This is a genomic window from Terasakiella pusilla DSM 6293 (assembly GCF_000688235.1).
In the GTDB taxonomy this organism is placed as follows: domain Bacteria; phylum Pseudomonadota; class Alphaproteobacteria; order Rhodospirillales; family Terasakiellaceae; genus Terasakiella; species Terasakiella pusilla.
Window position 1 is genome coordinate 1 of record NZ_JHYO01000022.1, and the last position, 57,671, is coordinate 57,671.

Here is a 57,671-nt window from a genome sequence, read left to right on the forward strand (position 1 = left end):
AAGTATAATACACGAAGATAATCTTACTCATTTTAGATGGCCTGGTGGTTATGGCACGTGGCAAACACCCGATCCCATCCCGAACTCGGCCGTGAAAACATGTTGCGCTGATGGTACTTCGTCTTAAGACGCGGGAGAGTAAGTCGCTGCCAGGCCTTCTAAAATGAGTAAGTCTTAACCTACACAATCGTTACAAAAATAGCCGCCCCTCAAAAGGCGGCTTTAGTCTTTCTAAAAGACACCAACGCGGGGTGGAGCAGCCCGGTAGCTCGTCAGGCTCATAACCTGAAGGTCGTCAGTTCAAATCTGGCCCCCGCAACCAAAATCAAAACGGTCCTGTCCTTTATGGCAGGGCCGTTTTGATTTTTATTGCTGGGGGATCCAGTTTGATCTGCGCAAGATGCGCTGAAAAGCGCAGATTGCAACAGTTCGGCCAAAGGCAACGACGCAGCAAGCGCAGCGAGCGAGTACGGTAAATCTGGCCCCTAAGACCGTGAAAGCAATAAAACCAGCTATACGGCTGGTTTTTAATATCTCTGGCGAACGAAAACTAGCCTCTGTCCCCGCCCTGCGCCTAGATCTAATCGTCCGTTTGATTCGGAATAATTCATAAAGGGATGAGAAGATAAAACGGGAAGAGACTTGCTGCCTAAAAAGCAGGGAACCAAAACTAAAAGAGAAATAAAATTTCGTGTGTCTCTCCGTTGTTTTCTGTGTGTTCCCGTTACTTTTATCTACGGTTCGTCTAAATACGGAGGAGTCCTGCGTTCGTTAATACCTAGCATAGGGTTTCTTTTTTCATTTTCCTCGATCAGATTTGGATACAGTCCCTTGCTGAATAGCTTTTCCATTGCGGAGATTTGGCTTGGTTTTAATTTGGATTTTAAATTTTCAATATGATTGGTGACATTTGCCCCTTCCCATTCAGCATTCAAATACCAAAAATATGATTTCGAATAAGATTGAGGCAGTTTTTTACCTTCTAAATAGGCTTTAGCTAATTCAAGCATCGCGGGACGATAGTTGAGTTGAGCGCGATCAAAAACATAATTTAAAACATATTCATAATCAGCAAGGTTTTCGGGCTTTGGCGAGTTCTCAAAATAATAGTCGTATGTATCGTGTCTGCTTTCCATTTTTTCCGCCCGATGAGCGAGCATGAAACTTAATCTATAACTTGCTTCACTTTCGGATATTTTTCGGATTTCTTCAGGTGGTTGCCACAAGATTTGAACACACCAATCTTTTGCAACTTTTAAGTCAGACATAAAAAGGGGACTTGAGTTGTTATCAGAGAAATATTTCTCATGAGCGCGGATATATTGTGCTGAATATGTCAGGACAAACGCTTTAAGAAAGTTTGAAATGCTGATTTTTTGTTCGCATGGGATTTCTTCTGCATAAAGAGGAAGGATAGCAGAAATCCCGGGGTGGGGAACTTTCAGACTGTACTCAGACAGCGTAATTGTACTGAAATCAGGGGCTGCATTAACCGTAGTTTGGGCCTTGCTATCAGCCAAGAAGGCAAGGTTAAATAACCTAACAATCAAAAAAACAAATAGTCTATACATAATTTAAACCCAATAACAGAATGGTCCCGTCCCTATAAAGTGGAGAGTACTTTCTGTTAGACTAAGATCCGCAGCAAGTACTTATGAAATCTAAAAAATTAGATGTGCTTAAATGTAAGTGGTCCAGCTTACATTAACCTGTGGATTGTCTCTGTAGCAAGCGCCCGAATATTGCTTGCAGGGCTTGCGTTTGCGAATGCGGAAAGTCTTGTGCGCTTCTTTTTGGGAAATGCTCGGTTTTGATCTCATCTTTATTTTCCTAAGTCACTACTGATGAGATCAAGCGCTCAGCAGTGATTTAGGGGAAGCAGAGACGTGCGTTAAACCAAACATGATCGGCGTACAGTTAATGTCTCTCAAAAATGACATTAATTATCAAAAATAAAACTTTTAATAATGTACCCTATGCGGTTTAATGCGCTAACTAATTATTTCACCACTATTATTTAATTATTTTGTCCCTATCCTTAAACAGCTAGAAATTAAAAGAAATAATATCCATTATGATAAAAGACAGCGCTAAACTTTCCACAAACGATACCTCAAAAAGTCGAGAACCCATCGCCATTGTTGGCATTGGTTGTCGGTACCCAGGCGGTGCCAATACGCCTGCGAAGTTTTGGGAATTTTTGCTAGATGGGAAAGATGGCTTTTGTGACATCCCGCAAGATCGCTGGGATTTAGAGAGATTTAATGATAGTGACCCTAACATTGAGGGGACGGCAAGACCTAAGCAGGCGGCCTTATTGAGTGATATAGACGTTAAAGGTTTTGATGCTCAATTTTTTGGCTTTTCCTCTCGTGAGGCAGAGTGCCTTGACCCTCAACAGCGTTTGTTGATGCAGGTTGCTTGGGAAGCTTTTGAGGATGCGAATATTCGACCCTCTGACTGGGCTAAACGTCTGATCGGTGTTTATGTCGGTGGCTTCACGTCCGATAATCTTATCATGACGAGTTCGTCGGAAAACTATTTGAAGATAGATCAATCCTCGGCCAGTAGTAGCACCTTGGTGATGCTGTCAAATCGACTGTCTTACTTTTTTGATTTTAAAGGGCCTTCTTTAACCATCGATACGGCCTGTTCCTCTTCACTTGTCGCCCTGAATTATGCCTGTCAAGATATATGGAATGGGAACACGGAAGCTGCCTTGGTTGGCGGGGCGAATGCGATACTTTTTCCAGCTCTTTCCATTAGCATGTCTAAAGGTGGCTACTTGTCACCAGACTCTCGCTCCAAGGCGTTTGATTGCAACGCCAATGGGTACGCCCGAGGTGAAGGGGCTGGTGTCATCATTTTGAAGCCTCTCTCCCAAGCGATTGCAGATGGTGACCGGATCTATTCTCAAATTGTTGCAACAGGTGTAAATCAAGATGGCCGATCTGCAGGCATTGCCTCACCCAACGGTTCGGCGCAGCGCCATCTTATAAAATCTGTGTTGGCAAGCAACCATATTAACCCCAATGACATTGTCTTGATTGAAGCGCACGGCACTGGCACTGCTGTTGGCGACCCAACAGAAGTCTCGGCTCTTTCTGAAGCTTTAGGACCGCGCGAGGACGGCCAGTCTCGTTACATTTCATCGGTAAAGGGGAATATTGGTCATCAAGAAGCCGGTGCGGGTGTTGCAGGTATTATTAAAACGGCGTTGGCGCTTCATCGCGATTGTGTTCCACAGCAAGCAAGCTTTAACGAACTCAATCCGGCACTGGATCTACAGACCTCTCATCTAAATATTGCACACAAAACAGAAGCTCTCTGCCAGCAAGAAGCTGCCAAGTTAGCTTGTGTAAATTCTTTTGGCTATGGGGGGACGAATGCCCATGCTGTTTTGAGCGCTCATACAACACAGTATGAGCCAGAAGTCGCCGGGCCTTTTGCCCAAGAGACGCTTCTGCTTTTTAGTGCAAAATCGCCGGCAGCGGTGAAAACAGAAATTTCCTCAATTGTTAACTTTCTAACAGAAAACCCTCAGGTTCATATCGCTGATCTCGCACATACACTGGCTTGTGGACGTGAAGCACATGATTTCCGCTTGTCGACTTATGCGACGGATCGTGTTTCTGCCTTGGCAGGCCTTGAACAGGCCCTTGAACAACTTGATCAAGGCAACCTTAATCTGGAAAGAATAAACGCATCATCAGAAAAAAATATAGTTTTTGTTTATACGGGTATGGGGCCACAGTGGTGGGGGATGGGGCACGATCTATACAAGACGAATCCTATCTTCCGCGAAGCTGTCATAGAAGCCGATACGGCTTTTAAATCCTTTTCGGGCTGGTCTATTTTAGAGGAGATGTTGAAAGAGAAATCACTCTCTCGGATGGCGCAAAATGAAATTGCGCAACCCGCAAATCTGATTCTCCAACACGGCTTGACAGTTCTGTTACAGCATTGGGGCATTCGTCCGACAGCTATTATCGGCCATAGTGTCGGCGAAGTCGGCGCTGCGCTTGCTGCTGGGGCGCTTACCTTGACACAAGCAGCCGAGATCGCTTTTCATCGCAGCCGCCTGCAGCAGAAAAAAGCCGGGCAGGGCCGTATGCTCGCGACAGGATTGGATCTGGAGACCGCATGTTCAATTGTTGAAATTTACGGCGATCATGTTTCTATTGGTGCGATTAATAGCGCGTCTTCTATCGCCCTTGCTGGGGATGAAACGACCCTGCGTGTCATCATGGAAGAATTAGACAGCCAAGGTATTTTTAATAAACTTATCCATGGGGAAGTCGCTTATCACAGTCATCAAATGGATGACCTCAAAGAAGAGCTGTATGCAAGTCTCGGGCATGTGAAACCGTCTTGTCCAAAGGTGCGGCTGTTCTCAACAGCTTATGGGCGCGAGATCGTTTCAGCGGAACATGATGTGGATTATTGGTGGGCGAATGTGCGCCAATCGGTTCTGTTTGACGATGCCTTGAAAGATATGGCAGAGGCGGGGTTTGATAATTTTATAGAAATTGGGCCCCACCCGGTATTGAGCAGTGCGGTTAAGCAAGTTTTTTCAAAGCTGAAGGATGTGAAACCTGTAACAATTTTTTCTTCGTTATCTCGGAATACGCCAGAGACCGAGAGGCTCTTGAACCTTGTTTCGGATTTGTGGAAAAGTAAGCAAATTTCTGATTTTTCAAAGATACTTCCCGGTACGAAAATCTCAATCCCTAGCTATCCTTGGCAACAGGAACGTCTATGGCGTGAAAGCCGGAGTTCGCTTGCATTTCGCACGGGCAAGCGCGTTCACCCACTGTTGGGAAGAAGAACAACGGACCTTCCTGTCACATGGGAAAACGTCTTAAAGAGTGACGCACTACAATGTTTTAAAGACCATATTGTGGATGGCAAAGAGATATTTCCCGGCGCGGGTTATATGGAGATCTTTCTGGCCGCCGTGCAGGATTTGCACGCAGGATCGGGCTTTGGACTGTGTGACGTTAAATTTGAAAACCTCCTACATCTTCCTGAAAAAGGAAGTCTGGAAATCCGAACCGTCTGTCATGAAGATGATCTTTTGATTTATGCTAGAGAAATCAAAAATGACGACCTTTGGCAACTGTATGCCCGGGCATGTATTGTGCGCCAGACGCGAACCACTGCGACAAAGCACAGCAGGGGCTACAACACAGGGAAAGTAGATCATTATGATAAAGCGGGAGCATATGATAAACTGCATCTGATGGGGTTGAATTATGGGATGGATTTTCAGCCGATCCACGTTGCAGAGATTTCAGAGGATCATGTTGAAGGCCGATTGAAATTAAAAGACGGGATATGGCATGATCTACGATTAATGACGCATCCTGCTTTGATTGATGGTGGCCTGCAGTTGCTGGCGTTATGCAGTTCTGATACGAATTCACCGCCAGTTCCCGTTAAAATAGGGCAAGTAACGGTATATCAAGCCTTTCCAGCGGATGACAGTGCAGTCATAGTAATGGGCGAAATTCAGGAAGATAACACGGCAACGCTTCGTTTTAGTACAGAAGAGGGAAGCATTGTGTTGCTTCTTGAACGTATTGAAATGAAACATATTCCCCGTCAGCTCAGCCACCAGAAAGAAGATCATTTTCTTCACCACTTCGATTGGGTCGAACATATGGGAACGGCTGAAACTGTTGCTGTATCCCCACTGAAAGACGTGAACAGTGATCGTCCTGTATCGGAAGAAATCAAAAAATACTGGCCAGCGGAGCAGACTACGGGCGCAGCCCCTCTTCATTTGTTTATTAGTCAATCTGATTTAGAACCCAGTGTCAGTGAAGTCACAGACTTTATCTCTTTTATTAATGCCGTTGAACGAGAAGCATCTGAAGACAAAATCATTTTAATTACGACAGGAGCCTGGCGCCTTGAGCCAACAGATCTGCCATCACCCGGACAAGCGGCGCTTTGGGGTGTTGCGCGCACGACACGGCAAGAAAAGCCGAAAATAAAGATTGTCTCTGTTGATTTAGCGCATGGTTTTCAGAATTGGGAGACTTTAGCGCAGCTGTTGGCTGACCTTCCTGATCATGGTGAATATGCGGTGCGCGGTGGTCAAGTTTTTAAACATATTTTGAAGCAACAGAACAATAATGATGATGTTCCGAATTTACCTGTGCCGAACAATGAAAATTTCCTAAGTAAACTCGCAACGCGTGAGCGTGGCGGTTTTGCCGGGTTGCATTATAAAGGGGAAGTTCGACGCGCCCCCGACCCTGATGAGATTGAAGTTGAAGTTGCTTATAGCGCGATTAATTTTAAAGATATTTTGAAAGTACTCTCGCGTTTGACGGATCAGACGTTGAAGGGCACATTTTTTCAAAAAAGCTTAGGGATGGAGTCAAGTGGCACTGTCGTTCAGGCAGGTGCAAATACGGACTTTAGGGTTGGCGAACGTATTGTTTTTGGGTGTCGTTTCGGGTCGTTGCAATCACATGTTACATTCAATCCAAAAGATGCGTTGATTTATCGTTGGGGGGACCTCCCTCTGAGTTTAGAAGAACTCGCAACAATCCCAATTGCATTTACAAGCGCTTTTTATGGCTTGAACAAGGTTGCTCAGCTGAAAAAAGACGAAACTGTCTTGTTGCATTCTGCGGCAGGAGGGGTCGGGCATGCGGCCATAAATGTTGCACGACAAATCGGTGCAACGATTATCGCGACGGCAGGTACACAAGAAAAACGGGATTATTTGCGTAAGCTCGGCATTGAACATATTTTCAATTCCCGAAATCTTGATTTTGAACAAAATGTTTTAGAGGTAACGCAGGGCAAGGGCGTTGATGTTATTTTAAACTTCCTACCTGAGGCTTTACTTCATGCGAACCTTCGTATCCTGAAACCTTTTGGAAGGTTAATCGAGCTTGGTAAAGCCGATATTGGGACAAATAAAGGGCTGCCCCTGGGAGAGTTTGAGCGGAATCTTAGTTTTACAGCTATTGATATTGACCATATGTTAGCTGTGCGCCCTGATATTTTTTATCACACGATTGATGATATGAAGGTTTATTTTAAGAGCGAGGAATACAAACCTTTACCCACGATCGTTACCCCCGCAAATGATGTGATTTTAGCCTTTAAAAAAATGGCAGAAGGGAATCATATTGGTAAATGTCTTCTTGATTTTACACAACCAGTCCCGCATGTGACTTTTCCTGCGCCCGACAGCGGATTGATAAAACCGAACGCAACGTACGTTATAACGGGTGGCACCAACGGGTTTGGTCTGGAATGTGCTAAATGGCTTCAGAAGCAGGGCGCGCAACATATTGTTTTGTTGTCTCGTTCTGCACGTGCCGAGGGGGATGTAAAAGAACTTGAAGGGCTATTACAGAAAGCGGACGGTTCTCTGACTTTGTGTGCCTGCGATGTTGGTAACATGCAAGAAACCAAGGCTACATTTGAAAAGATTGTAGCCACTTTGCCGCCTGTGGCGGGGATCTTTCATGCCGCTGCTGTTTTAAGAGACGGTCCGATGACTGTCTTGACAGCTGACATGATTGAAGAAAGTCTCCATGCAAAAGCGATGGGGGGCTATAACCTCCATATGATCAGCTTAGCTTTAGATCTCCCTCTCGAACATTTTGTCTTTTTCTCTTCTATCAGCGCAATGGTCGGCAATGCGGGGCAAGCAAGTTATGGTGCTGCAAATGTCTATTTAGATGCTTTGGCAGACTATCGACGCCGTCAGGGACTTGCGGGGAGTTCCATCGCTTGGGGACCTATCGGCGAGGTTGGAATGGTCGCTCGTGATGCTCAGGTGTCTCGTATGTTGGCTCATAAAGGTATTGCACCTCTTAGTTTGGCTGAGGCCTTTGATAATTTTTACAACATTTTATCTTTTGGGCACTGTCACACGGGCTGTTTCAATGTGGATTGGGACAAGTGGCAAAAGGCGCATGCCACCTCTCATGAGTTTGATCCTGTCTTTGGACTCTTTAAGGTCGCTGAAGAGTCGAAACAAGGTCATACTCTGATCAAGCGCTTGCTTAGCGCGAACCCGACAGATCATGAGAGTTTGCTCTGTCAACATTTGGCGGAAACCTTGGCGCATGTGCTGCATATTGACCAAAATCTGGTGGCATTGGACAAACCCATTTCTGAGCTCGGTGTTGACTCCCTTATGAGTATTGAATTCCAACTTTCATTGGAAGCGGAAATGGGGAATTTGAATATCCCCCTTCAGCTTGATATCCAAAAAACGCTCAAAGAACTGGCACTTTCGATACTTTCTACGTTGAATGAACATGGTGCTTTAAGCGAAGACACTATTGATTTATCCGATAGGGATGAGCCGATACATGAGATTGATGTAGATGGCCTGTCTGATGATGAGGTTGAACGCATGTTAGCCGAACTCTTAAGCCATACAGATGCGCATTAAAATTTAAAAAGGTGAAAAATGTCACAAGAATCCGGTGCAACGGCAGACCCATCCGAAGCGAAACGCAGGCTTTTGGCTGAATTGCTAAATAAAAAGAAAACTGTTTCCAAGCCAGATGTCCCATCGATCACCCAACAAATGGAGAAGCCGTCTCTAGAAGAAGGTGCGCAACAGTTATCTGATCAGTTTGCGTGGCTTGAGGGGATGGGGCAGGCTAATCCATATTTTCGGACGCTTGAAGGTATACCAACTCCCGTGATCTATTCTGAAGGCCGGGAGATTATTAATTATGCCAACTATAATTATTTAGGTCTTTGTGGAGATCAAAGAGTTACAGATGCCGCTAAAAACGCATTGGATAAGTATGGCACCTCGGTGAGTGCAAGCCGGATTGCATCCGGGGAACGTACCCTTCATCAACGTTTGGAAAGTCAGGTTGCCAATTTAATTGGGCAAGAAGATGCACTTGCCCTCGTCGGTGGCTTTACGACAAATGCCAGTGTCATTGGGCATATATGCGGTCCGCAAGACCTGATCATATATGATAGCTATATTCATCGGAGCGCCCTTGAGGGAGCCTGTCTGGCCGGTTCACGTTCCATACCTTTTCCACATAATAACCTTGTGGCGTTGGAAGATTTACTGTCAGAACACCGTCAGAAGTACCGTCAATGCCTCGTTATCGTGGAAGGCTTGTATAGTATGGATGGCGATATTGTTGATTTACCAAAGGTCATTGAGCTGAAAAGCCGTTTCAACGCGCTGCTTTTCGTTGATGAAGCTCATTCTTTGGGTGTCCTTGGCGCGTCGGGGCGGGGGATTACTGAACATTTTAACGTCAATCCGAAAGAAATCGACCTGTGGATGGGCACGTTTAGTAAGACATTGGCCAGTTGTGGGGGCGCCATCGCAGGACGCCATGAGATCATCAGATATTTGCGTTATTCCACACCGGGATTTGTTTACAGTGTTGGGCTTTCTCCGGCAAATGCAGCAGCGACGCTTACAGCCATCACGCTTATGCTCAAAGAGCCGGAGCGCGTGAGACGTCTTCAACACAATAGTCAGTTATTTTGGAACCTATGCAGAGAGGCGGGTTTAAATACAGGCCCATGTGAAGGGTATGCTGTTGTGCCTGTGATTGTCGGGAGCCCCGAAAAGAGTATTGCCATTTCAAATGCGTTATTTGAAAAAGGCATCAATGTTCAACCGATTTTCTATCCTGCTGTCGCCAAAAATGAAGCCCGCATCAGATTTTTCATTACATCTGAGCATACGGAAGAACAAATATATTCAACGATTTCTTCCTTAACGGATTGTATTGGAAATACTGATTAGGGCCGGTTTTGTTCGAAAAATACTCTTTTTGTACATCTGCCAATTATTGTTTGTTTTTTAGAGTGGCATACAAAAGTTGTTTAAAAGCTCCCCAGTAATGAGCTTGATTGACGTTTCGATAGGGCGAATGAGAGGGGAGCTCACGTAACAGTTTTTGGTGTGCTTTTGTCAAATTATGATAGGGCAAATTGGGGAATAAATGATGTAAGGCATGATAGCGCATTCCCACTGGTGCCCAAAGGTGAACCCACAGTTTGCCTTGATCAAAATTTAAACTGTCACTGACTTGCTTGTCAAAATCATAGGGGCCTTTGGTCAGGGCAAAACGGTGCGAAGTTACGGCGCGAAAATTGTTAAGGGTAAAGGCAAAAATGGCAGCGACTAGAAGGTGTGCGAAAAAAGGCCAGGGTATCCAGCCCGCAATAGTCAATCCAATCCAAGAAAGACAGCTGAGGGCGGATAATGCTTCGACACAGCGCCAGGTGAGCAATTTGGTTTTATTTGTCGGCTTTCTTCGTCGATACCGATTGTGAATAGTTGCACCAGATCCTTGCTCATCTAAAAAAGTTCGCACCGGACGGATGAAATAGGATAAGGGCACAAGAATTGATTGCCGGACAATGAGCACGAAAGGCATGTAGAGGCCACTGGAGAGATACAAAAGTAAGACGCTGATAGGCGACGTCGTATAGAAATCATATTCAGGGTCTTGATCCGTGGCATATCGTTCACGGGCATGATGGTCGTGATGTGATTCGAAAATATAGGATGGCATCAATAAGGGGATACCTAATGCACAGTTCCAAAAAATTGATAAGCCAGGGACCGTATTTTTCTTTAAATGTGTAATTTCGTGGACAAAAAGCATGCCACGATACAATGAAAAAATAGAAATAAGTTCAAATACACATTTCAGGAGGAAGTCGTCATATGTAAAAGATAGAAAAAGGCTTGACCAAAAAAGGAGGATTGTCCCAACTAGGTCTAGCCAGTAAACCCATGGGTTTGGTGTTTCAAATTCTTTAATTAAACGATACGCAAATTGAATATCTGTCTTAGTAAAAGACGTCATTCTTACCCCAGTCGATATTAATTGATTAAAAAAACATGCCTACTCAGTGCTGTGTGCACGACTATAGTATATATATTTTAAATTAGATAAAAATATTTGGGTGTCATATGTTAATTCCAAAATCAATCCTGATCACGGGTGCAACGAGTGGAATCGGTGCTGAACTCGCGAAGCAATATAGTGACCGAGGTGTTCACCTTTATTTATGTGCGCGTCGTGAAGATTTGTTGACCGAAATTGCCATGGTCTGTCGTGAAAAAGGCGCCACAGTCTCGGTGTTTCCGTGTGACGTTACTGATCGTGCAAAAATGCGAGATTGGATACTGGCATGTGATCAAAAGACACCACTAGATTTGGTCATCGCGAATGCGGGTCTTGGTGGTGCTGAGAGTTTAGCTGGTGAATTTGGTGAGCCGGAAGAGGTTGTACGGAAGTTATTTGCTGTAAATTGCGACGGTGTTCTCAATACAGTTGAACCGATCAAACCGGTAATGGTTGAACGAAAACAGGGGCAAATTGCGATTGTGAGTTCGCTAGCCTCTTATTTCGGTTTACCTGACAGTCCTGCTTATTGTGCATCAAAGGCTGCCGCCCGTATTTATGGTGAAGCCTTACGCCCGGTTTTAAAACCTCATGGGGTGGCCGTTAATGTGATCTGTCCAGGTTTTGTTAAAACACCAATGAGTGACCAGCTACCCTTCTCCCTGCCGTTTTTGTTAAGTGTTGAGAAAAGTGTCACCATCATGCGTAAACGCTTGGCAAAAAACCATGCACGCATCTCTTTTCCGGCTCCTTTAGCGTTTGGGAGTTGGTTTGGCATGATCCTGCCGGCCTCCATTTCAGGTACCATCATGGGCTACTTTCGTAAATTTCCGAAAGCTTAGTAATCCGTTTTAATGAAAGATCAGACATGAAGATTGTTACCGGCTGCATGCGTAGCGGCACGTCATTCGTTTGTAATGTGTTAGAAAAACTTGGCGGTGATTTTGGTTCAGCCAGCGAGCTTTTGAGTGCGGATGAATGGAATATCAAAGGCTACTTCGAAAATAGGAAAGTTAATTTATTAAACCATGAACTTCTTTTTGGTCGGTGGGCATCTTCTGAACTTTGGGTCGACCATATGTGGCCGAAAGATCGAAGGATCAAATTGCGGAAACTTGCGAATTTGGTTTTTGCGCCAGTTGCGACACGCGCCGGTACGATCGAAAAAAGAACAAAAGACAACGCAACACATATTCGTGACCTGAGTCACGATCTGTCAGGTATGATCGTAAAAGACCCCCGATTTTCCTTTGTTCTAAAGGGATGGGAAGAGTATGGGGAGGTTGAGGGTGTGCTATATTGTGTGAGGCACCCTTGGGAGGTTGCGCATTCAGTAAGCCGTCAAACAGGCTTGCCGATCGTCTTAACTTATTTAGCGTGGCGTGACGCGGTTACAAGGTTTTGGGCAAACCCACCGAAGGAGCCTGTCTATATCGTTGAATATAATAATTTTTTCAAACCCGACTTGGTGGAAGCAGAAATGAAAACATTATTTGCTTTCTTGGGGCGTGATTTTTCCTCGGGTGATGCTGCGGATGTTTTAGACAGTGTTCTGGACAAAAATATGTATTCAAGTGTCGCAAAGAATAAAAAAATGCCAACCTACATTAACCGATTATATGAGGACGTATTGGCGCGAAAACAGCAAGGTTGACGGTCATTAAAACTTACGAACAAACCCAACCGTTATGGCGTCATTTTCAGCCCAACGTCCGAACGGTGAACCATTTTTGCCATCAAAAAAAATTCCACGTAAGTAATAATAACTGTTGTCATCGTATTTATATTCGAAGTTCACATTCTGTGAATTATCGCCATCAATTAAATTATAAACAGAGCCGACTTTAAAAGTATAGTCGGAATCATAGACGAGTTTCAGCGTTAAAGAGATGGTGTTTCTAAACGGGCGGGTTTCCTCAGATGGTTTTGTATAAAGTGAATTTTTGGGCTCATTGATGACGCGTTCACGACCATACTCAATCGTTGGTGAGATTTCATCCAAGCCAATGCGAGCTGCATAATTTGTCTCTTTATAGGTAACACCCGCTATGGTTCGTATGACGTCATCGTCCTTTCCATTAAGCACATCTTGAAGCAAGAATTCGCCAAAATATTTGGTGTTATCTTTTGTGAGGGCGATGCCACCATAAGCGCTATGGGCTGTGGGATATAATTTAAAGTCTTCTCGTGCGAGAGCAAAGTTTACGATGCTAAATTCAGATCGAACGACGGGGTAGGGGCTGGGGCCCCGGTGCAAGCCGAGGGTGAAATCATATCCATCACGCACACCATCATATTGTAAAGCAATGCCCCAGTCTTTGGGTTTTGAGCTGCGATATTGTGGTGTTAATTCACCGACGGTTCCCGCAAAATCACTGTCGCCACTGCTTCCACGCCAACGTGAGTCTTTTGGCACACTGCCGCCTTTGTCATCAAAAGGCAGGACAGCAAGCGAGATTTGATCTTCATAATCGACCAGTTCATCTAGGTAAAAGGTACCTTTCGCTTGCCATGCACCCATCTTAACTAAATGAAGCGGGTTGGCAGCATTGCTGACATTGAAACGATCAAGCACAGAATAGGTTTCAGCATATTTAAGCTGTGTCTGTGCTTTTCCGATTAAGAGATCATAAGAATCATATTCAAAAATAATATTGGCAGTATTTATATCGAAGAAACGACTAAATTCGCTTTCATTATCAATACGAGAGAATGCAGAGCGATTAATATTAGGGACGCTCAAAAGTGCATCAGCCGATAGATTCAGAATGACCCCATCTTTAAGGTCGGCCTGTGTTTCTATGTTAAGTCTATTGAACCATGAAAGCGGTCGTGTGTCAGTTGCGACACCTTGGCCTTTTGCGGGCGAGTCAGTGAAGAAGTCAAGATAACTTTCCAGTTGAAACTGCGTATTGTCGATAAGGTCGTTCACCCCCTCAGCTTGTGCGGGTAATGTTATGTTAAATGACAGATAACAAGTCAGTATCACAAATTTAAAGTGTTGTTGAAGTAACGGCGATGAACGTGGGGTGATTCTAAGCATTGAATTTTTTTGCCATACATTAGGAATATTTTTGATATTCTCAGCCAATCACCTGTTTTGCAAATAAAAAATATTATTTGTCAGGCGGATTACTGTTGAAACAAAAATTTAATTGTGGGACTTTACCCGCGTGTTATATTCAACATAAAGTCGTCAGGGGCGATGGTTAGAGTACGCTAACGGTTTTGTCTAATGGATATCAATGATAGAATCGCTTTAAAATAATATCTAATAGGGTGGAAGAACCTTTGAGCGAATTAAAATTAACAGAGGTTCGAACCAAACAAGATCGAAAAGTTTTTGTCAGCGTCCCGAAAACTCTACATGCAGGTAAGCAAAATTGGGTTTTTCCCCTAGATATGGAATCCCTTGAGCGCATAGATTCTGAAAAAAATCCTTTTTTTGAATATGGTGAAGCGGCGTTTTGGGTCGCATGGCGCAACGGTGTGCCGGTTGGTCGGATCAGCGCCCAAATTAATCCACGTCATTTAGACAGATACAATGATGCCACCGGGCATTTTGGTTATTTGGATGGGGTCGATGACGTCAGTGTTTTTCAGGCGTTGCTTAACACAGCCGAAGAATGGCTTCATGAACGAGGCATGAAATGGGCGCGGGGCCCTTTCCAGCTCTCTACAAATGAAGAATGTGGCATGCTTGTGGACGGTTTTGAGCACCCTCCAATGTTAATGATGGGGCATGCAGAACCCTATTATAGCCAACATATAGCGGCGTGTGGTTATGGTAAATGCAAAGATTTACATGCCTTTTATGTAGACACATCCGAGAAACGCCAACCTCAAATAGATCGTTTTTTAAAGAAAACAGAAAACGATACGCATATTCGTGTTCGAAGCGTTGACTTAAAGCGATATGACGAAGAAGTTAAATTGGTTTTTGATATCTTTGCGGATGCTTGGTCCGAAAATTGGGGCTTTATACCGTTCACGGACGCTGAAATGAAACATATTTCTGCAAATATGAAGCTGATCTTGAAGCCTAAACTTGCTTTGATTGTCGAGATTAATGACATTCCAAGCGGAATTTTGATTGGGTTACCCAATGTAAATGAAGCGATTGGCGATTTAAATGGTAAGTTACTTCCCTTTGGATGGTTGAAAATTCTCTGGCGCTTGAAAGTTAAGGGGTTAAAAAGCGGGCGCGTTATTTTGGCGGGTGTTCGAAAAGAACACCACGGCACGGTAAGTGGTTTTACTGCGCTGGCTGCAATGCTGGCAGAAATGAAAGAAAATGCAAACCGCCTCGGTTATAAATTTGGCGAGCTCTCGTGGGTTTTAGAAGACAATAAACCCGTCCAACGCCTGTTGGCACTCGGTCATTATAAACCGTACAAGACGTATAGAATTTTCGAAAAAACAATATCATAGATAAATGAACTGAAGGAGTAGGCAAGGCATGTCAACGTTGGAACAAAGAGTGCTGGAAGCATTTGCAAAAGGTACTGTCAAAGATGTGAATGATTTGACTTTAGAAACAGACTTTCAAAGCATTGGGGTCGATTCAACCGACTTGCTTTGTATGATCTTTGAACTCGAAGATGAGTTTGATTTTGAAATCCCCCAAGATTTTGAAAATAAAACATTTGAAACAATTGGTGATGTCGCTAAAGCGGTTCGCGAACATATCGAAGAAAACAATATTGATATAACGCCGAAAGGATAGAAATGTCTCGTCGTGTTGTAATTACCGGGGCTGGTTATGTCAGCGGTTTGGGGGTTGGCAGAGAGGCTCTTTTTTCGGCTATGCGGGAAGGGCGCAGCGGTGTGCGTTCAATTGTAGGGACCTTCGATGGTATTACAATGACCCATGCCGCACCTGTGAAAGACTTCACGGCGGAAGATCATTTTGATCCTGCCAGGATTAAACAACAATTAGATCCCTTATCACAATATGCTGTTGTGGCTGCGCGAGAGGCTGTTGCAAGTTCTGGACTGGATCTGAGCGATGAAGTGCGAGAGACGACATCCGCTGTATTGGGTTCTAGCATCGGTGGTTTAGACACTGTTGAAGAAAATTTCGTCTTGGGACCCAAGCGTGTTCATCCAATGGCTATTCCGCGTATGATGGCGAGTGCGCCTGCCAGTCAAGTCGCCATGGAATTTGGTCTTCATGGCCCCTCTTTTGCGACGTCTAGTGCTTGTTCTTCATCCGCGCATGCCATTGCGCAAGCGGTTCTTTTCATTCGTGCGGGGTTAGCGGAACGTGCGGTGACGGGGGGAACTGAATCCACCCATGTGCGTAGTTCTTATCGTTCATGGGATGCTTTGCGTGTGGTTTCGCGAGATGCCTGTCGCCCTTTCTGTAAAAGCCGAAGCGGCATTGTCCTTGGTGAAGGGGCGGGTGTTTACGTTTTGGAAGAGTATGAGGCAGCAAAAGCACGTGGGGCAAATATTCTTGCTGAAATCATTGGTATCGGCATGACATCTGACGGGTCGGATATTCTCGCACCAAACCAGAGATGGGTAGAAAAAGCGATTGAACGGTGCTTGAAGGATGCTCAACTTAATCCGCAAGATGTGCATTACATTAATGCCCACGGCACAGGGACAAAGTTGAATGATGTTTGCGAAACCGAGGCGATCAAAAAAGTTTTTAATGGGCAGACGAAACAATTAGCCGTTTCTTCGACAAAACCCATTCATGGGCATACGCTAGGGGCTGCCGCAGGTATCGAAATCTCGAGTATTTTGCTGGCGATGAATGAAGGCGTCATTGCGCCAACTTTAAATTATAACGAGCAAGATCCTGAATGTGATTTGGACTATGTCACGAACACGCCACGAAACGGAAAAGTCGATGTTGCTTTATGTAACTCTTTTGCCTTTGGCGGGCTGAATGCCGTTTTGGCTTTTAAAAAAGTATAAACTCATACAGAGGGAAATGAAGAAATGATTATGAAATTAGTTAAATTGGCTTCGTTAAGTGTGCTGCTGTATGGCGTTGGGCTGAACGGGATTTCTTATGCAGAAGACCTGACGGGACGCGAAATCATGACGACTGTGTCAGAACGTCATAAACGCCCGTATGAATATAGTGTGGAAGAGATGCGTTTAGTTGATGCAAGTGGAAATGAAGAAGTGCGTACTTTGCGTCGTTTTGCCGCAGAGCTGGAAGATGGATTGTCAAAGTACCTTTTGACTTTTGATAGTCCCGCAGGGGTCAAAGGTGTTGCCATGTTGACGTGGGAACGAAATGACGGTGATGACGACCAATGGACCTTCTTACCTGCAACTAAGTCATTAAAACGCATTGTCGGTGGGGGCAAGCGCAACTATTTTCTGGGAACGGATTTTGCCAACGAAGATTTAGTCGCTGAAAACCTTGATCGTTTTCGGTACGAACGCCAAGCAGACCAAACAATAGATAATGTTGATTATTATGTGATTTGGGCCTTTCCTGAGGCACAAGCGACCAAAGAAAGTACCGGATACACTTACCGCGAAATATATATTCGCAAAGATAATTTCTTTCAAGATATTGTAAAATTCTTCGAACGCCGCTCAAAAAAACACATCAAAACCCTCACGGTTACCAAGTCTAGCCCGATTGATGGTGAGGGATGGCGTACAGATGAATCCGTGATGGTAAACTTTAAAGAAGACCACAAAACAATTAGCAAGATTATGGAACGCAGTTTCAAGCAAGAAGACGTTCCAGAAGAAATATTCAAACATCGCTACATCACAAAAAGAAAACACATGAAGTAAATTTGTGGACTGGGTATTCAACTGGGTAAACTGAGTCTCTGTAGGGTCTGAACTATATGTTAAATAAGATTATAAGTTTCGGTGCTAATCATCGCATTTTTGCGTTTGTTGGTCTTATTTTGGCCACCGTCTTATTTGGAAGTGGTGTGGTTCATCTAAAGATGGATGCTGGATATAATTCCCTCATTGATCCGACATCACCAAGCAAACAAGCTTATGATCAATCGGTCGAGCTTTTTGGTTCCGACTATATGACCTTAATCTATCTCCGTGATACTGACTTGTTCACCTCGGAGAAGTTGGCACGTATTGAAGAACTCACTTACACCATTCAAGATTTAGATTTTGTTGAACGCGTAGATAGTCTCTTTACCGCGGCCAATATGCGCAATGTTGATGGTGACCTTGATTCTTCCCCCCTTATGGACACAACGCCACAAACGCAGGAAGAAATCGACCTCGCTTTTGATAATGCACTAAAGAACCCCTTTGTTATCAATAACTTCCTAAGTAAAGACCATAAAGCTGCGGTTATAAACGTTATTATTAAACCGAGATGGGGCGATGATGGTCTTCCGCGATTGGCCTATGAAACCATAGAAGACTTAATCACACCTCTGAATGCTGAATTTGATGAAGTTTTCCAAATTGGCCCGCCGCGCATTATCACTGGTACAAAGCGTGGGATGGGGGAAGATATGCTTCGGCTTACCCCTATTGCGGCTGCCATTCTCATTTTGTTCACGATCGTTTTTTTACGAACACCAAGTGCGCCCATTCTTCCCCTCATGACGTCTGGTTTGAGCATGGTTTGGACCTTTGGTGTTATGGGCTGGTTGGGCATACCGGTGAATATGTTGAGTGCAGGGTTACCTGCTCTTTTGATCGCAGTTGGATCAACAGAAGATACGCATATGTTATCTGGCTACTTGCAGGGGGTCGCTGTAAAAAGTGATAATGTCCGCAAGAATGCAGTGAAATTTATGTTAAAGAAAGTCGGGTTTCCCACTTTATTAACAGCAGGGACAACCGCATTAGGGTTTGGCTCGAGTGCGTTTAGCGACATTAAGTTACTGTCTGATTTTGGCTATGCCACGGCCATGGGGATGGTGCTGAATATGATCGTGACCTTGTTGGTCGTCCCCTTATACTTGTCGCTCTTTGGCCCTCAAAAAACAAAACTGGTATCGGATGGTTCTGAACTTGATGGCTTTTTCGGAAAGGTTGACCGGCTTTTCAGTTATTTGACTGAGAACCATGGTAAGGTCATTGTGGCACTAAGTATTGTGGTCAGCCTCGTTTGTGGGGGGATTGCCCTTACCTTAAAACCCCAGAATGACCCGATCAGCTTTCTCCATCCTGATAACCCTATCGTTAAAGCAACGCAGGTCATGCACCGGGATGTTTCGGGCTTGCAATCGTTTAGCATCGTCTTGGACGGCGGGGAAAGAGGAGCCTTTAAACAGCCCCAAAACTTAAAGGTCCTGCAAGAAATACAACAGTTTCTGGATGGTGCAGGTGATTATGATAAGACCTTATCTCTTGCTGATCATGTGTCATATGTGCACCGTGAATGGTCGCCCAATGGAGAAGGCCGCTATGAAATTCCAGATTCAGCGGCGCTCATAGAACAGTACCTGCTTTTCTTTAATCGTGGTGATGTCAAAAACTTTGTTACGTCTGATTTTCGAAAAGCAAATATTATCGTTCGACATAATTTGCTGAAATCGACTGAAATTTTAGACCGTCTGGAAATCTTGAAGACTGAAATTGATCGTATTACTGATAAGCGCCTGACCTATGAGATTACCAGTCAGAATTTATTGATTCACTCGGCATCGCTGACCTTAATTAAAGGGCAGATCTATTCTTTTGGCTTCGTCGTCCTTGTGATCTTAGCGTTGATTACTCTGATGTACACCTCTCTGCCGTTGGGGGTTGTGTCGTTGATCCCCAATGTTTTGCCGGCTTTAGTGACTTTTGCTGCTATGGCCGTGTTTGACTTTACCCTAAATGCAGGGACTATTTTGGTGGCGGTTGTGGCCTTAGGTATTGCCGTTGATGATACAATTCACCTGCTCACCAGCTATTCTACTCATAGTAAAAATGAACTCGATACATGGAAAGCCACACGGTTGGCTGTGCGATCACAAATCATTGGTGTGGTTGCGACGTCTATTTCACTGACTGCGACGTTTATGATTTTCATGGGGTCGAATTTTAGTGTGATTTCAGAATTTGGGACACTTTGTGCGATTGCACTCTTTACGGCGATGATTTCTGATCTCGTGATCACGCCCGTTTTTCTGCGCAATGTTCATCTGGTGGGGATATGGGATATCTTGGCATTGGATATCGGCATTGATGCCCTTATGTCCAGTCCTCTCTTTAAGGGAATGAGTAAATTTCAAATCCGTAAAGTTATTCTTCTGTGTGACTTACGCGATTACAAAAAAGGTCAAACCATTATTCGTCAGGATAATATGGATCAGGAAATGTATGTCTTGGTGTCTGGTTCGGCGTACGTGCAACATGAACATATGAACAAAGCACGCACTTTAGCAAAGCTCGCGCCAGGGGATGTTTTTGGGGAAGCTGGTTTTTCCGGTGATATCATGCGTACGGCTTCAGTGATTGCCGACGATGATATAAAGGTTGTTGCTTTAAATAAAGAGCAGGTCCAAAAAGCCCTTCGTTTGTATCCGACAATTGCGACAAAATTATATCGCAATATATCAGAAATCCTTGGAATGCGCTTGCGCGCGACTCTTAAGATGGACCGCCTTCAGTAGGCGGTAGTCGTATAATCCCAGAAATGCCACGTCTGTTTGACGGGCTTAGGCTTCTCTAGCAGGCAGGTTTTGTCTCATAAACCTATTGGGTGTGTCTCCTGAGGTAATTATGTTGACTACAGGAGGATGTAATAAGTTGCAAACGCACCCCCGAGTTTAAGAAGACGAAGCCTCAGGACCCGGCGATGATGTGCAAAAGGAAGTTGGCCCGTCTTCGTCGCGAGGTTCCAGTTTGTGTAGCAGCAGTGGGAGAACCCAGTATTGCGGGGCTTTTCTTTGCGATGAGCGTTTCTCAAAGGGTTAAGCAGTTGGCGTGATCGAGTGGGATTTTTTGAGGCAGCGCAAAGTGAAACTGGAGCGGGAATGGCGGATGCCGGGGATTTTGTAGAGTTTTTCGCGCAAAAATTCTTCATATCCCTTGGTGCCTTTCACGGCGACCTTGATCTGATAATCATATTCCCCCGTGGTGAGATAGACTTCTAACACCTCTGGGATGTTGATCATGGCGCGACCAAATTCTTCCAGTATTTTTTCGTCATGGCGCTCTAATGTAACCTCGATAATGACAAGTTCAGTGATGCCCAGTTTTTCAGAATTCAGCAGGGCAATATAGCCTTCGATATAGCCTTCTTTCTCAAGGCGCTTGACCCGTTGCCAGCAGGGGCTGGTGGACAGGCCGACCCGTTCGGCAAGCTGATTATTGCTGAGGCGTCCATCGCGGGACAATTCTTTGAGAATACGCAGGTCAATGGCATCTAGATTTTTGTCCATTTCATTTTCCTGAAATAAAATTCTGTTAAAGTGGATTTCTGAAAAAGTTTATCCTGCTTTATATGGTATTTTGTCTAACCTTTGAAAGCAAATTTTGTTTAACAATCCCTATACTCTGGCACCTATGGAGGATTAAATGAACTGCTTAAACTTTAATACGAATACCCCCCTTGAACATATCCCGCGGGTGTTGGATTTGCTCCGCGTGATGAGCTTTGATCTGGATGATCTGCAGGTTGGATCGCGCGACAATGGTGTGTTTTGCGTGATGGTTACCTGTCGCGCTTTGCAAAAAGAAGGGTTGGAGACGTTGCGTCGCCGTATTCAAAATATTCCGGGTATTCATAAGTTGCATTGCATTTAATATTAGCGAACGGTGAAGCGCACCTCATCCATTTGTTCCCCGGAAGCGGTGGTAAGGCTGAGGGTATAGTGACCAGGGGCAGGGGACCAGTAAAACGGCTGGTTGGTCTGCCCCATTTTGGTTTTGTTGAGCTGCCAGATAAAGTCGCTGTCGCCTAGGCCACTCGCCTGAAAATGGATTTTCTGCAAGGAGGCGGGAATATCAGGATCAACACTGAGAAGTGTGTCGTTCGTGGGGTAAATGATTTTGGCTCGCTGTTTTAAGACGGTACTGACTTGGCCTTGTTGGGTGCCGTCGAGGAAAAACTCCTCAACTGCTCGACCGGAAGGGTGATGGCTCACGGTTTGAGTGACGACATCGGGCGACGGGGAGGGCGGCACACTCTGTTGATCACGATGCAGATAATCCATGATGGTCCGCCAAATCGGGGCAGCACCGGATACGCCACTGACATTCCACATGGGTTGCCCTGAAAAATTGCCTGCCCAAACGCCAACGGTATAGTCACTGGAATATCCAATGGTCCAGTTGTCGCGCATGTCTTTGCTGGTTCCGGTTTTAACGGCGCTGAAATAAGGGGTGTTGAGTGGGGAGCTTAACCCGAACCCCAAAGCGCGGGCCAGTCGGTCTGACAAAATGGAGGTGATGATGTAGCTTGCGCCTTCGCTTTGGACATGGGCCGAGTTTGTTTTGTCGTCGACCTTGAAGGTCAGGGGGGAGGTTCTCCCGCCATTTGCCAAGGTGCGATAGGCGTTTGTGAGCTCCCAGAGGGTGACATCGGCACTGCCAAGCGCGAGGGAGGCACCATAAAATTCCGGTGCCATCAGGTTTTTGAAACCAAGGGTGTTGAGGCGTTTGACGACCTCATTTGTTCCGACCGTAAGGATCGCGCGCACAGCAGGTGTATTGAGGGACGAGGCCAAGGCTTCGCGCACCGTTACGGGACCATGAAATGTGGAATCGTAATTTCGGGGGCGATAGACACCCCCTGCGCTAATCGGGATTTCAATGGCGCCATCTTCCAGTAAGGTTGGGGCTGTCAGATACCTTCGCTCAATAGCAAGTCCATAGACAAAAGGTTTTAGGGTGGAGCCTGCTTGCCTGCGCGCTTGGACTCCATCGACATATTGTGCATCGGATAAGCTGCCGCTGCTGCCGACATAGGCCAAGATCTCGCCTAATTTATTGTCAACTACAAGGACGGCTGCGTCTTGCAGGTTTTGGTCCGTCAGTCCAGCGACTTGCCCGCGCACAGTTTCATTCACGAAGTGTTGTAGGGGGCCGTCCAGTGTCGAATGGATGGTTTCTGATGATGTGTTGGGATCATGCAGACGTTGAAAGGCGTGATAGGCGGCACGGGCAAGGGGCGGGAACTGATAAGGTGGGGTTAGGGCGCTTGTGATCAGGTCTTTTAAGCCTTCACAATCATCTACCAGCAACAGGCAGGCGCGCTTTTCCACCCGTGCTTTGTTGGCATTGGGGCCGCGGATGAGGGCTGCAAGGATTGCAGATTCCGGCGTGTTCAGACCAGACGGGGCTTTGGCGAACAGAGCTTTACTCGCCGCCGCGATACCTTTTAACTCGCTGCGATAGGTAATGAGATTGAGATAACTTTCCAGAATTTCCCGTTTGGTCCATGTCTGTTCCAAGTCCCAAGCCATACGCATTTGTCGCCATTTCTGTAAGATACTTCTCCCGCTTGAGCGGGGCGCAAGGCTGGGGGCGAGAAAGCCTGTAAGCTGCATCGTAATGGTGCTGGCCCCGCGTGGGCGATCAAGGGTGAGTAGCGCGCTTGCCGCTTTTGCGATCGCCAGAAAATCCACGCCCTCATGATCAAAAAAACGCTGATCTTCGGCCCGTAGAACTTTATCTATGAGGGCAGGGGAAATGTCGCTTAAGGGTGTCCAGCGCAGTCGTCGGCCGCTAAAATCGGAACGGCTGACATGCAGCACCTCACCATGGCGATCCAGCAACGTACTTTCCGAGCTTTTATGGCTGTCGCGGATATCGTCAAAGCTGGGGACTTCCGGTATCGCGAGGGTGAAACCCGTAATGCCGAGGGCGAGGATGAAGATCACCCCCGCCCAAAGGATCGCCTGCTTAGGGGTGGACAACAAGTGTCGCATTGGGCAGGGCTCCAAACATTTCCGGCTTATAAAGGGCTTCAACACGGGTGGCCGGGAGCTGGAAAGTCCCCGCCGTGTTTAAGCGATAGGTATAGTCAATCGACCACTCCCCTTGTCCCGCGTAGGAGTAATAGGCGCGCAGGGCGTCGAATGCTTGTTCTTTATAAGAAAGTTCGGCGTTGCCAGAGCTGCGCTCATCCGCTTGGGCCAAGGCAGAATCCCCGCCCAGTCCACGTCCCATGATGGTCGCCCCGGCCGGGACGGGATCGTTAATAACAACCCACGTCATTGGGGCGGGGGAGGTGACGCTCAGGCGCACGCGAATTTCATCCCCGACACTCCATTGATCCGGTGTACGACGGGTGATGGCGCTTACGGTTTTATCGATCTGGAAGCCTGCGTTAAAGGCCTCGCTAAACGGTAAGGCCGCTCGGCTCAGAACAGACGCCCAAGGGGCGCCGGTGCCCTTATGGTCGACAGTCAGGTGTTGTTCTTTACCGGTTGTCGCCCATGGTAAGTCACTGTTGTAGGTGTTTTTATCCGCTTGCCAAACGACTTTTTCTTGGGTGGTGTCAAGCTTGATTTCGGTGGTGCCTGTCACAACCTCGGTTTCATAGACATTGGCAAACTTGCGCAGGGCCAAAGCCCCCAAGGCGTTGGCGGTGGTTTGTTGCCAATGGCCTTTTTCTTGTCGTGCCAGTGCCCCTTCGATGAAGCGGGCGTGATCTTCGGGCCAGAGCTTAAACTCAAGGGCAATGGATACCAGACGGTTGGCGTTGACGTTGCCGCCGACCATAAACCACCACATGTTATCTTCGGTTCCTGTGGCAAAGCGCATGATGCGTCCATCAAAGCGGATGCGCGAGCGTAACAGGTTAACGGCTTGGTCGCGTAGGTTTGTACCGTCTTTTATGCCTTCCACACGATGGAGAATGGAAACCCAGTCAATCAAGGCGGATGTGGGCAGGTTTTTAGGGATGATATCCAGGCTTTGCAGCATCTTGGGTGTTGCCACGTTATATCGGCTAAGCGCTTCCAGTGCTTGCAGCTTGATGATGTTGCGATATTCGTCCACAAATCGGCCGGTATGGTTTAAACGACCTGTGACATAGGACTTCAACGCGCTGATGATCTTGTCTTTCGGCTCAGCAGGTATCTGCCAGCCCCGTTCCTGTGCTGTCGCCAGAACATAGGCGCTTAGGGTGATGTTGCCACGCCGCATAGTGGGGAAGTATTTGACCAGCCCCTGTTGGTCCTGATAGCTGTCCAGACGGGACATGTGCTGATCCCACGCTGTTTCATCATCCAACGTGAGAGCTTTAGAGGTTGTCTGTTCAAAACAGCTATAAGGGTAGTCTTTCATATAGGCGATGACGCCCCCTAATCCGGCGTCAACCAGACTGTTGCTGAGTTCGACACGCAGGCCACCGCGCCCTTCAACGGCGCCTTCGGGTCTTTTTGCGCTGAGGGTCAAGGGCTGGTTAAGCTGGCTGAGGGTCGCTTGCAACGTGCGCACCGGATGGGCCGGGATCACCTTTTGGTCAAAGCGCAACAGGTCCATTGTTTTATCACCGGCGGTAACTTTCACTTCATAGCCGAGGTGCGACAAATTGTGCGGGATCTTCAGATCCCAATTGACGATTTTCGTTTCTCCCGCTGGCAAGATCAGGTTTTGTACCGGCAATGTGAGATTTAGTCCTTCAACCTTTATCGCGACATTCAGGTCCATCGCTTCCTTTGTGGTGTTGCGAAGCGTCACAGGGGTATCGATTTGGTCGCCTTCACGCACCAAGGGGGCAATGCCGGGGAAGACCATTAGGTTTTGCGTTGTGGTGATGCTGGTTTCGCCTGTGCCGAACTGATCTGGCCCGGCTGACGCAATCGCGACAATCTTGAACTTGGTCAGGGAGTCATTGAGCGGGACATCGATAACGGCTTGTCCATTCTCATCCAGTTCGACAACGCCGCGCCAGAGCAACAACGTGTCAAAAATTTCCCGTGCGGATGACATGCCGCCACCGCCGCCTTCACTCACGGCCTTCTGCCCATAGTGGCGTTTGCCGACAACTTGCATTTGGGCGGTCGAGGTCTCGGTTTCATTTCCGCGCAGGCCCATCATACCGCGCAGCAGGTCCCAGCTTTTGTTGGCTTTCAATTCCAGAAGACCGGCATCTACGGCGACGATGGCCAGCTCCGCCTGTTGAGGCAACGGCTTGCCATTTAGCGGGGTCACTTGAACGGTGACTTTGGCTGTATCGCGGACTTCATAGACTGGTTTATCGGTTTCGACTTTCACATCCAGTCGGTGACGTTGCCAGCCGACCTCGATCTCCGTCATCCCCATTTTAAAGGAGGGACGACCCAGATCAACCATCGCCGTGGGTTTGATATCCCCCGCACGACCGCGCACCGCAAGAACGCTTAAATAGGCGTTGGGTGCGTAATTCCCCGCGATTGGCACATTGACCACAGGGGCCGTGCCGTCGAGTTTTTGCACAAAATAATCAAGCACGCCTTCACGCTCTACCGTTACTAGGGCTTGCGCAGTTTTAAAAGGCATACGGACTTGGACGTTGGCTGTTTCGCCGGGTTCGAACGTACGTTTTTCAGTGAGGATATCCATTTGGTCACTGTCTGCGACATTAAACCACCAGCGATCCTCACCGGGTACCCATGTGCTGGCGTGACTTGTCACGTCAACGCCCTGATCGTCTGTTATTTTGGCAACACCGTAGATGTTGCCGGACTCTTCCGTCTTGCCTTTACAGTCAAAACGCCCGTTTTCATCCGTGACGCCGGTGCAGAACTGACCGAGTGGCGTCAACTTGACTTCATGTTCATAGCCATAGACGCCACCCGCGAGTTTTTTGCGGTGGGAAATATACTCTTGCTTGACCAGATCAAGGCTCACAGGGTGTTTGGCAATCGGTTTGCCGTCCAGATCAAGGACCAGTGTTGAAAAATTCAGGGCATCGCCTTTGGTGATCCAGTCACCGGCTTTGACGCCAACATTCAGGTTAGATGGATGAATGGTCTGGCGGTGAATGACGGTGCGGATATTACCGTTCGGATCGCGGTAACTCATTTCCGATGTGACGTTGAGGGCGTGTGTTGAGGCGGGGATATCGGCAATGAGATGTTCCGCCATGCCTTTATCATCCAGCTTCAGTGCTGTTTGGCCCAAGGTCCGGCGCAAGGCCTCCCACGGCTGCAAGCTGGGGGCGCCTTGGTTAAATCTATAGGACGGGTGATCTTTGGGCGTGAAGGCCGCATGGATCTCTTTAAATTCCGTACGAAGCTGGACGGGCAGGTCTTTAACGCCGCCGCCTGCCAGATATTGCACGGACAGGTCAAGGGGCAAGGTGGTCGTGCGCACCTGATGGCTGTTCGGTCCTTTGACAATACCTTTGGTCAGCGGGATCTTAAATTCCTGCACATCAAAAGTGCCGGACAGCAGCGATTGATAATCATCGCTTTTGGCGTCTTTTTTAAGATAGATATTATAGGTGCCGAGCTTGGCTGTTTTGGGAATATCCCACGTCGTGAGGGCCGCGCCGGCGGCTGACCAGTTCAGCGGGAAACGAACGCGTTTGTCTGAGCCTGTATGAACAATTTCCAGAACTTTCCAGTCGTCCATCTTTTCTGGCAAGGCAAATCCATCGCCTTGATGACGGCGCAGAAAGTGCTTCATGGAAAGGGTTTCACCGGCCCGCAGGAGGCTGCGATCCAAGACAGTGTGACCGATAATAGGTGTTTGTCGGTTATCGGCGCTATGATAGGTCCCCGCAAAACGCCATGTGGAAATCCCGTCCTTCCAGGAGGAATGAACGAAACTCATATCACCGGCTTTTTCTGCAAAGACAAATAGACCTTTACTATAATCGCCCCAACCGCTACCGCACTTGCTTTCTTTCAGGGCGTCAGTCGTGAGGACCGCCCCGTCTTTATTGGTGGTGCCTTGCCAAAGCGTCTTGCCGTTACATCCAACGACGCTCACTGTCGCACCTTCAACAGGGGTCGCATCATTTAGCTGTGTCACCCAGAACAGGGCGTTTTCGCGCCCTCTCTTCATATGAACACTCATATTGGTCACAAGCGCCCCTGTTGCCACATACATATATTCGGGCTGTTGTTTATCGGTATGGAGCAGTTCTGCCGCAAGGTTTTTGCTTGCGACTTCAACCACATAAAAGCCCGGTTCTTCCAGCGGAATGCCGATGACTTCAGTACGGTTCTTGCCTTTGGGGTGCGGGATAGTCAGGGTTTTTTTGGCTGGGGTAGGTGCTGAATTTTCCTTGAACACACTCATATGGTGATCTTCGTAATCGTCGGTCGAGCGCATATAGGCGATGATCTGTTCACGTACCTGTGCGTTTTCTTCTGATTGATCGGGGGCAAGGCGCAAGGTGGTGCCGGTCAGACCTTTAATCATATCCTGTAAACGATGGGCAATGCCGGGCTGCGGCGTTGGGGTTTCTGCGGCCTGTATTTTCAGGTCCGGTTCTAGGTTTCGTACAGTAATGGGCAGGATGGGGCTGTCTTTAAGTTCCAGAATACCGAAACGGCCACTGAATTTTGCCAGCGGCGGATAGTCACCTGTTGAAATTTCAAGGGCGCTGGTGTCGGTTTCCAGTTTGCTGCCGTCGCTGCTGCGCAAATCTTGCGGGATATCGACTTTAAAGGTGGTGTTCGGCTCGAAAGGGGGGCGGAACAAGGTATGGCGCGTTACACCGGACACACCGGCGTCGGGTGTGCGCGGTTTGCCTTTACCATCACTCAAAGTGATTTCATGGGTTTTGCTTGCCTCGACATAGGAACTAAAGAAAAGACGAATATCTCCCAAGGGATCACAGCCTTGTGTTTCATCCTTGCGACGACAGCGCAGGCTGACAGTGAAAGGTGGACGGACGGTAAAGTTGAAGACTTGATCTTTCGCCGCATCGGATTTTAGGCCGGACGCGGTTTGAATATCTTTGCCCCAGACCAGACTGACCTTTTTACCGGCAGGGAAGGCGAGCTTGGCTTTGAGGCCGATCTTTGGCTTGTCTGTCAGGTTGTCGAAAAAATACATGTTGTTGACGACGCGCTTCACCTCTTCAGGTGCTAAAAATGTCGCATCCACGCGGCTGGCGATACCTTCGACTTCAAAGTATGCGTGTTTCAGAACGGATGCCCGATCCACAGGGGCATTGAGGGCGAGGATAAAGACCTGATCTTTGTCAATTTCTTTAAAGCCGGATCGGGGCCAACTGGTGAGAACATTAGGGCCACCGGTTGTGAAGCTGTATTTTGATTTTCCGGCAAGTTTTTTTCCTGCTTTGGAGGTCAGGTCTTTACGGGCCGTAAAGTCACAGCGTAACCCACCGGGAAGAGGTTTTTTAAACTCATAGGCCCAGTTTTTTGAATCCACCCATCTGGGTTGCCCAGCTTGTGTGCAATTGGTTGTGAAGGGCGGTTTGCGATCCCGCGGATCACCAAAAGCCACGACGTCCTCACTAAACCGGATATGAACCTGTTGAGCATTGCGCACATCCCCTTGTGGGGCAAAGGAAGTTACTTTAAACGTTTCAGCAGCCTTGAGTGGCGCTTGGAACGCTAAGGTTGTTGCAAGCGTTAACGTACAAAACAGAATCCGCTTTAACATGGAGTGTCCTTTTGCAATCAGGGGATGGGGGAGGATTGAGTGCCTATAGTGCACCTTATCTTTCCTCATTTTAGAGATGCTGTAAACCTAAAAGCAGGCAAAGTTTTTGCCGTCATAGTTTATGGCGTATGCCTTGTTTTTTACTGACTTGGAAACCCCGCTTTTGTTGATGCCGCGTGAAGGCTAATAAAGGTAGGGGATAAACTTCGCCGTCTTTTTCGAGTAGCTATCGAATTGTGCCCCGTAATGGTCTTTCAAATAGTCGTCAAGGGCAGGGATATGGTAAAAAATAAACAGCGCCGTAATGAGAAGAGGGATGAAAAAGGCAAAAACGCAAGCGGCAAGCATTGCCCAACCGGTAAAGAGGATGCTGTCTCCCAAATAATTGATATGCATGGATTTAGAAAATAAGCCGCGTGTATAAAGACGTCCTTTGTTGCGAGGATCTTTCTTCCAGATATGTCTTTGTAGTTCGGAGCCTGTATTTAGAAAAGAGCCGACCAATATTAAATCAATGGCAAATAAATCCATTGCGTCAAGCGGTGATGGTTCTGAGGAAAAGAGGCCGCTGCCAAGGAGCAGAAAACCGATCTCGAAGAACGCCATAAATAAGCTTAAGCCAATACCTTCTGAAAGGGCGACTTTACGTTTTAATAAAACAAACAACGTCACCATGTGGCGGGCACCATATAGGGCGGCGCATAAGGCCAATATCTGGGTGCGCTGTGGATTGGGCCATTGGTAAAATGATCCAAAAGCCAGAATGAGACAAGTCGCTACGGATAAGGCGTGTAGAAAGGCAAAGATCGCTTTTTCTTTGAGGGAAGAGGCATGGGTGCGAAAGACACCGCCATAGCTTTTCTGCATTTTGCGACCTGCACTGTATTTGTAGGAAAAAGAGGTTTAAAGCCGAATATTACTCTTTTTTGTTTGGGATCTTCCAGTCTTAACTATTGTTAAAAAAAGACCCGTTTCCCGATCCGACAACAGGGAGGTGAAGCCGGATGAGAAAACGGGTCAGGAGGGGCTGTTTATTTTTGAAGGGCGGGATAATCCGTATAGCCTTTGTCGTTTCCTCCAAACAATGTGTCCCGGTCAAGTGGGCTTAGGTCCAATTGATGTTGTAAGCGATAAGGCAGGTCCGGGTTGGCGATAAAAGGACGGCCAAAGGCCACAAGGTCAGCAAGCTTGTCGGCAAGAATTTGGTTGCCCCGTTCCTTGGTATATTTGCCTGCAACGATGATTGTACCGCTGTAGACAGCGCGCAAGTCACGACGGAAACGTTCGGGGATGGTCGGCGCATCATCCCAATCGGCTTCAGACAGGTGAATATAGCTGATGCCGAGTTTTTCCAGTTCGACAGCGGCTTTCAGGATTGTGTCGATAATTTCAGGATCATTCATGTTGCGCTGGGTGATGAAGGGGGACAGGCGCACGCCGACGCTATGGGCGCCGATTTCCTCGCAAATCGCTTGAGCGACGTTGAGGAGAAAACGGATGCGGTTTTCTTGGCTGCCACCATATTCATCGCTACGGTGGTTTGATGTTTGTCTGAGGAATTGATCAATCAGATAGCCGTTTGCCCCATGAATTTCGACCCCGTCGAAGCCAGCTTCAATGGCGTTGCGTGCAGCCTGCACATAATCTTGCTCAATTTGTTTAATCTCTTCACGTTCTAGGGCGCGTGGAAGGGGGCTATCGACCATTTCACCCACGCCTGTTTCAGGGTTGACGACCCAGACTTGGGCGTCTGGGGACAGGGCGCTGGGGGCAACCGGTTTACCGTCGTCATGGAAGCTTTCGTGGCTCATGCGGCCCACATGCCACAGTTGGGAAAAGATACGCCCGCCTGCTTCGTGGACCTTTGAGGTGACGGTCTTCCAGCCTTTGATTTGGTCAGCGGTGAAAATCCCCGGCGTGAAGGAATAGCCTTTACCTTGCGGGGAAATTTGCGTGGCTTCAGAAATGATCAGGCCCGTGCTGGCGCGTTGGGCGTAATAGGCGGCCATCATCTCGTTGGGGATGTCACCGGGTTGTGTGGTTCTGGCGCGTGTCATCGGGGCCATGACAATGCGGTTGGGGAGGGTATTGTCCCCAAGTTGATAGGGGGTGAAAAGGGGATCGGTCATCTTCAAATTCCTTGTCATCAGAAAGGGGAATATTTGCTTGACGACAGAATGTCATTTACCGATCATGTAAACAATTAAGTGTTTTTTGAAATTATAATTTGGATTTGCCGAATAATGTTTCTAGAGAATTTGGCCCTTTTTCAACGGATTGTTGAAAAAGGCGGTTTGGCGGCCGCGGGGCGGGAAATGGGATTGTCACCTGCCACGGTGACGGAGCGTTTAAACGCGTTGGAAAGTTATTACGGGGCGACCTTGCTTAAACGAACAACGCGGGCCATCCATGTCACCGAAGAAGGGCGCACACTTCTGGACGGGGCCGCCCGTTTGCTGGCCGAAGCGGAGGAGTTGGAGGCGAGAATAAAAAAGGGCGTGGACCAAATTTCCGGTCCGATCCGTGTCAGTGCGCCTTTTGATTTGGGGCGCAACCGTGTCGCGCCTTTAATTGATCGTTTTTTATGCGTTTATCCCAATGTCACTGTCGATCTTCTGTTGTCAGATCAATATAACGACATGACGGGGGAAGGGATTGATTTTGCCGTTCGCTTTGGCTCTTTGCAAAGCAGTTCGTTAAAAATTAAAAAGATTGGTAGCAACAGCCGTATTCCCTGTGCCACCCCGCAATATATTGAAGAGTTTGGCGCACCCCAGTCACCGGCTGATCTGGAAAAACATAATTGCCTGGTGATGCGATTTGGACAGAACATTGATAACGAATGGCCCTTTAATGTGGACGGTCGTATCATCAAAATTCCGGTAAATGGGAACCGTATGTGTAACGATGGGGAGTTGGTGCGCGAATGGTGTTTGGCGGGATATGGCATCGCCTACAAATCCGATTGGGATATTAAGGAGGATCTGGACGCAGGGCGTCTTATTCCCTTGTTGCAAGACTATCTTGTTGCCCCGTCGCAAATACAGATCATTTATCCGCCATCGCCTGTTATGGCGCGCCGGGTACGGATGTTAATGGATTATATCGCGGACCAAATGCGGGCAGATCAGCCCGCGTTGGATCACCGGGGTTAAAAAAAGGTATGGAAATGACTTTAAAATCATCACGTTTGTTCTGGGGGAGCCTTGTGCTCTTGGGGCTTGCTGGACTTTGTCAGCTGATGGAACGCACATTTTATGGCGGGCTGGATGAAAACGGGGTTTTGCAAGAGAGCTTTTTTCTGCCGCTAAGCGTGATGCTTGGCATCGTGGGCTTGGTGCTTTTGTTGGCAAGTGTGTTTCGCTATATTTTTCGTAAGTGAAAAAGGTAAAGGGGGCTGTGGTGGCCCCCTTTATATTCAATAAAAACCCTTTAAGACGTTTTTGCCAATGACACGTCCGGTTTCTTGCAGTCTGTGTGCTTCGCTCAGTGTATCGACGCTGATGGAACCAAGATTGGCTGTGACGGTTGAAAGCAAGGTTCCGTTATCCAGCATTTCTGAGATGCGGGTCAGGATGTTATGTTGCTGATCGATGTCATCTGTATTGAACATGGATCGGGTAAACATAAACTCCCACGCAAAACGCAGTGCTTTTTGTTTGCCTGCTTTGATATCCAAGGTCACGGGATCATCAATAAATGCAATGGTGCCGCGGGGTTTGATCAAGCTTATAATCGCCTTTAAATGTCCATCCGTACCTGTGAGGGCGGCAACATACTTGGGGGAAAGGTTGAGGCTGGCGATCTGTCCATCCAAAGGTTTGCGGTGATTGATGACGTGATCAGCCCCCATCTTTTTGACCCAATCAATTGTATCGGGGCGCGATGCCGTTGCAATGACTGTGAGTTTCGTCAAGGTTTTTGCCAACTGGATGAGCAGGGAGCCAACGCCGCCTGCGCCGCCAATAACCAGCAAGGATTCCCCTTCGCCGCCATTTTCTGTAACGCCAAGGCTATCAAACAATAGTTCCCATGCCGTCAGGGCGGTCAGGGGGTGGCCTGCGGCTTCGGCAAAATCAAGTGTCTTTGGTTTTTTGCCGACGATCCGTTCATCAACGACATGTACGGCAGAGTTGGTGCCGGGGCGGGTGATGTCACCGGCGTAGAAGACTTCATCGCCAACTTTAAATCGGCTGGTGGCGGTGCCAACTTTGGTGACAATACCGGCAGCGTCATAGCCCAAAACCTTTGGGGTGTCTTCGGGCATGACGTTGGCGCGTAATTTGGTGTCGACGGGGTTCATCGAGACACCGTGGATTTCGACCTCAAGGTCATAAGGACCAAGGGGGGCGGGCTCTTGTTCAAATTCAATAAACTTAGCAGCGGCAACGGTGCCAGCTTTTGCGTATCCAATGGCTTTCATGTTTTGTCCTATCAAGTGAGGGGCGCTTTGGGAAAAGCGGATAGGTACTTTTAACATTTCAGATAAGCTTGATAATTGGTGTATTTTTGAAAAATTAATTCGGAAAATACGAAAGATAAAGACCTGTTCGGGTTTTCTTTCCAGATACAGTTGGAAAACGATCTCTAAGTGCTACATAAGTGAGGTGGTCGTAATCTTTAAAAGTCTTTTTAAATCAAGGGTTAATATGCTTAAGTTCTCTATTCTTAGTGGTTTTATATTATTGTTTTCCGGCTCAGTTTTAGCAGAAGCAAGCGGGCCAGACTTTTTTCAGGTGCGTGAGGGGGAGGTGGCAACCGTCTTCGATCAACCGGATAGCAGATCACACAAGATTGCCAGTCTCTATAGCTGGGATGGTGCGCTGGTGAATAAAGGTTGTCAGGGCGGTGCGTCGTTCGCTGAGTGGCAAAAAATGTCAGCTCAACAACGGGTGAAAGACGCAGCGGAACGCTGGTGTCACATCGAAAACGACGGTTTACAAGGTTGGGTGGCGAATACCAAGTTGCGGGAGAGCGCTGCCGCTACGGCCCCGACTTTTGCTTGTGAGGGGGACCAAATGTCACAAGTGGAAAAGCTGATTTGTAATGATCCTGATTTGATGGCCCGTGACCAAAAAATGGATGCTGTCTTTAAGAAAGCAGTGAGTAGAGCCCAAGCATTGGATGAGGGCGCAAGTCAGGCGGTCAAGACGCTTCAGGCCTATCAGCGGGGCTGGATTAAAGGCCGGAACGAGTGTTGGAAAGCGGCCGATGCCGTGAAAAACTGCGTACAAGATACTTATGACCGGCGAATTGCTCTGTTGGCGGGGCAATGGATGTTAGCGCACCCCTTCGCGGTGTATCACTACGTTTGTGAAGATATTAAAGCCAATAAGTTTCAGGCAACATTTTACGATACCTTCCCCTTGGGGAGTGTCGCAATCGAGTATGGTGATGCCCGGGAAATCTTGGTTGCAACGCCGGCAGCAAGTGGCAGCAAATACACCGGGAATGCCGGTAAAGTTTTTTGGAGTAAAGGTCAGGAAGCAACCTTTATCTGGGATCAAATGAAGCCTGCACAGTCATGTGTGGTTCAGGCGGATTGAGGATTGGCATGCAGAGGGACTGGAAGGTCTATTCCAGCTTTTCCAGTCCTTTGAGAAAGAGATTCCTGAGTTTGTGCATTTCTTCTTGGCTGAAGGTTTCGCCCAGAATTTGACGGTCCCCGATGGAGACGGCTTCCATCGCTTGTGCAGCGGCGTCTTCACCGCTTTTTGTCAGCTTGACCAGTTTGCTGCGTTTGTCTGTTTCATGCCAGACCCGTTCGATATAGCCATGTTCTTCCAGACTTTTGAGGAGCTTTGTCATCCCGCCGGAGGTAAGTAGGGCGGATTTATAAAGTTCCGTTGGCGTCAATTGGCGTGGATGGGGCAGGGCGCGCAGGGTGGTCAGGACTTCAAAGGCGGCGTGAGTGAGACCTAGAGGGGCCAGTTTTTCCTTAGCCTTGTTCATGATCAGGTCATTCATGCGGATCAGACACATAATCACATCATTTTCAACGCAGGACACCTCCGGCCAATGGGCGTCGATCAGGCTGAGTAATTGTTTAATGGCATATTTGTCTGTCATTGTGCCTCCTGAAAGCCACTATAAATCTTTCTTGCAAGATAGGTAGGTTTAATTTATCTATCTGGAAAGCTTTCTAGTGAGGTATGGGAAATGAGAACGCTTTCGGATCGTATCCGACATACAATGATGTTTGAGATTATGGCAATCTTGCTAACCACCTTTTTAGGTGGGTGGATTACGGGGCTGGAAATGGCCGAGATCGGTATGCTGGGTGTGTTCTTCAGTCTCATTGCGATGACGTGGAATTTGATCTTTAATTATCTCTTTGATCTCTGGAACAATAAATACCGTGATGCGCAGGCCAAGACAGTTATTTTGCGGGTTATTCACGCCAGTATTTTTGAAGGGGTGCTGTTTGTCATTGGCATTTTCCTCACCATGTGGTGGCTGGAGGTCGGCCTTTGGTATGCGATCATTCTGGACGCCGGGTTGTCCTTGTTCTTTTTGGTCTATGCGTTTTTATTTAACTGGGGCTACGATATTGTGTTCCCCATCCCACAGTCGACACAAGAAGAAGTCCCGGCGCAGTAAGAGGCTATTTAAGCAAGTTTGCTTGAGTTATTGCCCATAAATTCCATCAGACTGTTGTAGGAATCCTCAATGTGCTGACGGGTTAGGGCGGCGGCGCGATCCCCGTCGCCTTTTTCACAGGCTTCCAGAATTTCCATATGTTCTTTGCGCGCTTTCGTCATCCCGTCGGTAAGGACGAGCTGTGCGCGGATATAGGAATCGATACGGTCGCTGGCTTCATTGATAATTTTGAGGTGAAAAGGGCGGTTTGCCCCCATATAAAGCGCCTCGTGGAACTTCCGGTTCAACTCCCCCCATTTGGCAGAGTCGGTTTCTGTACTGAATTCTTCACAGCAGGCGCGCGCAATTTCCAAGGCTTCTTTGGAGATATTTTGCGCGGCATAGCGAACGACTGTGGGTTCCAGCAACAAGCGAATTTCATAAATCTCTTTAAATTCTGCGTCGGACAAGGACGAGACAATTGCGCCCTTATAGCGCTCATTTTTCACAAGCCCCTGAGATTCAAGCTTTTTTAGAGCTTCACGTACTGGAATGCGTGAGACATTAAAAATCTTGGCGATATTTTCCTGACGGATCGACTCGCCTGCTTTCATATTGCCGCTGATGATGGCATCGCGCAAAGCATCAAAGATAATATCCGACGATGAAGCTGTTTTAGCTAAGTCCACCGCGCGTTTTTTCAAGTCGTCGTACAAGGTTCATCCTTCCCAAAAGTCTGCCCTTTTTTGAATAAGCGACAATCGTTTCGATGTCAAACGAGATGGTGCTGTCAAAAATTTGTAAAAAATATATTGAATATTGTATCCAATATGCAATATGGTCAAATTCATCACCGATGTAAGAAGGCAAACAAAGGCTGCGCCATTGGTTCTGTTTTTAATGTGGAGGTTAATTTTTATGTTTAATCGGTTTATGAAGGCACTTGTTGTAGGTGCAGGCGTAGCGACACTGTTTGCGCAATCCCCTGCACAGGCGGATAAACTCGACGATGTGATTGATAACGGTGAACTGCGCTGTGGCGTGGTTCTGGATTTCCCGCCAATCGGCTACCGTGACTCAAATAATGAACCTGCCGGGTTTGATGTGGAATATTGTCAGGACTTGGCAAAAGCGCTTGAAGTAGAAGCGAAAATCATCCCCGCAACATGGGCGGAACGTCTGCCCTTGATCGTGACGAACCGCGCGGATGTGGTGTTTGGGGCAACATCTGACTCATTGGCACGTGCGAAGACGGTCGGTTTCACGATCCCTTATGCTATCTATTTTGCACAGGCTATTGTGGGTAAAGATACCGGCGTGACCACCTTTGAAGATCTGGCAGGTAAGCGCGTTGCCGCTGCTGTAGGGACTGCACCCGAGCAAGAATATTTGAAAATCGCTAAAGAGCGTGGCTGGGATAAAGACTATCAAGGCTATCAAAGTGAAAACGAAGTCTTTCTAGCTGTTGCGCAAGGCAAGGCAGATGTTGGTCTTACGACAAACACAGCCGTAAAACCTGTTGTTGATCAATATGAAACGGTCATTGCAGGCCCGCGCATGCCGTGGACAACAGATTACACATCCGTTGTAGGCCCGCGCAAAGACGTATCTTGGTTAAACTATCTCAATCTGTTTGTAACCCATCAGGTTCGCTCCGGTCGTTATGCGGAACTTTGGGGTAAGTATGTCGGTGGCGATGCCCCTGAACTGCGCATTCCCGGCGTAATGTACTAACCCTTTTCGGCGCCTGAACACACTCCCCCCATCCCCCCTTGTTCGGGCGCCGACCCCAAAGAGGTAGTTTTAATGGATTACAATTTTCATTGGCGACCCGTTTTTAACAAGCTCCCTGAGTTGTTAAGTGCCGGGTTGACCACCCTCGAAGTTGCCACCTTATCTATGATTATCGGCATTTTTTGCGGCCTGTTGCTGGCCATCGCGCGCATGTCGGATAACAAACTGATCCGCTGGCCTGCCACGGTCTGGGTTGAGTTAGCGCGCAATACACCAGCTCTGTTTCAGTTGTTTTTCTTCGGGTTTGGTCTGGGTGCTTTTTCAATCCACCTGTCGCCTTATTTTATCGTCGTTGCCGGACTGGCTTTCAATAACGCCGGATATCTGGCGGAGAATTTTCGCGGTGGTTTCCAAGCTGTGCCGGACACACAAATACGTGCCGCACGTTCCTTGGGCATGACCTCGACGCAGACCTATATTCGCATCGTTATTCCGCAGGTGTTGCGCATTGTGTACCACCCGATGACCAACCAGATGGTCTGGGCAGTGTTGATGAGTTCCCTTGGCATGATGGTCGGTTTTCGCGAACTATCTGGCGAGACACAGTTCTTCGCGTCAAAGACCTATCGAATGTTTGAATATTTCGCGGTTGCAGCCCTGATTTACTACGCAATTGTCAAAGTGATCCTTGGCGGTGCCAAGCTCGCATCCTTCAGACTGTTTAGATATTAAAGGAGGCCGAAAAAATGAGTAATACCGTATCCGTCTTTTCCGGTTTCCAGTTGAACGATATCTGGTTTATGGCAGAAGCTGCCGGGCGTACCATGTTGATTTCTGCGGTGTCTATCGTTGTCGGCACAATGGTTGGTATCGTGTGCGGCTGGGGAATGAATGCGGGCAACTTTATCGTCCGCAGTACCCTTGGCCCTGTGCTGGATCTATTTCGTAGTGTCCCGCTGTTGATCCAGTTGGTCTTGTTTTACAACTTCTTTCCGATCATTGGCTGGGCGTTGGACCCGTTTGCGTCCGGCATTTTTGTCCTGAGCCTGTACACTGCGGCCTTGGTGACCCAAGTGGCCCGTGCTGGCATTGACTCGGTTGGATTGCCCATGCGTCGTGCGTCGCGTTCTTTGGGGATGAGCTACTGGCAGGATATGCGCTATGTGGTTTGGCCCATTGGTCTGCGTGCGGTTTTCCCCGCTTGGGTTGGCGTGGCGTTGAGTGTGATGAAGGATAGCGCCTTGGTGTCCGTCCTTGGGTATGTGGAACTGCTGCGCGCTTCCCAAATCCTGATCACCCGCACGCAGGAACCGTTTCTTATTCTCGCGGTGGCAGGGGCGTTCTATTTCGCGCTTTCCTATCCGCTGTCCAAATACTCACAAAAGCTTGAAGAAAGGTGGGCCTCATGATCGAGATCAAAGGACTCCATAAATATTTTGGCGCGCTTCATGTTCTCAAAGGGATCGACCTGAATGTCGAAAAAGGTGAAGTCCTGAGCGTCATCGGGTCCAGTGGGTCCGGCAAATCAACCCTGCTGTATTGCATCAACGCTCTGGAAGAAATCCAGAAAGGGGCGGTCATCGTCGATGGGGTGGATGTCCATGCCAAATCAACCGACATGAACAAGCTGCGCCAAAATCTCGGCATGGTCTTTCAGCAGTGGAATTCTTTCCCTCATTTGACGGCGTTGGAAAATGTGGCCCTTGCCCCGCAGATCGTCAAAAAACATTCCAAGACCGATGCGTTGGCCATTGCGGAAAAACAGCTTCGCCACGTAGGTCTTGGGGAAAAATTAAACGTCTATCCGTCTGCCTTGTCCGGCGGACAACAGCAACGCCTTGCCATTGCACGCGCTTTGGCGATGGAACCTGAATATATGCTGTTTGATGAAGCCACATCCGCCCTTGACCCGGAACTGGTCGGGGAGGTGTTGGAAACCATGCGCATGCTGGCAGAAGAAGGCATGACCATGATTTGTGTTACCCACGAGATGGGGTTTGCCCGCGATGTCTCTGATCGTGTCGCCTATTTCCATCAAGGGGTCATGGAAGAAATCGGCCCGCCGGAGCAAATTTTCGGTGATCCAAAAAGCGAACATACGAAAAAATTTCTGGCTAATGTTCGCTAATTATGAAAACGTTTTAAAAAACCTATACTTATCAAAGAAGAGGAAAATACTATGTGGAATGGAATGATGCCTGCCGTCACAACAAAGTTCAAAGAAGACGGCTCCCTTGATGCCGCGGAAATGGAACGTTGTATCGGTTTGCAAATGGATGCCGGTAACGCAGGCGTTATCGTATGCGGCACGTTGGGCGAAGGCTCCATGTTGTCCCAAGACGAACGGATCGACGTTCTGAAAATTGCAAAAGGCGCATGTGGTGATAAGCCAGTCCTGTTGACAGTCAACGAAGCGGGCACCCGTGAGGCGTGCGAGCTGGCAGCCCGTGCCAACAAAGCTGGTGCAGATGGCCTGATGATCGTGCCGTCCCCGATCTATCACACAGACCGTCAGGAAACATTGGACAACCTGAACACCATCACACAAGCGGGCGATCTGCCAGTGATGATCTATTCCAACCGTGTGGCTTACCGTGTTGACGTGACACCGGAAATGATGATGGAACTGGCGAAAGATGACCGCTTTGTTGCGATTAAGGAAAGCTCCGACGATATCCGCCGTACAACGGAAATCATCAACGCCTGTGGCGATCGCTACAAAGTCTTTACAGGCGTAGATAATCTCGGCTTGGAAGCTTTGGCAATGGGCGCTGATGGTTGGGTGTCCGGCGTTTCCATCGCCTTCCCAGAAGAGAACCAGCGTATTTATGACCTGTTCCGTGCAGGCCGTATGGAAGAAGCCCGCGAGATTTATCGCTGGCTGCGTCCGCTGCTGGATCTTGATGTGTCTACAGCACTGGTTCAACAGATCAAACTGGCAGAAGCGATTGCGGTTGGCTCCACTGAACATGTCCGTGCACCGCGTAAACCTTTGGTGGGCGAGCACCGCGCATGGGTGGAAAAAGTGATCCGCGATCAGATCGCGTGCCGTCCTGACCTGTCTAAATATGCCCTTGCTGCGTAAGAAGGATTTGGCTTTATGACAAACTTTCCTAACCTGATCGGTGGGGAATGGACAATGGGGACGCAATCCGTCCCCAACGTCAACCCCTCGGATACAGCCGATGTGATCGGTCAAGCGGCCCGTGCGACAGCGGATGAGATGGATCAAGCCATTAACGCTGCCCATGAGGCACAAAAAGACTGGGCAAAGTCCACGCCGCAACAGCGCTTTGACGTGCTGGACGCCATCGGGACAGAAATTCTGGCCCGAAAGGAAGAACTTGGCGATCTGCTATCACGTGAAGAAGGTAAATCTTTGCCAGAAGGCATTGGTGAAGCTGCACGTGCAGGTCAAATCTTTAAATTCTTTGCCGGTGAAGCATTGCGCCTTGCGGGTGAACGTCTGGACTCTGTGCGTCCCGGTGTGGAAGTGGATATGCGCCGCGAACCTTTGGGCGTTGTCGGTTTGATCACGCCTTGGAACTTCCCCATCGCTATTCCGGCATGGAAGACAGCGCCTGCCATTTGTTATGGCAATGCGGTTGTCTTAAAAGCTGCAGAAGCGGTGCCGGGCAGTGCGTGGGCTTTGGCTGATATCATTTCACGATCCGGCTTGCCCAAGGGCGTGTTTAGTCTGGTCAACGGTCGGGGATCAGAGATCGGCCCCGTGATGATTGATCATCCGAAAGTGGCGGCAATTTCCTTTACAGGGTCCGTGCAAACGGGGCGTAGTGTTGCCCAAGCATGCGCAGTCAACTTTAAAAAAGTTCAGTTGGAAATGGGCGGTAAAAACCCCATGGTTGTGCTGGATGACGCTGACCTTGAAGTCGCGGTTGGGGCTTGCGTCAACGGTGCCTTTTTCTCAACCGGTCAACGCTGCACAGCCTCCAGCCGCATGATCGTGACAGAAGGCATCTATGATGACTTCGTCGCTGCTATGACAAAGGCCGTCAGCGCCCTTAAAGTCGGTGATGCGCGCGATGCGTCTACCCAAATCGGCCCAGTGATCGATGAACGCCAGCTTGAAAAAGATCTGGAATATGTCGAAATCGCAAAAGCTGAAGGGGCAACGCTGGCTTGTGGCGGGGAACGACTGGACGGCAACGGCTACTTTATGAGCCCGGCGCTGTTTACGGATACCCGCAATGATATGCGCATCAACCAAGAAGAAGTTTTTGGCCCGGTCGCAACGATCATAAAAGCCAAGGATTATGACGAGGCGCTAGCGCTGGCAAATGACACCGAGTTTGGTTTGTCTGCGGGGATTTGCACGACATCGCTTAAATATGCCACACACTTTAAGGCCAATGTGAAAGCGGGTATGGTGATGGTCAACTTGCCAACCGCAGGCGTGGATTATCACGTGCCCTTTGGCGGGACCAAAGGGTCCAGCTATGGTTCGCGCGAACAGGGGCGTTATGCGGCGGAATTTTATACCACCGTCAAAACGTCTTATACCCAAGCATAAGGAAACACCCATGGGGAAGTCAGAACATATCGTCGTAATCGGCGCAGGTATCGTCGGGCTTGTGGTGGCTGAAAAACTGATCAGTCAGGGCAAGCAGGTGACATTGGTGGAAAAAGAAAAAGTGGCGGCAGGGGCCTCGCAAGGCAATGCGGCTGGGTTGGCTTTTTCCGATATTATGCCGCTGGCTTCTCCGGGGATCGTCAAAAAAGCGATCAAGTGGTTTCTGGATCCTGTGGGGCCGTTTGCTGTGGTCCCGCAGGATTTGCCGCATACACTGGGCTGGCTGTTGCGTTTTTTAAAAGCCGCGCGTCCCGCCCAGTTTAAACGCAGTATTGATGTGCAGGCGGCCCTTATGCATCTGGGGCGCGATACCTTTGCGCCGATGTTAAAACGCACGAACCTTGACCATATGGTGCGCACCAACGGCGCGCTACATGTCTATGAAAGTCAGGCGGCATTTCAGGCAGATTTAAAAAACTGGCACTTCCGTAAAGAACATAATATCGACTTTGACGTCTATGAAGGCCAAGCGCTGCATGATTTCCAGCCCGGATTGGCGAAAAGCTTTGTTGCGGGTATTTTTGCCAGCACTTGGCAGTCCGTTTCCAACCCGCATGATTTTTGCCGCGCGATCCATGATTATCTGCAAGGCCAAGGCGTGCAGACGGTCTATGGGGAAGTTACATCCCTGTCTGATGGGCAGGTGAGCTTGGCAAATGGTGATAAGATTGCTGCCGACAAAATCGTTTTGGCAGCAGGTCCTTGGTCGTCACAGCTTAGCAAACAACTGGGTGATCCTGTGCCGTTGATTGGGGAGCGTGGGTATAACACGACCTTGCCCAAATCTGCGTGGCCTGAATTGGATCATACGCTGGTGTTTAGCGAACATGGCTTTGTGGCTGTACCCTTGTCGGATGGCGTGCGCATCGGTGGCGCTTCGGAAATTGCGAAGCTGGATCGACCCGCCAACTACAAACGATCAAAAACCATGCTGGCGAAGGCGCGAAAGTTATTGCCTGACCTCAAGGATCAGGACGGTGTGGAATGGATGGGCGCACGGCCTGCCATCCCGGATACGTTGCCTGTGATCGGTTATTCCACCAAATCTAACAACATCATCTATGCGTTTGGGCATGGGCATTTGGGCTTGACCCAGTCCAGTGCAACCGCCCAACTGGTTTCAGAACTTATTGAGGGGCAGGACACATCTATTGATGTGCAGGCGCTGCGTCCCAACCGTTTTTAAATTAAGGAAAAACAAAAATGGCAAGAAACACGTTTTTTTGTATCGATGGGCATACCTGCGGGAACCCCGTTCGACTGGTCGCAGGTGGTGGACCGGAGCTTAAAGGCGATACCATGTTGGAAAAACGCGCGCACTTTCTGGCAGAATATGACTGGATCAGAACGGGCCTGATGTTTGAACCACGTGGGCACGATATGATGTCTGGCTCCATCCTCTATACACCGACGCGCGACGATTGCGATGTCGGCATTTTGTATATCGAAACATCGGGCTGTCTGCCCATGTGTGGGCACGGCACCATCGGTACGGTGACCATGGCGATTGAAAATGGCCTCGTCAAACCCAAGACACCGGGGGTGTTGCGACTGGATACACCCGCAGGTCTGGTGGTCGCAGAATATACCCAAGTCGGGGAATATGTCGAGGAAGTCCGCCTGACCAACATCCCGTCTTTCCTTTATAAACAAGGGCTAAGCGCGGAGATTGAGGAATTGGGCGATATCTTTGTGGATGTGGCCTATGGCGGGAATTTTTATGCCATCGTTGATGCACAAAGCAATTTTCAGGACATGGCGGATTATACCGCAGGCCAGTTGATTGAATTTAGCCGTAAACTACGCAGCGCCTTGAACGAAAAGTACGAGTTTGTGCACCCGGAAAAGCCGGACATTAAAGGCCTAAGCCATATTTTATGGACGGGCAATACCACACAACCCGAAGCCACAGCACGCAACGCCGTGTTTTATGGCGATAAAGCGATTGATCGCTCCCCTTGTGGCACAGGGACGTCATCGCGCATGGCACAATGGGCGGCGCTGGGCAAATTGTCTGTGGGCGATGAGTTTATCCACGAAAGCATCATCGGCTCCATGTTTAAAGGCCGCGTAGAAGGCACCGCAAAAGTGGGGGACTATGACGCAATTATCCCGTCCATTGCGGGCTGGGCACGTCAGACCGGCACAAGCACCATCACGATTGATGATCGCGACCCCTACAAACACGGTTTTGTGGTGAAGTAACCATGCGCTCTTCAAAAGTTATTCATGTCGTCGGCTGCCATGCAGAAGGCGAAGTCGGGGACGTGATCGTTGGCGGCGTCGCCCCGCCACCGGGTGAGACGGTCTGGGAGCAATCGCGTTGGATTGCCAAAGACGATACATTGCGCAATTTTGTGCTGAACGAGCCACGCGGTGGGGTGTTTCGCCACGTCAACCTGTTGGTGCCTGCCAAAAATCCAGCCGCGCAAATGGGCTGGATCATTATGGAACCGGAAGACACGCCGCCCATGTCGGGATCAAATTCCATCTGTGTGTCCACGGTTTTGCTGGAAACAGGCATTATCCCCATGCAGGAACCTGTGACCCACATGACGTTGGAAGCCCCGGGCGGTCTGGTCAACGTGACAGCCGATTGCAAAGACGGCAAGGTAGAGCGCGTGACGGTCCAGAACGTGCCGTCCTTTGCCGATAAACTGGATGCCAAGCTGGAAGTTGCAGGCGTTGGCACATTGACGGTGGATACTGCCTTTGGCGGGGACAGCTTTGTCATGGCATCGGCAAAAGAACTGGGGTTTGAGATCAAACCCGATGAAGCCCGCGATCTGGCGGAAATGGGGATCAAGATCACGAATGCGGCTAATGAACAACTGGGCTTTCATCATCCCACCAACCCGGATTGGATCCATTTTTCCTTCTGTCAAATCCATGCCCCCATGATTGAGGAAGGCGGGATTAAGTCGGTTAAAAACACGGTTGTCATCCAACCGGGCAAGCTGGATCGATCCCCCACAGGGACAGGCGTGTCGGCCCGCATGGCGGTGTTGCATGCGCGTGGTTTGATGGATGTGGGGGAGAGATATATCGCCCGATCTGTCATCAATTCGCGCTTTGACGGGCGGATTGTCAAGACAACCAAAGTGGGTGACAAAGACGCGATTATCCCGGAATTGTCCGGTCGGGGCTGGATTACCGGCACCTATCAACATATGCTGGACCCAAGTGACCCGTGGCCCGAAGGGTATCGGATCGGTGATACTTGGCCCATGTTTAAGGAGGCATAAATGAGCGCACTATCTTTTATTCAAGCCGTTGAGGTGGAGCATCTGCTGTCGTGGAAAGGTGTCAGCGATGCGATGATCGAAGGCCATAAAAAGCCGCGCGCCGATATTGATGATATCCTGTTTAAACATGGCGAAGATGCGTTGCTTAACCGTGCTGCGTGGATCAAGGGTGCAGGGATCGGGATCAAGACGGCGACGATTTTCCCTGACAATAAAACCCGCACACCCACATTACCCAGCATCCATGCGGTCTTTACCCTGTTTGATGATGAAACAGGCGTGCCCACAGCCTTGATCGACGGGATCATGGTGACGAAATGGAAGACGGCTGGTGATAGTATCCTTGGTGCGCGTTTGCTTGCCAGAGCGGATAGTAAAGTGCTGGTGATCGTCGGGGCAGGGGCAGTTGCAGACTCCCTCATCGATGCGTATCGGGAAGTTTTCCCAAATCTGGAACGTATCTTGGTTTGGAACCGCACGTTCGCCAAAGCGCAGGAACTGGCAGATAAAAAAGGTGTTGAGGCCGTGGAAGATTTACCAACTGCCTTGGCCCAAGCTGATATCGTTTCGTCCGCCACCATGACAGTTGAGCCGTTTTTGGAAGGGGACTGGATCAAGCCCGGAACCCACGTTGATTTGATCGGGGCGTATCGACCAGACATGCGCGAAGCCAAAGACAGCCTGATCACCAAAGGCAGCCTGTTTGTCGATGCGCGTGAAACCACATTGCATGATATTGGCGAGCTGATGATCCCGCTTAAAAACGGTGTCTTAAAGGAAGAGGACGTCAAAGGTGATTTGTATGATCTGTGTAATGGGGCAGGCGGGCGCACCAGTGCAGATGAGATCACCATCTACAAAAATGGTGGCGGGGCGCATCTGGATTTGATGACCGCACTTTATATCCAAAAGACAGCAGGTTAAGACATGCATTATCCCTCCATTTTCAATGATGCAATCGGCCCCGTTATGCGCGGGGCGTCAAGTTCTCATGTTGCCGCGGCCCATCGCATTGGCGCATTGGCCCGTGATTATATGGACGGGGATTTTGATACGGTCCTGATCGAATATGACCCGAACGGATCGCTGGAGCCAACCCACGAAAGCCAAGGCTCCGATATGGGGTTGTTTACCGGATTGATGGGCTGGCCTGTAACCGATGAACGTATGGCAGACTCCCGCACTTATCTGGAAGAAACGGGCGTGTCGGTCGACATCCGCATTACCGATTATGGTGCAACTCATGAGAATACTTATAAGCTGACCTTGGCAAGCAAAGATCACACGCTGTGTATGCTTGCGATTTCAACGGGCGGGGGGATGATTGAGGTCATTGAGATCAATGGCACTAAACTCTCGATTTTCGGGGACTTCTACGAGACATTGGTGGAAGGGGATGCACCGGACGTGGAGGCCGATTATATCTTGCCGCGTGGGGGCTTTACCCAGATTAAAAGTCAACAGCCGCTGGATTTACCTAACGCGCGCACCATGGCCCCTGTCTTGCCGATTGCATCACGCAAAGACCTGACGGTGCCCTTTTGTGATACCACCAGTCTGTTGGCCTATAATCAGGATAAGGATTTAAAGTTCTGGGAATTGGCACTTGCGTACGAAAGTGCACGTGGCGGCCTTTCGAAAGAAGATGTCTTTGAAAAGATGCGCGATATTGTGCAGATTTTGGATAAATCTATCGCAGATGGTATTAATGGCACCAGCTATCAAGATCGCATTTATCTGGCCCAAGCCCCGCTTTATAAGAAGAAAGCGGGCAGCAATAACTTCATGGATTTGGGCTTGCAAAATGATGTGATCTTGGCGGTCACGGCCTTGATGGACGTTAAAAGTTCCATGGGGGTCATCGTTGCGGCCCCGACAGCGGGGTCTTGCGGGACATTGCCGGGCTGTGTGCTAGGTGTAGCAAACGCGCTGAACATGACAGAAGATCAAAAGGTCAAAGCCATGCTGGCAGCAGGCTTGATCGGGGTCTTTATCGCGCGGATGGCCACCTTTTCAGCAGAAATTGGCGGCTGTCAGGCCGAAACCGGATCAGGATCAGGCATGGCGGCGGCGGGGCTTGTCACCTTGTTTGACGGTAGTGTGGATCAAGCCATAGGGGCTGCGTCCATGGCGTTGCAAAATACGTTTGGGCTGGTCTGTGATCCGGTGGCAAACCGTGTGGAGGCCCCTTGTTTGGGTAAAAACGTGCTGATGGCGGGCAATGCGCTGTCAGCCGCGAATATGACCTTGGCAGGGTTTGACGCGCTTATTCCGTTGGATGAGGTGATCGTTGCCATGCATAAGGTCGGACAGGCGATCCCGTGTGAATTGCGCTGCACAGGCAAGGGCGGTCTTGCCATGACGCCGACTGGACAGCGCTTGTTTAAACAGTTTAACTGAGCTTAGCGCATATACACAATCTTTGAGGCCAATCCGTTTAATCGGGTTGGCCTTTTTTGTTTTGTCATAAATCTTTAACCCGAAACCACAAAAACTTTCATATGAAGCTCGTATGCTTTCGTTCGAAACAAAAAGAACGTGTGGGCCGTAATGCAGCTATCTGAAAGACAACAAGAAATTTTACGCCGATTGCGCGATGAAGGCGGGACGGTGTCCAGCAATGTGCTGACAAACAGTTTCGATGTCTCCGTGCAGACTATCCGAAAAGATTTAAACGAACTGAGCGACCTTGGTTTGGTCAAGCGTGTCCATGGTGGGATCACCTTGCCGGTGCAATCTAATAACCTGTCGTTCCAAAACCGCCAGATCATTAATCATCAAGCGAAAGAGATGATCGCACGCACATTGGTGGACGATATCCCCGAAGGCGCGAGCATCTTTTTAGGGATTGGCACAACACTGGAAAAAATCGCCGAAGCCTTGTTGCATCATCCCGGTTTGACCGTCGTAACGAACAACCTGAACGCCGCGCTGATCCTGTGTGGCAACGATAAGGTCAAGACCTATCTGGCAGGCGGGCGTGTGCGGGTGGCTGATCAGGACACGATGGGGGAGGAAACGACCGCCTTCTTTCGAAAGTTTCAGGTCAGCTACGGTATTTTTGGGGTCGGCGGTATTGGGGAAAATGGCGCGTTGCTCGATTTCTCCCCCGAAGAGTCTCATATCTCCCGCGCGATTTTGGAAAGTTGCGAAAAACGCATCCTTGTTGCCGATAAACGCAAATATATGCGCAGTGCGCCTGTGCGCACGGGCCTTTTGAGCGAAGTAAACTGTTTTTATATCGATGAACTGCCCGAAGGTCTGGACGATCTGTGCCGTGATGCGGACGTCAAGGTGATCGAATGTTCTGCGCAAACCGGAGGGTGCGGCAAATGAGCTATATTTGCGTCAAAGGGCTGACCAAACGCTATGACGATGTGGTCGCGGTCGATAACATCAGCTTTGAAGCCGAAGAAGGCGAGTTTGTCGCGCTGCTTGGCCCGTCAGGCTGTGGTAAATCCACGACCTTGATGATGTTGGCAGGGCTAGAAGACCCCAGCGAAGGCAGCATTGTCTTTAATGGGCAGGATGTGACCAAGGCTGCACCGGGTAAGCGTGGCTTGTCCATGGTCTTTCAATCTTACGCGCTATTCCCGCATCTGAGCGTCGGGGAGAATATCTTGTTTGGATTAAAAGCGCGTAAGGTTTCGAACAACGAAAGAAATGCGCGGCTGGAAGAGGTTCTCGACCTCGTAGATTTGCGCGCCCACGTCAATAAAAAGCCGGGACAACTGTCCGGCGGGCAGTGTCAGCGCGTTGCTTTGGCACGGGCCATTGTGTCGCGTGCCCCGATCTGTTTGATGGATGAGCCGTTATCCAATCTGGATGCCAAGCTGCGCAACGAAATGCGCACGGAAATCCGCGCCTTGCAGAAAAAACTGGGTTTGACCGTCATCTATGTCACCCACGATCAGGTGGAAGCCATGAGCATGGCAGACCGTGTGATCCTGCTTAACCAAGGGCGGATCGAACAAAACGGCAAACCCGAAGACCTTTATAATAAACCGGAAAGTACCTTCGTTGCTGGCTTCATCGGGCACCCGCCCATGAACCTGATTGCAGATGCGCAAATGGTGTTGGGCATTAGGCCTGAACATATCGCGCTGTCAGAAGGCGCGGGCCTTTCCACCTCAGTTATCAACTGCGACTACCACGGGGCAAATACCCTGATCGCCGTTGATTATCGTGGTCATGCCTTGAAGTTTATCCTTCAGGGTCACCACAACCATCCTGTCGGCACACCGCTAAACATCCAATGGCAACGCGGGCAGGAACATTACTTCTCCGACCAAAATGGCCGTCGACTGGCCGTCCCTACTGTTTCTCATTTTTTAACTGAAGGATTATCCTAATGTTGCGTTTTGCAAAGACAGGTTTGCTGGCAGGTATGCTGGCGGCATCTGTTTCCACTGTTTCCTATGCGAAGACAGAACTGACAATGTATTACCCTGTTTCCGTTGGCGGTCCGTTGACCAAAGTGGTCGACGGTATGGTCAGTGAGTTTGAGGAAAAAAACCCGGATATCGACGTAAAAGCAATCTATGCGGGTAACTACAACGATGCCCGTATCAAAGCTTTGGCTGCGTTGAAAAGTGGTGAACCTGCACAGTTGTCCGTTATGTTTTCGATCGACGTGCACGAACTGATGGATCTGGGGACAATCATCCCATTTGATGAAGTCGCAACCACGGAAGAAGACAAAAAGTGGCTGAAGAGCTTCTATGGTCCATTGATGCAAAACGGTATGGTTGACGGCAAAACCTATGGTGTGCCGTTCCAACGGTCCACCATTGTGATGTATTACAACAAAGACCTGTTCCGCAAAGCGGGCCTTGATCCAGAAAAAGCCCCGCAAAACTGGGACGAGCTGGTCAGCATGGGTAAAAAACTGACCAAAGACGGTCAGTGGGGTGCGATGATCCCGTCCACAGGCTACCCATACTGGATGTTTGGTGCCTTGACCAAGCAAAATGGCGAAGTTCTGATGAACCAAGCGGGTAACGAAACGTACTTCGATAAAGACGGTGTCGTTGAAGCGTTGGAGTATTGGAAGTCACTGGGCAGCGAACATAAGATTATGCCGACAGGCACAATCGAATGGGGCACCTTGCGTCAAAACTTCCTTGAGCAAAAAACTGCAATGATGTGGCATTCCACAGGCAACCTGACGGCTGTTAAGAAAAACGCGACCTTTGATTTTGGTGTTGCAATGTTGCCGAAAAACAAAGAGTTCGGCTCCCCAACCGGTGGCGGTAACTTCTATCTGTTTAAAAAATCCACACCGGAAGAACGTCAGGCCGCGCTGAAACTGGTCAAGTTTATGACTTCGCCAGAACAAGCGGCAAAATGGAGCATCTCAACGGGCTATATGGGCGTCAGCCCGGCGTCTTATGACACACCGGAACTGAAAGCCTATGTGAAAGAATTCCCGCCAGCAGCCGTTGCGCGTGACCAGTTGGAACATGCAACTGCAGAACTGTCTACTCATCAGGCAGGCCGTGTACGCAAACTTTTGGATGACGCCATCCAAGCGACACTTAGCGGTCAATCTTCTGCGAAGGACGCGCTTTCTTCTGCCCAAAAGCAGGCTGAACGTATCCTGAAACGCTACAAATAAGACCTTTCGACACAGGTGTCCTTGTTGATCCGGCAAGGGCACCTGCTGCGAACGAGATGAGAATGAAAAAAACAAATGTAATACAGGCTTGGTTGTTGCTGTTGCCCGCACTGGTGTTGTTGGTGGCCTTTACCCATTTGCCAACCATTAAGACCATTTGGCGCAGCTTCTTTTCCATTGGGGAGCGCACGGATACGGGGTTTGTTATTGATAACTACCAGTATCTTTGGGAAGATGACGTCTTATGGCAGGTCTTAGGCAATAGCTTTTGGTATCTGATCGGCACCGTGCCGACCTCCATCATTATTGCTTTGACCATGGCCTTGTGGGTGAATAGCAAACTCAAAGGCCGCAGCTTTTTGCGCTTGGCCTATTTTACGCCAACTATTCTGCCGATGATTTCTGTTGCGAATATCTGGCTGTTTTTCTATAGCCCGGAAATTGGCTTGTTTAACACCGTGCTGGGTTGGTTTGGGCATGATGGCTATAATTGGTTGGGCGATCCTGAAGTGGCGCTGACCAGCATCATGGTCATGACCGTTTGGAAAGAGGCCGGCTTTTTTATGATCTTTTATCTTGCTGCCCTGCAAGGTATCCGACCTGATCTTTATCAGGCCGCCCGTTTAGAAGGGGCTGGGTCGTTTACCATCTTGCGGCGCATTACCTTGCCTTTGTTGATGCCGATTACTTTGTTTGTGCTGGTGAATGCGATCCTGAACGCCTTTAAGATGGTGGATCATCTGTTCATCCTGACCAAAGGCGGGCCGAACAATGCCAGTAACCTGTTGCTTTATTATATCTATGAAAATGCGTTCAGCTTCTTTGATACGGCCTATGCGTCTGTTTTGACGGTCCTGTTGTTGCTGATCCTTGTTTTGTTGGCCCTGTTCCAGTTTGGTGTCCTTGAGCGCCGCATCCATTATCGGTGAGTGATCCATGTCTAAACTTTCAAACCTATTTATGACCGTTTGCGCGTGGGCGCTGGGGATCGCGTGGATATTGCCGTTGCTTTATGCTTTCTGGGCGGCCTTTCATCCCGCTGAAACGGCGACATCGTTTGATCTTACCGCACCCTTGACCTTAGAAAACTTTAAGACCGCTTGGCAGCAAGCCCCGTTCTTAAGCTACATGATCAATACGGTGGTGATCACCCTGATGATCCTCATTGTGCAATTGGTGCTTTGTACCTTGGCAGGATATGCGTTGGCGCGGATTGAATTTTGGGGCAGGGGCGTTGTCTTCGCCCTGATCCTGATGCAGTTGATGGTCGTGCCGGAAATCCTGATCGTGGAGAACTATCAGACCGTGGCTTCCCTTGGTCTGGTTGATACTTACCTGAGCGTGGGCTTGCCATATTTTGCCAGTGCGTTTGGTATCTTTTTGCTGCGACAGACCTTTATGACAGTCCCGCAAGACCTTGAAAATGCAGCCCGTATCGAAGGGTGTTCGCGCCTACAAATTATCTGGAAGGTCTATGTGCCTTTGGCGCGCCCGACCTATCTGGCTTTTGCCTTGGTGTCGATCAGTTATCACTGGAACAATTTCCTCTGGCCGTTGGTGGTGACGAATACGGAAAACAGCCGACCGCTGACCGTGGGGATGGCGATTTTTGGGGCGCCTGAGTCGGGTGTGGATTGGTCCATCGTCTCCGCCGGGACGCTGATTTCCATTAGTTTGTTGCTGGTCTTGTTTTTGATCTTCCAACGTCAATTTGTGCAGTCCTTTATGAATAGCGGGATCAAATAATGCGGATACAAAGCTGGAATATTCAAAGCACCCGTGGCTGTGACGGGCGTTTTGACGCCGTGCGCATCGCTGACGTGTTAAAGACAGACGGCATTGGGGATGTGATCTGCTTGCAGGAAGTCTCGCGCTGGTTTGCAGACTATGGCGGGGACGATCAACTGGCGTTTTTTAGCGAGGCGTTTCCCGATCATCTCGCGATCTGGGGGCCGGTGATGAGCCGAAAACCAAAGGGGCAGGGACGACGGGAGTTTGGCAACCTGACCTTGGTGCGCCCTGAGCTTTTGGAAGATTATCGCTTACACCTTCTGCCTGAACCGGTGGTAAACGGTGTTTATCAAATGCCACGGGGATGTGTTGAAGTGCGTTTACGTTATAAGGGCGATGTCCTGAGCATTTTAAACACCCACCTTGCGTACCATAGTCAAGGCGAACGGGTCGCACAGGTCCGCTTTTTGACAGAGCTGAAACGCAACGGCCTTGGGCGCTACATGGCAAACCGTGCGCAATCGGGGCAGGCTGCCTATGAGGTTTTGGTGGACCCGAAGCATTATATCCTGTGTGGGGACTTAAACCTGACGCCGGACAGCCGGGATTATGAGGTCTTGACCCAGGAAGGCATGTGGCAGGACAGCTGGACACATTTATATGCAGAGACTGCGCATGCGCCGACCTGTGGTATTTTTGATCAGGATCAGTGGGGCGAAGGGCCACATTGCCGCGACTTCTTTTTTGTAACGCCTGAGCTTACAAATGATCTGGAAAAGATGTATGTCAATCAACAGACAGACGCTTCAGATCATCAGCCTATCTATCTGGAAATAAGAGAAGAATAAAATGAACACACATTCCCCAAGACCGATAAGCAGCTTTGACCATAGTGGGATCAAAGTTGTTTTTACGGATATCGACGATACGCTGACATGGGAAGGGCGCTTGCCGGTTGAAACGTTTAATGCCCTTCAATCCTTAAAGGATGCCGGGATTATTGTGGTGCCTGTCACGGGGGCCAGTGGCGGTTGGGCGGATTGTATTGTGCGCACCTGGCCTGTGTCATCCTTGATTGCCGAAAACGGGTCTTTCTGGCTGGAACAGCGCCCTGATAATTTTGTGGAACGTCATTTTTGGTATGACGAACAAAAGCGGGCGGAGAACTTTGTGGCGTTGCGTACGCTAGGCGCGGAATTTAAACAGGCCTTCCCGATTATTGATTATACGGTGGATCAGGATTTCCGGTTGACGGATATTGCCTTTGATATCGGTCAGCAGGTGCATATTGATCCGGCAATCGCCCAAGAGGCAACGGACTGGTGGCATCAGCATGGGGTATCTGCGCGCCTTAGCTCCATTCATATCAATGTGTGGGTCGGGGATTATTCAAAGGCAGCCATGGCGTTGCGTTGGCTGGAAAATCATCCGCATATTGATGTTGAGGACTGTGTGTTTATCGGTGACTCGTTAAATGATGATACCATGTTTGCAACGTTTCCGGTGTCTGTTGGCGTTGCGAATATCGAGCGTTTTTTGGATAGAATGGACCATAAGCCAACGTATATTACGGAGAATATGGGGGGCTATGGGTTCTGTGAGCTGGCCAATATTTTGTTGAATATTAAATAAGATCATCAAAAAGCCCGACAAAACGGGATGTCGGGCTTTTTGATCAGGTTTTACCCGATAAATTGGCTGTGATTATCAAACCGCAAATCATGCGTTTGGCTTGCCCCATTGAGGGTACGTAGGACGCCATCGCCAGAGGTCAAAAGAAAACTGTCTTGGCGGGCGTAGGCGACCCCGCAGACGTCCTTTTGATCTATCTTATGTGGCGCTGTTTTATCCCAGACATACGCGCAGCCCCCACGTGGGGAAGCAACACAGAGGCTGTCTGGCGTTGCGCGCACACTACCGATATAGCCGTTAAAAATACGCCAGCCTTCTTGAGGGGCACTCAGGGGAGTTAGAGTGTCGTTTTGTGTTTTCCAAACCAATGGCAAATCACGGCGGTTTTTTAATTGGTCCTGTAAACCGATAAAGACCTGTCCATCAGCCGTCATGTCCATATGGCGGATGGACAACTGATTGAGTTTCTCCGGCAGGTGATGCTGCTTGGTGATTTTGCCTGTACGCAGATCAAGATAACTCAGGTTTGGTTGCATATCGTCAATATTGAGTTTTGCCCGCCCCATATTGGGATGAGTCAGGATGCCACCGTTAGAGATCACCAGCGTATCTTGGGCGCGTTTCATTTCATGAGGACCGATGCCGCCGCTTGGCATTTCCCCGACACGTTTGAAGTTTTGCGTGACATCATAGGCACCAATGACACCAATTTCATCATCATAGGCATTTTCGGTGGTGTAATAGGTATTTCCATCGGCAGAAAAGACGCCATGACCATAAAAATGTCGTCCCTCTGCACTGGAAATGACAGTTACTTTTTGCTGATCCAGATCAAAGACAAACATCTCCGTATCCGGGCGGCGCGAAGGTGCAACGATGAGGGGGTGAGTCGGATGTTTGTAAATCCCGTGTAGGCGAAGCGGCGTGTAAAACAGTATCTCGGCACTAAGGTCGGGCGCAATATGGGCAACGCCATATCTGCCTTCTTTGTCCATAAACCCACTGAGCCAACCCGTTAAAGGGGCTGCGGCTTTGGCAGAGTAGGGGAAAAGAACGGCCCCTAACCCTGCGGCGCTAACGCTTAAAAACTGTCGTCTGCTGATCATGGCTTTAGTCACCGTCCAAGCTGTTAAAGCCGACCGTCAGGCCCAGATGTTGGGTGAATTCTTCGACAATCAGGTTGCGGGTTTTAGAGATTTCGTCGCGGAATGTCAGGATTTTTTTGCGTGCTTCTTCGTCAGTGACCGCATCTTTCAAGGGCGAGGGGAGCGTGCTTGCCAGTTGGACAAATTTGCTCAATTGCTGTTCGGTTTTTTCGGCACTTTTTTCAGGTAGGAAACTGACAAAGGGGAGTGCCATCGCCCGCAGGCTTTTTGCGCTTTGTTGGATGTAGCGGGTGGAGCGCAGGCTGCGCCAGCCTTCAGCGCGTTTGCCATTCGCTTTTTTAAGGTTTGATCCCATGGGGAGTGCGATTTTTTGATCGCTGATCATTTGAAAGCCGGTCAGGAGTTCCGTAAACAGGCGGATGGCAACTTCGTCGTTTGATTCAAAAAAGATCGGGTGGGCGCTGCCTTCTTTAATGTTGGGCAGGGCCGCTTTCCAATCTTTCAGGGTGCCGTTTGCGATTTCCTCAATATTGTGAGCAATGGCTTTACCGAGTTGGCAGCCATAGTCATCCTTGATCGCATCTGTGTAAAGGATACGTTCCAGGGCGGGGAGACCTTGCAAGGCAACACTGGCGCCGGTGATCTTTTTTGCGCTCAGTAAACTGTTATCTTTATCGTTTAGGGCTTTGTTCAGACTTTTGCCAACCGCATTGCGGCGTTCGGGCCAGTGATACAGGCGATCGCGACGTAAAAGGAGGGTAATGGGACCAAAATTGATATGTTGCACCGCCGCCCAAGCATCCGAGGTATTGTGAAAAAGCGGCTTTAAGGTATCGCCATTGCAGGTCTTATCCCACGCGTCGGCTTGTATTTTTGCCTGATGAGAAAACACGTCATAGGACGGGATGACAAAGTCCTGAACAACCTTTAAGGAAAGTTCCTGCGTCGAGGGGGCCGCTTGGCTTATGGTCGGAGTGAGCAAAAGCAAGGATAAGGCGAATAAACGTTTCATCTGAATGTCCTTAGAGGCTGTTTACAAAACGGAGCAGGTTGAATTTATCTGTTTCAGACAGGCTGTTAAAGCGATCTTTGGCATTTTGCGCTTCCCCGCCATGCCAGTTGATGGCTTCTTCAACGGATTTGGCCCGTCCATCATGGAGAAAGAGTTTGGTATCGCGCGTTCCCCACAAAGGTTGCGTGCGCCATTCCCGACCTGTGGCATCGCCTTCGCGGATCCCGTCAGCCAAGCCGTCCCCCATGTCATGCAGTAACAGGTCGCTATAGGCGGTGACACTTTGTCCATCTTTGGTGGGTAAGCTGGGGATATGGCAATCTGCGCATCCGGTTTTTGCGAAGAGCCCATCATCAGACAACGCTGTCGGGGCAGGGGCTTTTAGTCTTTGTAAGTAGGTGGTGATGTAGCCCAGCATTTTGCTGTCAATTTCAAGGCCTTCAAACATTTCTGTGCCGCCGTGGGGCTGGGCAAGGCAGTCTTTTTGGGCTTCGGTACAATCTCCATAATGGTTGGGGTTGACCGGCGTAGACATGCCGATGTCGTTTGAAAAGGCATTCCCTGCTTGGATGTACAGACTGGGGGCCGTGGCCTTCCAGGCAAACCGACCGATTTTACCATCGATGATATTCGGGCGACCGGAAATGCCGTTGTTGTCTGTATCATCCGGGTCAGCATTGGCAAGGATGGTATCGTCGCTGACCTTTTCCAGCAGGCCAAGGCCATGCAGCGGTTGGGATAATCTGCCAGCGTAGTTTGTGTCTTTGGCCATGGGGCCGTAGGCGAGATCGCGGATGTCATAATAGCCATCTTTGTAAAGAACATGCGCTTCGCCCGAAAGGCCGTGGACGGCATTGGTCTGTAATTGTCGCCCGTAGACTGGATCGGGGCCGCCTTTTTCATTACCGATCCGAATGACGTAGCCAAGGCCGCCGATTTCGCCTTTGTCGTTTAAAGTGATTTCACCACGCCCGTTTTTGGGATGGCAGGCTAGGCAGGAACGGGCGTTGAACAAAGGACCCAGCCCGTCTGTGGCTTGGGTGGAAGACGGGGCGGAGGTCCAAGGGCGGTCA

General features: G+C 48.8%; 46 protein-coding genes, 1 tRNA gene and 1 rRNA gene (1 of these 48 running past the window's edge). 34 read left to right on the top strand and 14 right to left on the bottom strand.

Translation table 11 applies throughout. The annotated features are described in order from the left end of the window. Positions 1-40 precede the first annotated feature (40 nt). Positions 41-155: ribosomal RNA gene (gene rrf, locus Q397_RS0114345) — 5S ribosomal RNA — on the top strand. A gap of 90 nt (positions 156-245) precedes the next feature. Then, positions 246-322, top strand: a tRNA-Met gene (locus tag Q397_RS0114350). A 412-nt stretch (positions 323-734) separates the two neighbouring features. Here Q397_RS0114350 and Q397_RS0114355 read toward each other — a convergent pair. Next, a complete protein-coding gene (locus Q397_RS0114355; RefSeq protein ID WP_028880002.1) occupies positions 735-1,571 on the bottom strand; it encodes a hypothetical protein in 837 nt (278 codons plus the stop codon). 503 nt (positions 1,572-2,074) lie between these two features. Here Q397_RS0114355 and Q397_RS24315 point away from each other — a divergent pair. Both Q397_RS24315 and Q397_RS0114365 read left to right on the top strand, forming a co-directional pair. Beyond that, the gene (locus Q397_RS24315; protein ID WP_028880003.1) at positions 2,075-8,431 is read left to right on the top strand and encodes a type I polyketide synthase; all 6,357 of its coding nucleotides are present in this window, start codon (positions 2,075-2,077) and stop codon (positions 8,429-8,431) included. Between the two features lie 18 nt (positions 8,432-8,449). Further along, positions 8,450-9,769 (top strand): aminotransferase class I/II-fold pyridoxal phosphate-dependent enzyme, encoded by a 1,320-nt coding sequence (locus Q397_RS0114365; RefSeq protein WP_028880004.1) that lies wholly within the window; start codon positions 8,450-8,452, stop codon positions 9,767-9,769. Between the two features lie 43 nt (positions 9,770-9,812). Here the strand turns inward: Q397_RS0114365 and Q397_RS0114370 are convergent, their stop codons facing one another. Beyond that, positions 9,813-10,841 (bottom strand): fatty acid desaturase family protein, encoded by a 1,029-nt coding sequence (locus Q397_RS0114370; protein ID WP_028880005.1) that lies wholly within the window; start codon positions 10,839-10,841, stop codon positions 9,813-9,815. Between the two features lie 107 nt (positions 10,842-10,948). Here Q397_RS0114370 and Q397_RS0114375 point away from each other — a divergent pair, with 107 nt between their 5' ends. Both Q397_RS0114375 and Q397_RS0114380 read left to right on the top strand, forming a co-directional pair. Next, the gene (locus Q397_RS0114375) at positions 10,949-11,725 is read left to right on the top strand and encodes an SDR family NAD(P)-dependent oxidoreductase (RefSeq protein WP_028880006.1); all 777 of its coding nucleotides are present in this window, start codon (positions 10,949-10,951) and stop codon (positions 11,723-11,725) included. 26 nt (positions 11,726-11,751) lie between these two features. Continuing rightward, the gene (locus tag Q397_RS0114380) at positions 11,752-12,537 is read left to right on the top strand and encodes a sulfotransferase family protein (protein WP_028880007.1); all 786 of its coding nucleotides are present in this window, start codon (positions 11,752-11,754) and stop codon (positions 12,535-12,537) included. A 6-nt stretch (positions 12,538-12,543) separates the two neighbouring features. Here the strand turns inward: Q397_RS0114380 and Q397_RS0114385 are convergent, their stop codons facing one another. Beyond that, on the bottom strand, positions 12,544-13,974 hold the full coding sequence (locus tag Q397_RS0114385; RefSeq protein ID WP_156950738.1) for a hypothetical protein: 1,431 nt from the start codon (positions 13,972-13,974) through the stop codon (positions 12,544-12,546). A 200-nt stretch (positions 13,975-14,174) separates the two neighbouring features. Here Q397_RS0114385 and Q397_RS0114390 point away from each other — a divergent pair, with 200 nt between their 5' ends. The 5 genes from Q397_RS0114390 to Q397_RS0114410 are packed head-to-tail and all read left to right on the top strand — an operon-like array spanning position 14,175 to position 20,446. Next, positions 14,175-15,314, top strand: coding sequence for a hypothetical protein (locus Q397_RS0114390; RefSeq protein WP_028880009.1), 1,140 nt, complete (start codon positions 14,175-14,177; stop codon positions 15,312-15,314). A 28-nt stretch (positions 15,315-15,342) separates the two neighbouring features. After that, a complete protein-coding gene (locus Q397_RS22750) occupies positions 15,343-15,609 on the top strand; it encodes an acyl carrier protein (protein WP_051610070.1) in 267 nt (88 codons plus the stop codon). A 2-nt stretch (positions 15,610-15,611) separates the two neighbouring features. Further along, the gene (locus Q397_RS0114400) at positions 15,612-16,811 is read left to right on the top strand and encodes a beta-ketoacyl-[acyl-carrier-protein] synthase family protein (RefSeq protein ID WP_038014122.1); all 1,200 of its coding nucleotides are present in this window, start codon (positions 15,612-15,614) and stop codon (positions 16,809-16,811) included. 30 nt (positions 16,812-16,841) lie between these two features. Then, positions 16,842-17,654: an outer membrane lipoprotein-sorting protein gene (locus tag Q397_RS0114405; RefSeq protein WP_169738004.1), complete on the top strand. Its 813-nt coding sequence runs from the start codon at positions 16,842-16,844 to the stop codon at positions 17,652-17,654. Positions 17,655-17,710: 56 nt separating this feature from the next. Continuing rightward, positions 17,711-20,446, top strand: a complete 2,736-nt coding sequence (locus Q397_RS0114410) for an MMPL family transporter (RefSeq protein WP_028880012.1) — start codon at positions 17,711-17,713, stop codon at positions 20,444-20,446. Positions 20,447-20,746: 300 nt separating this feature from the next. Here Q397_RS0114410 and Q397_RS0114415 read toward each other — a convergent pair whose 3' ends face one another. Next, a complete protein-coding gene (locus Q397_RS0114415; RefSeq protein WP_028880013.1) occupies positions 20,747-21,217 on the bottom strand; it encodes an Lrp/AsnC family transcriptional regulator in 471 nt (156 codons plus the stop codon). A 136-nt stretch (positions 21,218-21,353) separates the two neighbouring features. Here Q397_RS0114415 and Q397_RS0114420 point away from each other — a divergent pair, with 136 nt between their 5' ends. After that, a complete protein-coding gene (locus Q397_RS0114420; RefSeq protein ID WP_028880014.1) occupies positions 21,354-21,581 on the top strand; it encodes a hypothetical protein in 228 nt (75 codons plus the stop codon). Positions 21,582-21,583: 2 nt separating this feature from the next. On the opposite strand, the gene pbpC is transcribed toward Q397_RS0114420, so the two are convergent. From pbpC to Q397_RS0114440, 4 genes are all read right to left on the bottom strand, one after another. Further along, on the bottom strand, positions 21,584-23,707 hold the full coding sequence (gene pbpC / locus Q397_RS0114425; RefSeq protein WP_038014141.1) for a penicillin-binding protein 1C: 2,124 nt from the start codon (positions 23,705-23,707) through the stop codon (positions 21,584-21,586). Further along, positions 23,682-29,351 carry an alpha-2-macroglobulin family protein gene (locus Q397_RS0114430; protein WP_028880016.1) on the bottom strand — a complete coding sequence of 1,890 codons (5,670 nt, stop codon included), beginning with the start codon at positions 29,349-29,351 and terminating at the stop codon, positions 23,682-23,684. The genes pbpC and Q397_RS0114430 overlap by 26 nt, the downstream gene beginning before the upstream one ends. A gap of 183 nt (positions 29,352-29,534) precedes the next feature. Continuing rightward, on the bottom strand, positions 29,535-30,218 hold the full coding sequence (locus Q397_RS0114435) for a DUF1295 domain-containing protein (protein ID WP_028880017.1): 684 nt from the start codon (positions 30,216-30,218) through the stop codon (positions 29,535-29,537). Between the two features lie 164 nt (positions 30,219-30,382). Then, positions 30,383-31,480, bottom strand: a complete 1,098-nt coding sequence (locus Q397_RS0114440; RefSeq protein WP_028880018.1) for an alkene reductase — start codon at positions 31,478-31,480, stop codon at positions 30,383-30,385. Positions 31,481-31,594: 114 nt separating this feature from the next. On the opposite strand from Q397_RS0114440, the gene Q397_RS0114445 reads away from it, so the two are divergent. After that, positions 31,595-32,506, top strand: a complete 912-nt coding sequence (locus tag Q397_RS0114445; RefSeq protein ID WP_028880019.1) for a LysR family transcriptional regulator — start codon at positions 31,595-31,597, stop codon at positions 32,504-32,506. A gap of 14 nt (positions 32,507-32,520) precedes the next feature. Further along, complete coding sequence (locus tag Q397_RS0114450; protein WP_028880020.1) at positions 32,521-32,733, top strand: DUF3955 domain-containing protein; 213 nt, start codon at positions 32,521-32,523, stop codon at positions 32,731-32,733. A gap of 36 nt (positions 32,734-32,769) precedes the next feature. On the opposite strand, the gene Q397_RS0114455 is transcribed toward Q397_RS0114450, so the two are convergent. Beyond that, positions 32,770-33,774: a zinc-binding alcohol dehydrogenase family protein gene (locus Q397_RS0114455; RefSeq protein WP_028880021.1), complete on the bottom strand. Its 1,005-nt coding sequence runs from the start codon at positions 33,772-33,774 to the stop codon at positions 32,770-32,772. A 226-nt stretch (positions 33,775-34,000) separates the two neighbouring features. On the opposite strand from Q397_RS0114455, the gene Q397_RS24320 reads away from it, so the two are divergent. Then, positions 34,001-34,897 (top strand): MliC family protein, encoded by an 897-nt coding sequence (locus Q397_RS24320; RefSeq protein ID WP_051610075.1) that lies wholly within the window; start codon positions 34,001-34,003, stop codon positions 34,895-34,897. Positions 34,898-34,925: 28 nt separating this feature from the next. Here Q397_RS24320 and Q397_RS24325 read toward each other — a convergent pair whose 3' ends face one another. Further along, entirely contained in the window at positions 34,926-35,420 is a 495-nt protein-coding gene (locus Q397_RS24325; protein ID WP_028880022.1) for a MarR family winged helix-turn-helix transcriptional regulator, read from the bottom strand. Positions 35,421-35,510: 90 nt separating this feature from the next. Between Q397_RS24325 and Q397_RS0114470 the strand changes: the two genes are divergently transcribed. Beyond that, positions 35,511-35,951 carry a PACE efflux transporter gene (locus tag Q397_RS0114470; protein WP_028880023.1) on the top strand — a complete coding sequence of 147 codons (441 nt, stop codon included), beginning with the start codon at positions 35,511-35,513 and terminating at the stop codon, positions 35,949-35,951. 8 nt (positions 35,952-35,959) lie between these two features. On the opposite strand, the gene Q397_RS0114475 is transcribed toward Q397_RS0114470, so the two are convergent. After that, entirely contained in the window at positions 35,960-36,646 is a 687-nt protein-coding gene (locus Q397_RS0114475; RefSeq protein WP_038014124.1) for a GntR family transcriptional regulator, read from the bottom strand. A gap of 202 nt (positions 36,647-36,848) precedes the next feature. On the opposite strand from Q397_RS0114475, the gene Q397_RS0114480 reads away from it, so the two are divergent. From Q397_RS0114480 to Q397_RS0114565, 18 genes are all read left to right on the top strand, one after another. Then, positions 36,849-37,664 carry a transporter substrate-binding domain-containing protein gene (locus Q397_RS0114480; RefSeq protein ID WP_038014129.1) on the top strand — a complete coding sequence of 272 codons (816 nt, stop codon included), beginning with the start codon at positions 36,849-36,851 and terminating at the stop codon, positions 37,662-37,664. 72 nt (positions 37,665-37,736) lie between these two features. Next, positions 37,737-38,396, top strand: coding sequence for an amino acid ABC transporter permease (locus Q397_RS0114485; protein ID WP_028880026.1), 660 nt, complete (start codon positions 37,737-37,739; stop codon positions 38,394-38,396). Positions 38,397-38,410: 14 nt separating this feature from the next. Beyond that, positions 38,411-39,073, top strand: a complete 663-nt coding sequence (locus Q397_RS0114490) for an amino acid ABC transporter permease (RefSeq protein WP_028880027.1) — start codon at positions 38,411-38,413, stop codon at positions 39,071-39,073. Continuing rightward, positions 39,070-39,792 (top strand): amino acid ABC transporter ATP-binding protein, encoded by a 723-nt coding sequence (locus tag Q397_RS0114495; RefSeq protein WP_028880028.1) that lies wholly within the window; start codon positions 39,070-39,072, stop codon positions 39,790-39,792. The genes Q397_RS0114490 and Q397_RS0114495 overlap by 4 nt, the downstream gene beginning before the upstream one ends. Before the next feature lie 51 nt (positions 39,793-39,843). After that, complete coding sequence (locus Q397_RS0114500) at positions 39,844-40,749, top strand: dihydrodipicolinate synthase family protein (protein ID WP_028880029.1); 906 nt, start codon at positions 39,844-39,846, stop codon at positions 40,747-40,749. Between the two features lie 15 nt (positions 40,750-40,764). Further along, complete coding sequence (locus tag Q397_RS0114505) at positions 40,765-42,195, top strand: aldehyde dehydrogenase family protein (RefSeq protein ID WP_028880030.1); 1,431 nt, start codon at positions 40,765-40,767, stop codon at positions 42,193-42,195. 10 nt (positions 42,196-42,205) lie between these two features. Next, positions 42,206-43,441, top strand: coding sequence for an NAD(P)/FAD-dependent oxidoreductase (locus tag Q397_RS0114510; protein ID WP_028880031.1), 1,236 nt, complete (start codon positions 42,206-42,208; stop codon positions 43,439-43,441). Positions 43,442-43,458: 17 nt separating this feature from the next. Beyond that, positions 43,459-44,460: a 4-hydroxyproline epimerase gene (locus Q397_RS0114515; protein ID WP_028880032.1), complete on the top strand. Its 1,002-nt coding sequence runs from the start codon at positions 43,459-43,461 to the stop codon at positions 44,458-44,460. Positions 44,461-44,462: 2 nt separating this feature from the next. Continuing rightward, entirely contained in the window at positions 44,463-45,500 is a 1,038-nt protein-coding gene (locus Q397_RS0114520) for a trans-3-hydroxy-L-proline dehydratase (protein ID WP_028880033.1), read from the top strand. Beyond that, entirely contained in the window at positions 45,501-46,424 is a 924-nt protein-coding gene (locus Q397_RS0114525) for an ornithine cyclodeaminase family protein (protein ID WP_028880034.1), read from the top strand. 3 nt (positions 46,425-46,427) lie between these two features. Continuing rightward, positions 46,428-47,900, top strand: coding sequence for an L-serine ammonia-lyase, iron-sulfur-dependent, subunit alpha (locus Q397_RS0114530; RefSeq protein ID WP_028880035.1), 1,473 nt, complete (start codon positions 46,428-46,430; stop codon positions 47,898-47,900). A gap of 150 nt (positions 47,901-48,050) precedes the next feature. Further along, on the top strand, positions 48,051-48,836 hold the full coding sequence (locus Q397_RS0114535; RefSeq protein ID WP_028880036.1) for a DeoR/GlpR family DNA-binding transcription regulator: 786 nt from the start codon (positions 48,051-48,053) through the stop codon (positions 48,834-48,836). Continuing rightward, on the top strand, positions 48,833-49,852 hold the full coding sequence (locus Q397_RS0114540; RefSeq protein ID WP_028880037.1) for an ABC transporter ATP-binding protein: 1,020 nt from the start codon (positions 48,833-48,835) through the stop codon (positions 49,850-49,852). Before Q397_RS0114535 ends, Q397_RS0114540 begins: the two co-directional genes overlap by 4 nt. Further along, on the top strand, positions 49,852-51,117 hold the full coding sequence (locus Q397_RS0114545) for an ABC transporter substrate-binding protein (RefSeq protein WP_028880038.1): 1,266 nt from the start codon (positions 49,852-49,854) through the stop codon (positions 51,115-51,117). The genes Q397_RS0114540 and Q397_RS0114545 overlap by 1 nt, the downstream gene beginning before the upstream one ends. A 62-nt stretch (positions 51,118-51,179) precedes the next feature. After that, a complete protein-coding gene (locus Q397_RS0114550; RefSeq protein WP_038014133.1) occupies positions 51,180-52,046 on the top strand; it encodes a carbohydrate ABC transporter permease in 867 nt (288 codons plus the stop codon). 7 nt (positions 52,047-52,053) lie between these two features. Then, positions 52,054-52,863, top strand: a complete 810-nt coding sequence (locus tag Q397_RS0114555; RefSeq protein ID WP_028880040.1) for a carbohydrate ABC transporter permease — start codon at positions 52,054-52,056, stop codon at positions 52,861-52,863. Beyond that, positions 52,863-53,696: an endonuclease/exonuclease/phosphatase family protein gene (locus Q397_RS0114560; protein WP_028880041.1), complete on the top strand. Its 834-nt coding sequence runs from the start codon at positions 52,863-52,865 to the stop codon at positions 53,694-53,696. The genes Q397_RS0114555 and Q397_RS0114560 overlap by 1 nt, the downstream gene beginning before the upstream one ends. Position 53,697: 1 nt before the next feature. Further along, on the top strand, positions 53,698-54,480 hold the full coding sequence (locus Q397_RS0114565) for an HAD family hydrolase (RefSeq protein WP_038014135.1): 783 nt from the start codon (positions 53,698-53,700) through the stop codon (positions 54,478-54,480). 50 nt (positions 54,481-54,530) lie between these two features. Here Q397_RS0114565 and Q397_RS0114570 read toward each other — a convergent pair whose 3' ends face one another. The 3 genes in view from Q397_RS0114570 to Q397_RS0114580 are tightly spaced (at most 10 nt apart) and all read right to left on the bottom strand, a layout consistent with a single transcriptional unit that may run on beyond the window. Next, positions 54,531-55,586 (bottom strand): DUF1513 domain-containing protein, encoded by a 1,056-nt coding sequence (locus Q397_RS0114570; protein ID WP_028880043.1) that lies wholly within the window; start codon positions 55,584-55,586, stop codon positions 54,531-54,533. Between the two features lie 4 nt (positions 55,587-55,590). Next, positions 55,591-56,598 (bottom strand): imelysin family protein, encoded by a 1,008-nt coding sequence (locus Q397_RS0114575; RefSeq protein ID WP_028880044.1) that lies wholly within the window; start codon positions 56,596-56,598, stop codon positions 55,591-55,593. Positions 56,599-56,608: 10 nt separating this feature from the next. Beyond that, positions 56,609-57,671, bottom strand: the 3' portion of a protein-coding gene (locus Q397_RS0114580) for a di-heme oxidoredictase family protein (protein WP_084149079.1). The gene runs 92 nt beyond the window's last position; 1,063 of the gene's 1,155 nt are visible here — the last part of the coding sequence; its start codon lies beyond the right edge, outside the window; it ends in the stop codon at positions 56,609-56,611.

Bases quoted from the DNA above. Each gene is read 5' to 3' on its own strand.
- Q397_RS0114415 (WP_028880013.1), bottom strand. From the start codon at position 21,217: ATGGACAAAAATCTAGATGCCATTGACCTGCGTATTCTCAAAGAATTG.
- Q397_RS0114575 (WP_028880044.1), bottom strand. From the start codon at position 56,598: ATGAAACGTTTATTCGCCTTATCCTTGCTTTTGCTCACTCCGACCATA.
- Q397_RS0114515 (WP_028880032.1), top strand. From the start codon at position 43,459: ATGGCAAGAAACACGTTTTTTTGTATCGATGGGCATACCTGCGGGAAC.
- Q397_RS0114455 (WP_028880021.1), bottom strand. From the start codon at position 33,774: ATGAAAGCCATTGGATACGCAAAAGCTGGCACCGTTGCCGCTGCTAAG.
- Q397_RS0114530 (WP_028880035.1), top strand. From the start codon at position 46,428: ATGCATTATCCCTCCATTTTCAATGATGCAATCGGCCCCGTTATGCGC.
- Q397_RS0114480 (WP_038014129.1), top strand. From the start codon at position 36,849: ATGTTTAATCGGTTTATGAAGGCACTTGTTGTAGGTGCAGGCGTAGCG.
- Q397_RS0114470 (WP_028880023.1), top strand. From the start codon at position 35,511: ATGAGAACGCTTTCGGATCGTATCCGACATACAATGATGTTTGAGATT.
- Q397_RS0114545 (WP_028880038.1), top strand. From the start codon at position 49,852: ATGTTGCGTTTTGCAAAGACAGGTTTGCTGGCAGGTATGCTGGCGGCA.
- Q397_RS0114560 (WP_028880041.1), top strand. From the start codon at position 52,863: ATGCGGATACAAAGCTGGAATATTCAAAGCACCCGTGGCTGTGACGGG.
- Q397_RS0114500 (WP_028880029.1), top strand. From the start codon at position 39,844: ATGTGGAATGGAATGATGCCTGCCGTCACAACAAAGTTCAAAGAAGAC.
- Q397_RS0114510 (WP_028880031.1), top strand. From the start codon at position 42,206: ATGGGGAAGTCAGAACATATCGTCGTAATCGGCGCAGGTATCGTCGGG.
- Q397_RS0114520 (WP_028880033.1), top strand. From the start codon at position 44,463: ATGCGCTCTTCAAAAGTTATTCATGTCGTCGGCTGCCATGCAGAAGGC.
- Q397_RS0114570 (WP_028880043.1), bottom strand. From the start codon at position 55,586: ATGATCAGCAGACGACAGTTTTTAAGCGTTAGCGCCGCAGGGTTAGGG.
- Q397_RS0114495 (WP_028880028.1), top strand. From the start codon at position 39,070: ATGATCGAGATCAAAGGACTCCATAAATATTTTGGCGCGCTTCATGTT.
- pbpC (WP_038014141.1), bottom strand. From the start codon at position 23,707: ATGCGACACTTGTTGTCCACCCCTAAGCAGGCGATCCTTTGGGCGGGG.
- Q397_RS24320 (WP_051610075.1), top strand. From the start codon at position 34,001: ATGCTTAAGTTCTCTATTCTTAGTGGTTTTATATTATTGTTTTCCGGC.
- Q397_RS0114430 (WP_028880016.1), bottom strand. From the start codon at position 29,351: ATGTTAAAGCGGATTCTGTTTTGTACGTTAACGCTTGCAACAACCTTA.
- Q397_RS0114505 (WP_028880030.1), top strand. From the start codon at position 40,765: ATGACAAACTTTCCTAACCTGATCGGTGGGGAATGGACAATGGGGACG.
- Q397_RS0114490 (WP_028880027.1), top strand. From the start codon at position 38,411: ATGAGTAATACCGTATCCGTCTTTTCCGGTTTCCAGTTGAACGATATC.
- Q397_RS0114540 (WP_028880037.1), top strand. From the start codon at position 48,833: ATGAGCTATATTTGCGTCAAAGGGCTGACCAAACGCTATGACGATGTG.
- Q397_RS0114410 (WP_028880012.1), top strand. From the start codon at position 17,711: ATGTTAAATAAGATTATAAGTTTCGGTGCTAATCATCGCATTTTTGCG.
- Q397_RS0114420 (WP_028880014.1), top strand. From the start codon at position 21,354: ATGAACTGCTTAAACTTTAATACGAATACCCCCCTTGAACATATCCCG.
- Q397_RS0114365 (WP_028880004.1), top strand. From the start codon at position 8,450: ATGTCACAAGAATCCGGTGCAACGGCAGACCCATCCGAAGCGAAACGC.
- Q397_RS24325 (WP_028880022.1), bottom strand. From the start codon at position 35,420: ATGACAGACAAATATGCCATTAAACAATTACTCAGCCTGATCGACGCC.
- Q397_RS0114445 (WP_028880019.1), top strand. From the start codon at position 31,595: ATGTTTCTAGAGAATTTGGCCCTTTTTCAACGGATTGTTGAAAAAGGC.
- Q397_RS0114380 (WP_028880007.1), top strand. From the start codon at position 11,752: ATGAAGATTGTTACCGGCTGCATGCGTAGCGGCACGTCATTCGTTTGT.
- Q397_RS0114400 (WP_038014122.1), top strand. From the start codon at position 15,612: ATGTCTCGTCGTGTTGTAATTACCGGGGCTGGTTATGTCAGCGGTTTG.
- Q397_RS22750 (WP_051610070.1), top strand. From the start codon at position 15,343: ATGTCAACGTTGGAACAAAGAGTGCTGGAAGCATTTGCAAAAGGTACT.
- Q397_RS0114535 (WP_028880036.1), top strand. From the start codon at position 48,051: ATGCAGCTATCTGAAAGACAACAAGAAATTTTACGCCGATTGCGCGAT.
- Q397_RS24315 (WP_028880003.1), top strand. From the start codon at position 2,075: ATGATAAAAGACAGCGCTAAACTTTCCACAAACGATACCTCAAAAAGT.
- Q397_RS0114405 (WP_169738004.1), top strand. From the start codon at position 16,842: ATGAAATTAGTTAAATTGGCTTCGTTAAGTGTGCTGCTGTATGGCGTT.
- Q397_RS0114440 (WP_028880018.1), bottom strand. From the start codon at position 31,480: ATGACCGATCCCCTTTTCACCCCCTATCAACTTGGGGACAATACCCTC.
- Q397_RS0114435 (WP_028880017.1), bottom strand. From the start codon at position 30,218: ATGCAGAAAAGCTATGGCGGTGTCTTTCGCACCCATGCCTCTTCCCTC.
- Q397_RS0114485 (WP_028880026.1), top strand. From the start codon at position 37,737: ATGGATTACAATTTTCATTGGCGACCCGTTTTTAACAAGCTCCCTGAG.
- Q397_RS0114525 (WP_028880034.1), top strand. From the start codon at position 45,501: ATGAGCGCACTATCTTTTATTCAAGCCGTTGAGGTGGAGCATCTGCTG.
- Q397_RS0114375 (WP_028880006.1), top strand. From the start codon at position 10,949: ATGTTAATTCCAAAATCAATCCTGATCACGGGTGCAACGAGTGGAATC.
- Q397_RS0114370 (WP_028880005.1), bottom strand. From the start codon at position 10,841: ATGACGTCTTTTACTAAGACAGATATTCAATTTGCGTATCGTTTAATT.
- Q397_RS0114550 (WP_038014133.1), top strand. From the start codon at position 51,180: ATGAAAAAAACAAATGTAATACAGGCTTGGTTGTTGCTGTTGCCCGCA.
- Q397_RS0114565 (WP_038014135.1), top strand. From the start codon at position 53,698: ATGAACACACATTCCCCAAGACCGATAAGCAGCTTTGACCATAGTGGG.
- Q397_RS0114450 (WP_028880020.1), top strand. From the start codon at position 32,521: ATGACTTTAAAATCATCACGTTTGTTCTGGGGGAGCCTTGTGCTCTTG.
- Q397_RS0114555 (WP_028880040.1), top strand. From the start codon at position 52,054: ATGTCTAAACTTTCAAACCTATTTATGACCGTTTGCGCGTGGGCGCTG.
- Q397_RS0114355 (WP_028880002.1), bottom strand. From the start codon at position 1,571: ATGTATAGACTATTTGTTTTTTTGATTGTTAGGTTATTTAACCTTGCC.